Source organism: Streptomyces sp. SLBN-31 (genome assembly GCF_006715395.1).
Lineage (GTDB): Bacteria > Actinomycetota > Actinomycetes > Streptomycetales > Streptomycetaceae > Streptomyces.
Window position 1 is genome coordinate 2,088,590 of the sequence record NZ_VFNC01000002.1, and the last position, 56,841, is coordinate 2,145,430.

Here is a 56,841-nt window from a genome sequence, read left to right on the forward strand (position 1 = left end):
CCGGGTACATGCCCAGGCGCATCGTTCCGCCCATGTCGCCCTCGCCGGCGACGATGTCCAGCTGCTCGGCCATGGTGGAGATGACCGGGTGGGCGGTGGCCGAGTCGAACTCGGTGGAGTTGGCGTCCGGGATGTCGGCCAGGTGGCGGGCGGCCTCGATCACGATGCACTGCAGGCCCAGGCAGAGGCCGAGCAGCGGGATCTTGTTCTCGCGGGCGTACTTGATCGCGCCGACCTTGCCGAGCACACCACGGTCGCCGAAGCCGCCGGGGATGCAGATGCCGTCGACGTCCTCCAGCTGCGCCTTGGCGCCGGCCGGGGTCTTGCAGTCGTCGGAGGTGACCCACTTGATCTTGACGCGGGCCCGGTTGGCGAAGCCGCCGGCGCGCAGCGCCTCGGTGACCGAGAGGTAGGCGTCGGGCAGGTCGATGTACTTGCCGACCAGGGCCAGGGTGATCTCGTGGTCGGGGTTGTGGACGCGGTCGAGCAGGTCGTCCCAGGTCGTCCAGTCCACGTCGCGGAACGGCAGGTCCAGCTTGCGGACGACGTAGGCGTCCAGGCCCTCGCCGTGCACGGTCTTCGGGATGTCGTAGATGGAGCGCGCGTCGGGGCAGGCGACCACCGCTGCCTCGTCGACATCACACATCAGCGAGATCTTCCGCTTGATCGCGGTGGGCACCTCGCGGTCGCAGCGCAGCACGATCGCGTCCGGCTGGATACCGATGTTCCGAAGGGCCGCAACCGAGTGCTGGGTCGGCTTCGTCTTCAGCTCTCCCGACGGGCCGATGTAGGGCAGGAGGGAGATGTGGACGACGAAGACGTTGTCACGACCGACCTCGTGGCGCACCTGGCGGACGGTCTCCAGGAACGGCAGCGACTCGATGTCACCGACCGTGCCGCCGACCTCGGTGATCACGACGTCGACCTCGTCCGTCGCCATGCGGCGGATGCGGTGCTTGATCTCGTTGGTGATGTGCGGGATGACCTGCACGGTGTCGCCCAGGTACTCGCCGCGCCGCTCCTTGGCGATCACCGTCGAGTACACCTGACCGGTGGTCACGTTGGCCGAGCCGTCCAGGTCGCGGTCGAGGAAACGCTCGTAGTGGCCGATGTCCAGGTCGGTCTCGGCCCCGTCGTTGGTGACGAACACCTCACCGTGCTGGAAGGGGTTCATCGTGCCGGGGTCCACGTTCAGATACGGGTCGAGCTTCTGCATGACCACGCGCAGGCCCCGGGCCTTGAGCAGCATGCCCAGGCTGGAGGCGGTGAGGCCCTTGCCCAGCGAGGAGGCGACACCCCCGGTGACGAAGATGTGCTTGGTCGTCGAAGCTGTGCTGTTTCGAAAAGCAGCGGGCGGCATGGCCAAGAGGGGGCTCCCGTGGTCGCGGTTTGGGGTGCGGTTCCGGGGTTCTCTCGCCCACCGGTCCACGGGCTACCAGGGTATCAGCGAAGGCAGCCGATGGCTTCCGGGCACGCTCCGCACACGGGCCGCCACGGACGCACACGCTTTCAACTGTTTCCCCCTCGTTGCTCACCCGTTCGGCCGACGTGGGTTGCCCGGAGCGGCACACAGATCATCTACGTGCGTCGTATCCTGCTCGGACACTCGCTGCCGAGCCCGGCCGGGTACACGGCACCACCCCCGCCTGTAATCACCGGAACAACGAGAGCTCGTCAGATCGTTGAGCATGAATTGTCGTTTTGCCACACGGCAGGCACGACTGCTTTGCTTCACCGCTCAACGACGCATTACAACGACCCCTTGACCGCAATAGCGACAGCCCCCTGCTGGGGGTGACGTGGCCGTTCGACTGGAGTTGCACGTGGCCGGGCGCATCGAAGACTACGCACTCATCGGAGACATGCAGACCGCTGCCCTGGTCTGCCGGGACGGCACGGTGGACTGGCTGTGCCTGCCACGCTTCGACTCGCATGCCATCTTCGCCGGCCTGCTGGGCACCGAGGAGCACGGATTCTGGCGTCTGGGCCCCGCCCACGCCTCCGACGCCGAGCCCCCCACGGCGGCCCGGCGGAGCTACCGCGGCGACTCGCTGATCCTGGAATCCGAGTGGGACACCCCGCGCGGCACGGTCCGAGTGACGGATTTCATGCCGCCCCGTGACGGCGCCCCCCAGCTGATCCGCATCGTCGAGGGCATCTCGGGCCGCGTGCCCATGCGCTCGGCCCTGCGCATGCGTTTCTCCTACGGCCGGGTCGTGCCGTGGGTGCACAAGCACGAGGGCCGCACGGTCGCCGTGGCCGGCCCGGACTCGGTCTGGTACGACACCGAGTGCGAGACCTACGGCAAGTCGCTGACCACGTACTCGGACTTCACCGTCGCCCCCGGTGACCGCATCGCCTTCACGATCTCCTGGCAGCCCTCGCACAAGGAGCCCCCGCCGCTGCCGGAACCTGAGACCTCTCTGGAGGCGACGGAGGACTTCTGGCGGGAGTGGGTCGAGCACTGCACGTACCACGGCCCGTACCGCGAGGCGGTGATCCGCTCCCTCATCACGCTGAAGGCTCTTACGTACGCGCCGACGGGCGGCATCGTCGCCGCGCCGACGACCTCCCTGCCGGAGGACATCGGCGGCGTCCGCAACTGGGACTACCGCTACACGTGGCTGCGCGACGCGGCCATCACCCTGTCCTCGCTGCTGCGCACCGGCTACCGCGAGGAGGCCCGCGCCTGGCGCGAGTGGCTGCTGCGCGCGGTCGCCGGCGACCCCGAGAACCTGCAGATCATGTACGGCATCGCGGGCGAGCGCGAGCTCGGCGAGGCGGAGCTGGACTGGCTGCCGGGCTACGAGAACTCGGCGCCGGTGCGCGTCGGCAACGGCGCCGCCCACCAGCTCCAGCTCGACGTCTACGGCGAGGTCACCGAGGCCCTGCACCTGGGCCACATGACCGGCCTGGCCCGCAGCGACTACGCCTCCCTGCTCCAGCTGAAGCTGATCCGCTACCTGGAGCAGCACTGGGACGAGCCGGACGAGGGCATCTGGGAGGTGCGCGGCCCGCGCCGCCACTTCGTGCACTCCAAGGTCATGGCGTGGGTCGCCGTCGACCGCACCATCAAGCTCATCGAGTCCGGCGACGCCGACGGCCCGCTGGAGCGGTGGAAGGAACTGCGCGACGAGATCCACCGGGACGTGTGCGAGAAGGGTTACGACAAGGAGCGCAACACCTTCACGCAGTCGTACGGCTCGAAGGAGCTGGACGCGTCGCTGCTGCTCATCCCGCAGATGGGCTTCCTGCCGCCCGACGACAAGCGGGTGATCGGCACGATCGAGGCGATCCAGCGAGAGCTGTCCACCCCGGACGGCTTCATCCTGCGCTACCCGACCGAGGGCGACAGCGAGGGCGTCGACGGCCTGCCCGGCGACGAGGGCGCCTTCCTGGCCTGCTCGTTCTGGATGGCGGACGACCTCGCGATGATCGGCCGGGTGGACGAGGCACGCAAGCTCTTCGAGAAGCTCCTCTCGCTGCGCAACGACCTCGGCCTGCTCGCCGAGGAGTGGGACCCGCGTCTCAAGCGCCAGGTCGGCAACTTCCCGCAGGCCTTCAGCCACGTCCCGCTCATCGACACGGCCCTGCGCCTGACGGCCTCGGGAGCCTACGGGGGCTGAGCGCTCCGCTGGGAGTGCCGCGATGCGCCGTCGGTCGTCTGCGGGCGCCGTCGTGTCTGGTCGCGCCCACGCGGCGGAGCCGCACATCGAACGCAGCCCCGCGCCCCTTCGGGGCGCGGCCTGAGCTGTCCCGACAGCGTCCGCGCAGGTAGCGTCCGGGCCATGGACAGCGGCATGGACAGCGGATTCGACACCCAGGGCGGCGGGATCACCGTGCAGCGGGCGCTGGAGCTGCCCGGACTGCGCAGCGGTCTGCCCGAGGTCGTGGCGGGCGCCGACCGGCTGCGGCGGACCGTGCGCTGGGTGCACGCCGGCGAGGTGCCCAACATCGCCTCGCTGCTCAAGGGCGGCGAGCTGCTGCTGACCACGGGCTACGGGCTCGGCACCCGCCCCGCCGACCAGCGGGCGTTCGTGCGCACCCTGGCCGAGCGGGGCATCGCGGCCCTCGTGGTGGAACTCGGCCCCCGGTTCACCAGGCTGCCCGCCACGCTCGTGGACACGGCACGCGCGATGGGCCTGCCGCTGGTGCAGCTGCACCGTGAGGTGCCGTTCGTCGCGGTGACGGAGGAGATCCACACCGAGATCGTCAACGGCCACTACGCGCGGCTGCAGCGGGCCGAGGAGGTACACCGGCGCTGCACCGAGGCGCTCCTGGGCGGTGGCGGGGTGCCGCAGGTGCTGGGCATCCTGGCGGACTTCGGCGGCAACCCGGTGTTCCTGGAGACACCGGACGGCCAGCTGCTGTACGCCGCCGGGGAGGGCCCCGAGGGCGCGGATCCGCTGCAGGTGTGGGAGGGGCTGCGCGGCCAGCACAAGGACGCCCCGCCGCCGTCGGGCTCGGTGCTGGTGGACGTGCCCGGGGGCGGGCCGGGGACGGGTTCCGTACGGGCCCGGCTGGTGCTGCTTCCGGTACGGGCTCCGCTGGCGGCGGTGCACCGGATGGCGGCGGAGCGTGCGGCGGGCATCCTGGCGGTCGTGCTGATGCAGGCCCGCCAGGAGGAGGAGCTCGCGGCGCGGGGCCGCGGCGACTTCCTGACCGACCTCGCCGAGGGCCGTATCACCGCCGAGGACGCGCCCGCGCAGGCGCGCGTGCTGGGCTTCAAGCCAGGCAACAGCCCGCTGCTGCCGGTCGTGATGCGGCTGGGCGACACGCTGTCGCCGGGCGGGGGCTGGGCGGTGCTGGCGCGCGCGGTGTCCGAGGAGCTGGCCTCGGTCGGGGTTCCGGTGCTGCTGGGCGTACGGCCCGTCGAGGGCCGTGTCCTGGTGCTGCTGGGCCTGCGGTCGGAGTCGGAGCGGTCCGCGGTGGCGGACCGGGTGGCGGCGGCGCTGCGGGCGGGCGTGGAGCGCGCGGGCATGCGGCGGCCGGGGGCGCAGCCGCCGGTGGTGGTGGTCGGCGTCGCGGGCGGCTGGGCAGCGGCCTCGGCGGGGCTGCGGCATGCGGCGGAGACGGCCACGGCGGCGCAGGGGCTGACGGACCGGCCCTGGTACGACGCCCGCCGCCTCGACATCGACCTGCTGCTGTGGCGGCTGCGCGACCATCCCGATCTGGCGGCGTTCGTGGACCGCGCCATCGGCCCCCTGCGCGACCACGACAACCGTTCGAAGCCGCCCCTGCTGCCCACCCTGCAGACGTATCTGGCGCACGCCGGCCGCAAGGCGGAGACGGCCCGTGAACTCCACCTCAACCGCCAGACCCTCTACAACCGCCTCGCCAGGATCGGCGAGTTGCTCGGCACCGACCTCGACGACCCGCAGACGGTACTGGCATTGAGCCTGGCCCTGCGGGCCCGCCGGCACGTGCCCTGAGGACCGCGCCCGGACAGGGGCCTAGAGGAGCGGCCGGGGCTGGGTCAACTCGTCGTAGACGCTGAGGACTTGGGCGACCGTCTCGTCCTCGGTCGGCCAGGTGGCCGCCTGCCGGGTGCCGTTGTCCTTGAGCAGCTCGCACCGCGCGGGGTCGGCGAGGAGGGCGGTCACGGCGTCGGCGAGGGCCTTCGCGTCGCCGTACGGGACCAGTTCGGCCGCTTCGCCGACGAGTTCGGGGATGCCGCCCACGCGGGTCGCGACGAGCGGCACGCGCGCGTGCAGGGCCGCCTGGGCGAACACGGACCGCGACTCCCAGCTGCTGGGCAGCAGCGCGAGGTCGGCCGCGGCGAGCAGGTCGCCGACGTCGTCGCGACGCCCGATGAGCCGGACGGGCAGTTCCTCGTCCTCGATACGGCGCTGCAGCACACCGCGCAGCGGGCCCTCTCCGGCGATCACGACGAGCGGCACGGGGTCCAGGCGCCGCCACGCGTGCACGGCGTCCAGGAGGGTGCGGTAGCCACGCTGCCGCTCCAGCGAGCCGACGGCCACCAGCAACGGCCTTCCGGTCGCGCCGAGTTCGGCCCGGAGCTTGGAGCCGGTGCGCTCCGGGTCGTCCTGCTCCGCCGACCGGGACGGCACGGGCAGGGCCACTGCGGCCAGCCGCGCGTCCCGGGCGCCGGAGCCGCGGGCCCGGTCGACGAGGTCGGAGGTGGTCCCCAGAACCACCGTGGCGGCCTTCACCACGCGCCGCTCCAGCAGGCGCAGCAGATGGGCCCGGGCGCCTTCGGCGTGCGCCCGGTTGTGCCACGTGACGACGAGCGGGGTGCGCCGTCCGCCGAGCGCGAGCACCGCGCGGAAGGAGGCGTGCAGCCCGTGCGCGTGCACCAGGTCGGCGGTGCGGCACGCCTCCCGCAGCACGGCCACGGACGCCGGATCGCTGCTGCGCGGCACGTGCACGTGCTCGGCGCCCGCGCCGGTGAAGTCGTAGAGGCGGTCGGCCTCGGCGGGGGCGCACACCGTCACCCGTACGCCCCTCGCGACGAGCCCGGAGGCCAGCGAACGCACATGCGCGCTGCTGCCGGCGTTGCCGCCGCCCAGCACCTGCACGGTGCGCAGCGACGACTGGCCGTGCGGCGGATGGCTGCTGACGGGGCTCACGCGGCCGGGGCTCCTGGTTCGGCGTCGGGCGGTCACGAAGAAGGTACAGAAGGACCGGGCGGAGGGGGTGGACCGCGCGGTTTCCTCCACGCTCTACGCCAAGGATGCCAGCACGTACGGGTGTTCCGGCAACGCGAAAATGCCTGAGAACGGGCGGAAACCGGGGTGGGGTCACCCACACGAGTGAGGACGGGGTGGTTCCGGGTGGGCCGGTGAAGGAACCGTGGATACCGGCGGGCGGATCGTGCGGGACCGCGGAGGTGACGGGCCGTCCCGTCACCTCCGCGGTCGGGCGCTAGACGTCGGCGCGGGCCGTGGCCAGCAGCTCCTCGGCGTGTGCCCGAGCGGTCTCCGAGTCCTCCTGACCGGCCAGCATCCGGGACAACTCCCGTACGCGGTCCTCCCCTTCGAGGACCTTGACGCCGGAGCGGGTCACGGAACCGTCGTTGGTCTTCTCCACCAGCAACTGCCGGTCGGCGAAGGCGGCGACCTGCGGAAGGTGGGTCACGACCACGACCTGGGCGCTCTTCGCCAGCCGGGCGAGGCGCCGCCCGATCTCGACGGCCGCCTTGCCGCCGACACCGGCGTCGACCTCGTCGAACAGATACGTCGGCACGGGGTCGGTCCCCGCGAACACGACCTCGACGGCAAGCATCACGCGCGAGAGCTCACCGCCGGAGGCGCCCTTGGCGATGGGCCGCGGCGGCGCCCCCGGGTGCGGGGCGAGCAGCAGCTCGACCTCGTCGACGCCGGACGGCCCGTAGGCGACGGTGCGCCCGCCGACCTCCACGCCCTCGGGATCCTCGGTCTGCCGCAGTTCGAAGGACACGCGCGCGTGCGGCATCGCGAGCGAGGCCAGCTCGGCCGTCACGGCGGCCGCGAACCGTTCGGCGGCCTCCGCCCGCGCGTCGGTCAAGGCCTGGGCGAGCCCGCCCAGTTCGGCCCGCAGGGCGTCCCGCTCGGCGGTCAGTTCGCCGATCCGCTCGTCGTCGCCCTCCAGCTCGGTCAGCCGTGTGGCACTGCGCTCGGCCCACGCCAGAACGGAGTTGACGTCCTCGCCGTACTTCCGGGTCAGTGCGGTGAGCGCGGCCCGCCGTTCCTCGACGGCCGCCAGCCGCAGCGGATCGGCGTCCAGGTCGTCGGCGTAGCCCGCCAGTTCGCCCGCCACATCGCCCAGCAGGATGCCGATCTCCCCGATCCGGTCGGCGAGCGCGGACAGCGCCGGGTCGTGCGACCGCACGGCGTCCAGCGCCCGCTGGGCGCCCGCGACGAGGGTCGCGGCATCGATGCCCTCGGGGTCCTCCGGATTTCCGGCCAGGGCGGCGTGAGCGGCCGTGGCGGCCGACGACAGCGCCTCGGCGTGCCCGAGCCGCTCCGCCTCCTCGGCCAGCTCGACGTCCTCCCCGGCCCGCGGCTCGACCCCGGCGATCTCCTCGAGCCCGTAGCGCAGCATGTCGGCCTCCTGGGCCCGCTCACGCGCGCGTGTGACGATCTCCTCCAGCTCGACCGAGACGGCCCGCAACCGCCGGTAGGCCTCGCCGTACTTGGCGAGCGGCCCGGCGACCGCATCGCCCGCGTACCGGTCCAGCGCCTGCCGCTGCCGGGACAGCTTCAGCAGCCCCTGCTGATCGGTCTGCCCGTGCACGGCCACGAGGTCGTCGGCGAGGTCGGCGAGCAGCCCGACGGGCACGCTCCGCCCGCCCACATGGGCCCGTGACCGCCCCTCGGCCGAGACGGTGCGGCTGATCAGCAGCGCCCCGTCGTCCAGCTCGGCCCCGGCCTCCTCGGCCCGCACGACGGCCGCGGCACCCGCGGCCACCGAGATCCGCCCCTCGACCACGGCCTTGTCGGCCCCGATCCGCACGAGCGCCGCGTCGGCGCGCCCGCCCAGGAGGAGCCCGAGGCTGGTGACCACCATGGTCTTGCCCGCACCCGTCTCACCGGTGACAGCGGTGAACCCGGGCGACAGCTCGACGACCGCGTCATCAATGACGCCGAGCGACCGTATCCGCATCTCTTCCAGCACGATGAAGACCTTACGAGGTAAGGGCGGGGATGTGCGAGGCACCCTGTCACCCGGGCGAGTGCAAGGCCCTGACGGGGCGCGGGACCGTTTCGGCATGCGGCTCCGCCGCGTGGGCGCGACAAGCCACGGACAACCCGCACCCGGAGACGGTCCCGCGCCCCCCGAACCCTAGTGCGGAGCCCCCCGCCACCCCGACACCGGCAGCGCGAACTTCGCCACCAGCCGATCCGTGAACGACGCGTGATGCAACCGCGCGAGCCGCACCGGCACGGCCCCCCGCCGCACCTCCACCCTGGCCCCCGGTGGCAGCTCCACCGTCCGCCGCCCGTCACACCACAGGACCCCCGGCGGGATGTGCGGCAGCACCTCCACCGCCAGCACCGAGTCCGGCGAGGTCACCAGGGGCTTGGCGAACAGGGCGTGCGCGCTGATCGGCACCATCAGCAGTGCCTCCACCTCGGGCCACACCACGGGGCCGCCCGCGGAGAACGCGTAGGCGGTCGACCCGGTCGGGGTGGACAGCACGATCCCGTCGCAGCCGAAGCCCGTGACGGGCCGCCCGTCGATCTCCAGCACGACTTCCAGGAGCTTCTCGGCGCCGGCCTTCTGCACGGCCGCCTCGTTCAGCGCCCAGTCGGTGTGCACGATGTCCCCGTTCTGGTGAACGACGACATCGACGGTCATCCGCTCCTCGACCTCGTAGGCCTTGGTCACGACCCGGTCGACAACCTTGTCGAGGTCGTCCCGCTCGGCCTCGGCGAGGAAGCCGACCCGCCCGAGGTTGACGCCGAGCATCGGCACGCCGGACGCGCGGGCGAACTCGGCGCCGCGCAGCAGCGTCCCGTCCCCGCCGAGCACGATCAGCAGCTCGCACCCGTCGAGGCACTGCGGAGTCGCCTCCTTGACCAGCTGCACCTCGTCCGGCAGCGGCAGGTCGGCGGCCTCGTACTCCAGCACACGCACGCCGATGCCCTCGCGCAGCAGGCCCTTCACCACCAGCTCGGCACTGCGGATGGCCGCCGGCCGGCCCGTGTGGGCGAGGAGGAAAACAGTACGAGCTCGGTTCTGACTCAACGCGGCCCCTCCGCCACTGCTCGGTCGACATCGGCCGGGTCCAGTTCGGCTGCTCCGGCCCGCAGCCACAGAAAGTACTCGACGTTCCCGGACGGCCCGGGCAGCGGACTGGCGGTGACACCCCGCACCCCCAGCCCGAGTTCCCACGCCTTGTGGGCCACTCCGCGCACGGCCTCCGCCCGCAGTTGCGGACTCCGCACGACTCCCCCGCTGCCCAGCCGTTCCTTGCCCACCTCGAACTGCGGCTTGACCATCATCACCAGGTCGGCGTCCGGCTTCACACACCGCACGAGGGCCGGCAGCACCAGCCCCAGCGGGATGAAGGACAGATCGCCCACGACAAGATCCACAGGTTCCCCATCGATCGCTTCAAGCGTCAACTCGCGTACGTTCGTACGGTCCTTGACGGTGACGCGTTCATCGCTCTGCAGAGTCCAGGCGAGTTGGCCGTAACCGACGTCCACGGCGACGACGTGCGCGGCCCCCGAGCGCAGCAGCACGTCCGTGAACCCGCCGGTGGAGGCGCCGGCGTCCAGCGCCCGCCGCCCCTTCACCACGAGCCCCTGCGGCACGAAGGCCTCCAGGGCACCCGCGAGCTTGTGCCCGCCCCGGGAGACGTAGTCGGGATCGCCGTCGTCGGTGGAGACGACGATCGCCGCCGCGGTCTCCACCTGGGTGGCCGGCTTGGTCGCGACGGTCTTGCCGACGGTGACCCGCCCGGCCGCGATCAGCTGACTCGCGTGCTCACGCGAGCGCGCGAGCTTACGGCGGACCAGCTCCGCGTCCAGACGGCGACGTGCGACTCCTGCCACGTTCGGTTCAGCTCCTGTTGCCATACGAGGGTGAGGGCGCCCTCGTGTCGTACGACGGCGAGGGCGCCGGGGGTCCCGGGCGCGCGTCGAGCGCGGTGAGCGCGTCGCGCAGCCCCCGATGTACATCCTCGTACACCTCGACGTGCCCGTCGGTGGCGAGGTGGTCGGCGTCGCCGAGCCGCTCCAGCTGGGCGTCGACCTCGGCGTTGCCGGTGGGGGTGCGGGGCACGTCCAGCGGGGCGGGGGCGGCGGGGTCGTACTCCGGTTCGACCTCGGGCCGCTCCTGTTCCGGTACGGCCTCGGGCACAGAGTCGCTCATGCCCAGACGCTACATCGAAGCGCTGGGGTACCGTCGATCGCGATGGCAACGATCGAGGAGTGCCGTACCGCACTCGAGAAGCTCTCGGACAACATGCGGGGCGCCGAGGGCGACGTCCGCGCGGCCGCCGCCCTGGACCGCTCGGTGAGCTGCCGGATCACCGATCTGGACGTGACCTTCGTCGGCCGGATGACCGGCGGCCGGATCGCCGTCGACGAGGTCCTGCACGGACAGCCGCGGGAGAAGGCGCAGATCAGGCTCTCGATGGCCGGCGACGACCTGGTGGCCCTGGTGGACGGTGAGCTGAACTTCGCGCGCGCCTGGGGTTCGGGCCGGGTGAAGCTGGAGGCGAGCCTGGTCGACCTGTTCCGTCTCAGGAAGCTTCTGTAGCCACCGACGCGCGCGCCTTCCGCGCCGCCGGCACGACCAGCGGGGTCCCCGTCTCCGGGTCGTCGATGACCTGGCAGCGCAGCCCGAAGACCTCCTCGACCAGCCCGGCCGTGACGATGTCGTTCGGCGCGCCCTCGGCGACGACGCGGCCGCCCCTGAGCGCGATCAGATGGGTGGCGTAGCGGGCGGCGTGGTTGAGGTCGTGGAGCACGGCGACCAGCGTCCGCCCCTGTTCCTCGTGCAGTTCGGCGCACAGGTCGAGGACGTCGATCTGGTGCTGGATGTCGAGGTAGGTGGTCGGCTCGTCGAGCAGCAGCAGCGGTGTCTGCTGGGCGAGTGCCATGGCGATCCACACGCGCTGCCGCTGACCGCCGGACAGCTCGTCCACGTACCGGTCGGCGAGTTCGGCGACGCCCGTACGCGCCATGGACTCCCGCACGACCCGCTCGTCCTCGGCCGACCACTGGCGCAGCAGGCCCTGGTGCGGGTACCGGCCGCGGCCGACGAGGTCGCCGACGGTGATGCCGTCGGGCGCGACCGACGACTGCGGCAGCAGCCCCAGGGTCCGCGCGACCTTCTTCGCGGGCATCGACTGGATGACGTGCCCGTCGAGCAGCACCCGGCCCCGGTTCGGCTTCAGCATCCTCGACAGTGCCCGCAGCAGCGTGGACTTGCCGCACGCGTTCGGGCCGACGATCACGGTGAAGGAGTTGTCGGGGATCTCCACCGAGAGCTGCTCGGCGATGACCCGCTGGTCGTAGGCGAGGGTGACGTCCTCGGCGGACAGGCGGTTCACTGTGCTCCTTGGGGTGTACGTGTTCTGCGGGCCGCTCATATCCGGCCCGCCCGGCGCTCCGCGACCAGCAGCCACAGCAGGTAGGCGCCGCCGAGGACACCGGTGACCACGCCGACGGGCAGCTGGTCGGCGCCGAAGGCCCGCTGGGAGGCCCAGTCGGCGGTGACCAGCAGGGCGGCGCCCATGCACAGGGACGGCAGCAGGTTGGGGCCCGGCGAGCAGGTGAGGCGGCGGGCGAGCTGCGGGGCGGTGAGCGAGACGAAGCCGACCGGGCCGGCCGCCGCCGTCGCCGTGGCGACGAGCAGGACGGCGGCCACCATCAGCAGCGCCCGCACGCGCTCCACACGCACTCCGAGGGCGCCTGCGACGTCGTCGCCCATCTCCATCATCCGCAGGCCGCGTCCGCCCGCGAGGACGAGCGGCACGAGGACGGCGCACACCCCGAGGAGCGGCCAGACCTGCTCCCAGTCACGGCCGTTGAGGGATCCGGTCATCCAGACGAGCGCGCGGGCGGCGTCGACGATGTCGGAGACGGTGAGCAGATAGCCGTTGACCGCGGTGACGATTGCGGAGACGCCGATTCCGACCAGGACCAGTCGGTAGCCGTGCACTCCCCGCTTCCAGGCGAGCAGGTAGATGGCGAGGCCGGTCGCCAGTCCGCCCACGAGCGCGCCGAGGGTGACCTGGGCCGCGCTGCCGGAGAACAGCACGATCATCACCAGGGCCCCGGCCGTCGCGCCCTGCCCGAGGCCGAGCACGTCCGGACTGCCCAGCGGGTTGCGGGTGACGGCCTGGAACAGGGCCCCGCCGAGGCCGAGCGAGGCGCCGACCAGCAGTCCGACCAGGACCCGTGGCAGCCGCAGCTCGTTGACGATGAACTCCTGGCCCGCGTTGCCGCCGCCGAGCAGTGTCCGCACCACGTCGCCGGCGGGGATCGGGAAGTCGCCGGTGCCGATGAGCACCACGCTCGCGGCGAGCGCGGCGAGCAGCAGCAGGACGACGACGGTGACGGCACGGACGTCCAGGCGCAGGGAGAGCCCGCCCGGGGCCCTGAGCACACGGTGGTTCCTCACAGCTGGGCCGTCCTCCGCCGTCGTACCAGAAAGATGAAGACCGGCCCGCCGACGAGGGCGGTGATGATGCCGACCTGGAGCTCCGCGGGGCGGGCGACGACCCGGCCGACGACATCGGCGCCGAGCAGCAGCCCGGGCGACAGGATCGTCGCGTACGGCAGGATCCAGCGCAGGTCGGGGCCGGTGAAGGACCGTACGGCGTGCGGGACCATCAGCCCGACGAACGCGATCGGCCCGCACGCGGCCGTCGCCGCCCCGCACAGCACGGTCGCCGCCAGCATGGACAGCGCCCGCGTGCGGTTGAGGTCGGCGCCGAGGGCCCTGGCGGTGTCGTCGCCCATGGCCACGGCGTTCAGGGGCCGGGCGAGGCCGAGGGCGAGCAGCGTGCCGGTCACGAAGAACGGCAGCACCTGCGCGATCGTCGAGTCGGTCGCCGAGGACAGCGAACCCACCGTCCAGAAACGCATCTTGCCCAGCGCCGCCTGGTCGGTGATCATCACGGCCTGCAGATAGCCGTAGAGCGCGGCGCTGATCGCGGTGCCGGCGAGCGCGAGCCGCACCGGTGTGGCACCCCGGCTGCCGCCCAGGAACCAGACGAGCGCCCCGACCGCCGCGGCCCCGAGGAACGCGAACCACACATAGCCGCTGAGGCTGGTGACACCGAGGTAGGTGATCGCCGTGACGACCGCGGCCGACGCGCCGGCGTTGATGCCGAGCAGCCCGGGGTCGGCCAGCGGATTGCGGGTGAGCGCCTGGAGCACGGCCCCGGACAGGCCGAGCGCGGCTCCGGCGAGCAGTCCGAGGACGGTGCGCGAGAGCCGCTCGTCGACGACCACGTCCCCGTAGGTCCCGGTGTCCTGGAACAGGCCGTGCCACACCTGCCCCACGGACAGCCCTTTCGCCCCGATCGCGATGCTCGCCAAGGCGACGAGCAGCAGGACCAGGACGGCGGCCAGGAGCCCAAAGGCACGTATCGCCCGGCGGGTTGGGGGCGCGGGGGCGGTCTCCGCGCGCTGTTCGGGGGGACTGTCGACCAACACGAGGTTAGGTTAGCCTACCCTCGCATCGCCGATCGATTCCCGGTGCTTCCGGGTGCTTCCCGGTGCTGCCGGTGCTCAGAACCCCAGCCGCGCCAGCGCCTTCCCCGAGTCCAGTTCGCAGACACCGTCCCCGGCCGCCGTCCAGGCCGCCGCGCACAGCGCCCGCAGCCCGTCCAGCGCCTCGCCCGCTCCGTCCAGTTCGAGCCGCTCCTCACCGGCGACAGCGGTCCAACCCCCGCACCGGAAGCCGCCGTCCGCCTCCCCTACCTCCGGCTGGCCCGTCAGCAGCCCGCGCAGATCGGCGTCGACATACGTCGGCCGGTGCTGCGGCGGCGCGGCCAGGAGCTGGGCGCCGTCGGTGACGCCGGTCAGGACGAGCAGCGAGTCGACCTCGCCGTTGAACGCCCCCTCGATGTCCGTGTCCAGCCGGTCCCCGACCACCAGCGGCCGCTCGGCGCCGGTCCGCAGGATGGTCTCCCGGTGCATGGGGGGCAACGGCTTGCCCGCCACCTGCGGTTCGGCGCCGGTCGCGATGCGCACGACCTCCACCGCCGCGCCGTTGCCCGGCGCGATCCCGCGGGCGCTCGGAATCGTCAGGTCGGTGTTGGAGGCGTACCAGGGCAGTCCGCGCGCGACGGCGTAGGCGGCCTCGGCGAACCGTCCCCACGGCAACTCGGGGCCGCCGTACCCCTGCACGACCGCCGCCGGATCGTCGTCCGCCGACTCGACGGGCTCCAGCCCGCGCTCCCGCAACGCGACCCGCAGGCCCTCCCCACCGATCACCAGCACCCGCGCTCCCGCCGGCATCTGCTCGCTGATCAGCCGCGCCACCGCCTGCGCGGAGGTGATGACGTCGTCGGCGCCCGTCGGTATCCCCAACTCGGTCAAGTGGGCGGCCACCGAGTCCGGGGTCCGCAGCGCGTTGTTGGTGACGTAGGCGAGATGCATCCCGCCGTCGCGAGCGGTCGCCAGCGACTCGACCGCGTGCACAATGGCGTTGCCGCCCGCGTACACCACACCGTCCAGGTCGAGCAGCGCCGTGTCGTACGCCTCGCTCAGGGCCCGCTCACTGCCCGCGGGACTCGTCCTGACGCTCTGGCTCATTCCGCATCGCTCCTCGTTCGACGGCTTTCCCCCGATCATCCCTCATGCCACCGACACACGTACGATGCCGGGATGAACACAGCAGGTCACTCGGAAGCAACGGCGCGCCGAGGCCTGGAACTCATCCCGTTCCGAGGCCTTCGCTACGACCCCGACCGGGTCGGCAGCCTCTCCGCCGTGACGTCCCCGCCGTACGACGTCGTCGTACGACCCGACGGCCTGCACCACCTCCAGGACTCCGACCCCTACAACATCGTCCGGCTGATCCTCCCGCAGGCCCCCACCCCCACCGACCGCAACGAACAGGCGTCGGACACCCTGCGCCGCTGGCAGGCCGAGGGCGTCCTGACCACCGACCCCGAACCGGGCCTGTACGTCTACGAACAGCGGCACGCCGACGGCATGCTGCAGCGCGGCATCATCGGCGCCCTGCGCGTCTCGGATCCCGCGGAGGGCGTGGTCCTGCCGCACGAGGACGTCATGCCGCACGTGGTCGCCGACCGCGCGGCCCTGATGCGCGCCACCTCCGCGAACCTGGAGCCCCTGCTCCTGACCTACCGCGGCAACGGCTCGACGGCCACCACGGCCGAGGTGGTGGAACGCCTCGCCGGCAAGCCCCCGCTGCTGTCCACCACCACCGAGGACGGCTACAACCACCGTCTGTGGTCGGTCACCGACCCGTCCGACGTGACCGGCATCCAGTCAGAACTGGCCCGGCACCAGGCCCTGATCGCCGACGGCCACCACCGCTGGGCGACCTACCGCCGTCTACGCGCGGAGCACCCCTCCCCCAGCCCCTGGGACTACGGCCTGGTCCTCCTGGTCGACACCGCCCGCTACCCGCTGCGCGTCCGCGCCATCCACCGCCTCCTGCACGCCCTCCCGGTCGCGGACGCGCTGACCGCCGTGGAAGGCCTGTTCCGGGTACGACGGCTCGACGTACCGCTGGCCGAGGCGCTGGAGGTACTCGCCGACGCCGCCTGCGCGGGCAACGCCTTCCTCCTGGCCGGCGACGGCGCCTTCCACCTGCTGGACCACCCGGACGCGGACCTCCTGGCCCGCACGATCCCCGCCGACCGTCCCGCGGCCTGGCGCACGCTCGACGCCACGGTCCTGCACGCCACTCTCCTCGACCATGTGTGGCGCATCCCGGAGGACTCGCCGGCCCACATCGCCTACATCCACGACACGGCGGCGACGGTCGCCAAGGCGGAACACGACGGCGGTACGGCGGTACTGATGCATCCCGTCCGCGAGGAGGTCGTCCGCGACCTGGCCCGGCAGGGCGTCACGATGCCCCGCAAGTCGACGTCGTTCGGCCCGAAACCCGCCTCGGGCCTGGTGCTGCGCGCGCTGGAGCCCTGATACGCGAAAGGGGCGGGACCGCAGCGGTCCCGCCCCTTCGCACAGGTCAGTCCTTGTCGTCCTCGTCGACCTCGACGCGCTCCGCGGCACCCTCGTCCGGGTCGCCGCTGTCGTCACTGTCGTCGCTGTCGTCGAAGGCATCGACGAACTCGACACCGTCCAGCTCAGCGAGCCGGTCCGAAGCGTCCGTGCTGCCGTCCCGGTCGGCCTCGACGGTCTTCGCGAACCACTCGCGTGCCTCGCCCTCACGGCCGGCGGCGAGCAGCGCGTCGGCGTAGGCGTACCTGAGCCTCGCGGTCCACGGCTGGACGGAGTTGGAGGCGAGCTCCGGGCTCTGCAGCGTCACGATGGCCGCGTCGAGCTGACCCATGTCACGCCGGGCGCCGGCCGCGACGAGCCGCATCTCGACCTGCCCCGCCTTGTCGAGCTTGTGCACCTCGGGCGCCCCGGCCATGTCCAGCGCCTTCTCGGGCCGCCCGAGCCCACGCTCGCAGTCGGCCATGACGGGCCACAGCTCCGCACTGCCGGTCATCCGCCGAGCGGCCCGGAACTCGGCGAGCGCCTCGGAGTACTTCTGGTTCGCGTACGCCGCGAATCCGGCCGCCTCTCGTACGGCGGCCACGCGCGACGCCAGCCGCAGGGCCACCTTGGAGTAGCCGTACGCGCCCTCGGGGTCCTCGTCGATGAGCCTGGCGACCATCACCAGGTTCTTGGCGACGTCCTCGGCGAGCGTCTTCGGCAGGCTCTGCAGCTCCTGGCGTACGTCCTTGTCGATCTCATCGCCGGTGACGTCCTCGGGGATCGGCAGCCGCTTGATGGGCTCCCTGTCCCCACGGTCCCGGTCCCGCTCGTCGCGGAAACGCCCGCCACCACGGCGGTCGTCACGGCGGTCGGCCCCCCGGTCGTCACGGCGGTCGTCGCGGCCGCGGAAGCCACCGGGGCGCCCACCGCGGTCGTCCCTACGGTCGTCCCGGCCACGGAAGCCACCGGGCCGGCTGCCGCGGTCGTCACGGCCACGGAACCCACCGCGGTCACCGCGGTTGTCGTCGCGCCGGCCGTACCCGCCGCGGTCGCCGTCCCTGCGCTCGCCACGGTCGTCACGGCGGTCATCACGCCGGTCGTCCCGGCGGAAGGCCGGACGGTCACCGCGGTCGTCCCGGCGGAAGGCCGGACGGTCACCGCGGTCGTCCCGGCGGAAGGCCGGACGGTCACCGCGGTCGTCCCGGCGGAAGGCCGGACGGTCACCGCGGTCGTCCCGGCGGAAGGCCGGACGGTCACCGCGGTCGTCCCGGCGGAAGGCCGGACGGTCGTCCCGGTCGTCCCGGCGCGGCCCGCGGTCACGGTCGTCACGCTGGAACGCGGGACGGGAACCACGATCACGGTCGTCACGACGATCATCACGCTGGCCGTACCCGCCACCACGGTTGTCGTCCCGACGGAAGCCACCACGGTCGTCGCGGCGGTCGTCGCGCCGGTCATCGCGGCGGAAGGCCGGACGGTCGCCCCGGTCGTCCCGGCGGAACCCGCCGCGGTCGTCGCCGCGTCGGTCGTCACGTCGGCCGTAGCCGCCACCACGGTTGTCGTCACGGCGGTTGTCGCCACCACGGTTGTCGTCACGACGGAAGCCACCGCGGTCGTCGCGCCGGTCATCGCGGCGGAAGGCCGGACGGTCGCCCCGGTCGTCCCGGCGCGGCCCACGGTCACGGTCGTCACGCTGGAACGCGGGACGGGAACCACGATCACGGTCGTCACGACGATCATCACGCCGGCCGTACCCGCCACCACGGTTGTCATCGCGGCGGAAACCGCCACGGTCACTGTCACGACGCTCACCGCGGTCGTCGCCGCGTCGGTCGTCGCGCCGGGCGTACCCGCCGCCACGGCTGTCGTCACGGCGGAAGCCACCACGGTCGGAGCCACCACGGTCACCGCGGTCGGAGCCGCCGCGGTAACCACCACGGCCGCCCCGGTCGCCACTGTCCCGTCGCCGCTGGTCGCGCTCCGGTCGGTCGTCGGGAGAGTTGGTGGACATGGGTGACTCCTGTCTTCGGTACCGCAAACATTGTAAAAACGAAAAGACCCCTGGTCCCAGCTGAACGCTGGGACCAGGGGTCCTTCCAAAGATTGTTCGGCGGCGTCCTACTCTCCCACAGGGTCCCCCCTGCAGTACCATCGGCGCTGTAAGGCTTAGCTTCCGGGTTCGAAATGTAACCGGGCGTTTCCCTCACGCTATAACCACCGAAACCCTAATGGTTTCGAGCGAACAAGCACACTTTTCTGTTATGCGTTCTGCTCTGTACCGGCAACGGTCGTTGCCTCAGAACTAACACAGTGGACGCGAGCAACTGAGGACAAGCCCTCGGCCTATTAGTACCGGTCACCTCCACACGTTACCGTGCTTCCAGATCCGGCCTATCAACCCAGTCGTCTACTGGGAGCCTTACCCCATCAAGTGGGTGGGAGTCCTCATCTCGAAGCAGGCTTCCCGCTTAGATGCTTTCAGCGGTTATCCCTCCCGAACGTAGCCAACCAGCCATGCCCTTGGCAGAACAACTGGCACACCAGAGGTTCGTCCGTCCCGGTCCTCTCGTACTAGGGACAGCCCTTCTCAAGACTCCTACGCGCACAGCGGATAGGGACCGAACTGTCTCACGACGTTCTAAACCCAGCTCGCGTACCGCTTTAATGGGCGAACAGCCCAACCCTTGGGACCGACTCCAGCCCCAGGATGCGACGAGCCGACATCGAGGTGCCAAACCATCCCGTCGATATGGACTCTTGGGGAAGATCAGCCTGTTATCCCCGGGGTACCTTTTATCCGTTGAGCGACGGCGCTTCCACAAGCCACCGCCGGATCACTAGTCCCGACTTTCGTCCCTGCTCGACCCGTCGGTCTCACAGTCAAGCTCCCTTGTGCACTTACACTCAACACCTGATTGCCAACCAGGCTGAGGGAACCTTTGGGCGCCTCCGTTACTCTTTAGGAGGCAACCGCCCCAGTTAAACTACCCATCAGACACTGTCCCTGATCCGGATCACGGACCCAGGTTAGACATCCAGCACGACCAGACTGGTATTTCAACGACGACTCCCCCTGAACTGGCGTCCAGAGTTCACAGTCTCCCAGCTATCCTACACAAGCCGAACCGAACACCAATATCAAACTGTAGTAAAGGTCCCGGGGTCTTTCCGTCCTGCTGCGCGAAACGAGCATCTTTACTCGTAGTGCAATTTCACCGGGCCTATGGTTGAGACAGTCGAGAAGTCGTTACGCCATTCGTGCAGGTCGGAACTTACCCGACAAGGAATTTCGCTACCTTAGGATGGTTATAGTTACCACCGCCGTTTACTGGCGCTTAAGTTCTCAGCTTCGCCACACCGAAATGTGACTAACCGGTCCCCTTAACGTTCCAGCACCGGGCAGGCGTCAGTCCGTATACATCGCCTTACGGCTTCGCACGGACCTGTGTTTTTAGTAAACAGTCGCTTCTCGCTGGTCTCTGCGGCCACCCCCAGCTCGAGGAGCAAGTCCTCTCACCAAGCGTGGCCCCCCTTCTCCCGAAGTTACGGGGGCATTTTGCCGAGTTCCTTAACCATAGTTCACCCGAACGCCTCGGTATTCTCTACCTGACCACCTGAGTCGGTTTAGGGTACGGGCCGCCATGAAACTCGCTAGAGGCTTTTCTCGACAGCATAGGATCATCCACTTCACCACAATCGGCTCGGCATCAGGTCTCAGACACATGAGCGGCGGATTTGCCTACCACTCGTCCTACACCCTTACCCCGGGACAACCACCGCCCGGGATGGACTACCTTCCTGCGTCACCCCATCACTCACCTACTACCAGCTCGGGTCACCGGCTCCACCACTCCGACCTCGTCCGAAGACTCAGCCGGCGGCTTCACGGGCTTAGCATCACTGGATTCAATGTTTGACGCTTCACAGCGGGTACCGGAATATCAACCGGTTATCCATCGACTACGCCTGTCGGCCTCGCCTTAGGTCCCGACTTACCCTGGGCAGATCAGCTTGACCCAGGAACCCTTAGTCAATCGGCGCACACGTTTCCCACGTGTGAATCGCTACTCATGCCTGCATTCTCACTCGTCAACCGTCCACAACTCGCTTACGCGGCTGCTTCACCCGGCAGACGACGCTCCCCTACCCATCACAGCGGGCGTTGGCCCTCATGCTGCAATGACACGACTTCGGCGGTACGCTTGAGCCCCGCTACATTGTCGGCGCGGAATCACTAGACCAGTGAGCTATTACGCACTCTTTCAAGGGTGGCTGCTTCTAAGCCAACCTCCTGGTTGTCTCTGCGACTCCACATCCTTTCCCACTTAGCGTACGCTTAGGGGCCTTAGTCGATGCTCTGGGCTGTTTCCCTCTCGACCATGGAGCTTATCCCCCACAGTCTCACTGCCGCGCTCTCACTTACCGGCATTCGGAGTTTGGCTAAGGTCAGTAACCCGGTAGGGCCCATCGCCTATCCAGTGCTCTACCTCCGGCAAGAAACACACGACGCTGCACCTAAATGCATTTCGGGGAGAACCAGCTATCACGGAGTTTGATTGGCCTTTCACCCCTAACCACAGGTCATCCCCCAGGTTTTCAACCCTGGTGGGTTCGGTCCTCCACGAAGTCTTACCTCCGCTTCAACCTGCCCATGGCTAGATCACTCCGCTTCGGGTCTTGAGCGTGCTACTAAAATCGCCCTATTCGGACTCGCTTTCGCTACGGCTTCCCCACCCGGGTTAACCTCGCAACACACCGCAAACTCGCAGGCTCATTCTTCAAAAGGCACGCAGTCACGAGAATGAAGACAAGTCTTCATTCCGACGCTCCCACGGCTTGTAGGCACACGGTTTCAGGTACTATTTCACTCCGCTCCCGCGGTACTTTTCACCATTCCCTCACGGTACTATCCGCTATCGGTCACCAGGGAATATTTAGGCTTAGCGGGTGGTCCCGCCAGATTCACACGGGATTTCTCGGGCCCCGTGCTACTTGGGTGTCTCTCAAACGAGCCGCTGACGTTTCGACTACGGGGGTCTTACCCTCTACGCCGGACCTTTCGCATGTCCTTCGCCTACATCAACGGTTTCTGACTCGTCCTGTTGCCGGCAGACAACAGAAGAGAGATCCCACAACCCCGCATGCGCAACCCCTGCCGGGTCTCACACGCATACGGTTTGGCCTCATCCGGTTTCGCTCGCCACTACTCCCGGAATCACGGTTGTTTTCTCTTCCTGCGGGTACTGAGATGTTTCACTTCCCCGCGTTCCCTCCACTTGCCCTATGTGTTCAGGCAAGGGTGACAGCCCATGACGACTGCCGGGTTTCCCCATTCGGACACCCCCGGATCAAAGCCTGGTTGACGACTCCCCGGGGCCTATCGTGGCCTCCCACGTCCTTCATCGGTTCCTGGTGCCAAGGCATCCACCGTGCGCCCTTAAAAACTTGGCCACAGATGCTCGCGTCCACTGTGCAGTTCTCAAACAACGACCAGCCACCCATCACCCCGAGCTTCCACTCGAGTTCACTGGGGCCGGCGACTGAGGAAAACCATTCCCTCAGACACCCAACAGCGTGCCCGACACCCTCGCCTCTTCTTCATCCGTTCCACGCCGAAGCAGTACTAGGAAGAGAAGACGGTCAAGTGTGCCGAATAGTCAACGTTCCACCCATGAGCAACCAGCATCAGGCGTTCGCTGATGTTCTGGCCTCTGACCGAGCGAGCCCGGTAAGAAGTGCTCCTTAGAAAGGAGGTGATCCAGCCGCACCTTCCGGTACGGCTACCTTGTTACGACTTCGTCCCAATCGCCAGTCCCACCTTCGACAGCTCCCTCCCACAAGGGGTTGGGCCACCGGCTTCGGGTGTTACCGACTTTCGTGACGTGACGGGCGGTGTGTACAAGGCCCGGGAACGTATTCACCGCAGCAATGCTGATCTGCGATTACTAGCGACTCCGACTTCATGGGGTCGAGTTGCAGACCCCAATCCGAACTGAGACCGGCTTTTTGAGATTCGCTCCACCTCACGGTATCGCAGCTCATTGTACCGGCCATTGTAGCACGTGTGCAGCCCAAGACATAAGGGGCATGATGACTTGACGTCGTCCCCACCTTCCTCCGAGTTGACCCCGGCGGTCTCCTGTGAGTCCCCATCACCCCGAAGGGCATGCTGGCAACACAGAACAAGGGTTGCGCTCGTTGCGGGACTTAACCCAACATCTCACGACACGAGCTGACGACAGCCATGCACCACCTGTACACCGACCACAAGGGGGGCACTATCTCTAATGCTTTCCGGTGTATGTCAAGCCTTGGTAAGGTTCTTCGCGTTGCGTCGAATTAAGCCACATGCTCCGCCGCTTGTGCGGGCCCCCGTCAATTCCTTTGAGTTTTAGCCTTGCGGCCGTACTCCCCAGGCGGGGAACTTAATGCGTTAGCTGCGGCACCGACGACGTGGAATGTCGCCAACACCTAGTTCCCACCGTTTACGGCGTGGACTACCAGGGTATCTAATCCTGTTCGCTCCCCACGCTTTCGCTCCTCAGCGTCAGTAATGGCCCAGAGATCCGCCTTCGCCACCGGTGTTCCTCCTGATATCTGCGCATTTCACCGCTACACCAGGAATTCCGATCTCCCCTACCACACTCTAGCTAGCCCGTATCGACTGCAGACCCGAGGTTAAGCCTCGGGCTTTCACAATCGACGTGACAAGCCGCCTACGAGCTCTTTACGCCCAATAATTCCGGACAACGCTTGCGCCCTACGTATTACCGCGGCTGCTGGCACGTAGTTAGCCGGCGCTTCTTCTGCAGGTACCGTCACTTTCGCTTCTTCCCTGCTGAAAGAGGTTTACAACCCGAAGGCCGTCATCCCTCACGCGGCGTCGCTGCATCAGGCTTTCGCCCATTGTGCAATATTCCCCACTGCTGCCTCCCGTAGGAGTCTGGGCCGTGTCTCAGTCCCAGTGTGGCCGGTCGCCCTCTCAGGCCGGCTACCCGTCGTCGCCTTGGTGAGCCATTACCTCACCAACAAGCTGATAGGCCGCGGGCTCATCCTTCACCGCCGGAGCTTTTAACCCTCACAGATGCCTGCGAGAGTGTTATCCGGTATTAGACCCCGTTTCCAGGGCTTGTCCCAGAGTGAAGGGCAGATTGCCCACGTGTTACTCACCCGTTCGCCACTAATCCCCACCGAAGTGGTTCATCGTTCGACTTGCATGTGTTAAGCACGCCGCCAGCGTTCGTCCTGAGCCAGGATCAAACTCTCCGTGAATGTTTTCCCGTAATCGGGATGAACACCACGAGAGCGGAACAGTCAGGCGGAATGAGCCCGACCGTTCACAGCGTCCTCGCTGTGTTTTCTTCAAAGGAACCTCGCCACCAGGAAATCCCGGTGTCGGGGTATCAACATATCTGGCGTTGACTTTTGGCACGCTGTTGAGTTCTCAAGGAACGGTCGCTTCCTTCGTACTCACCCTCTCGGGCTTTCCTCCGGGCGCTTCCCTTCGGTCTTGCGTTTCCGACTCTATCAGATCCTTTCGGGCCTGATTCCCTGTCGGCGGGGCCTTTCGACATTCACTACGTTAGTCGATTCCCTTGAGAACTCATAATCGAGTTCCGCGAGTTCGAATTCAGGCATGCGGACATGACGAATTCGACCCCGCCAGGGGTTGATCGAAGGTAGTGGTTTGGCCGCTTCCGGCTGCTGGCGAACGCCGTACCCGGTTCAAGCGGCTCGGGCTACATTACGCACCTCGCAAGGGCGCGTCAACTTCGGCGGCGCCTGGGCACATGGGCCCGGTAGGGGCTCACCGTGGGGTCGTCGGCGACCCAGAAGCGCCAGGGGTGGACGCCCCCTTCACCAGCGACTCCGGTGCGTGGGCCGTTGCATACCTGGTCGGACGCGACCGCCCTGCCGGTCAGCATCCTCAGCGGGGTCTCGCCGGAGGCGCACGCGTCCGTGCCGTCCAGGGCGCGGTCGACGCCGAGGGCCGTGGCCAGGCGGGCCGGGCCTTTGGCCAGTTCCTTGTCGTTCCGGGCCGAGAGTCGACGCTTGCGGGCGTGTTCGGCGCCCTCGACGACCTCGCCGGCCCGCAGCAGGACCGCGCTCGCCCTGCCCTCGGGACCGCACACCAGGTTCATGCAGAACCACATGCCGTAGGTGAAGTAGACGTACACATGGCCGGGCGGACCGAACATCACGTCATTGCGGGCGCTCCGGCCACGATAGGCGTGGGAGCCGGGGTCGTTCGGGCCGTCGTAGGCCTCCACCTCCGTGAGGCGGACGGCTATCGGACCGTCGGGGGTCGTACGGACCAGGATGCGGCCGAGGAGGTCGGGGGCGACTTCCAGGACGGGGCGGTCGAAGAACTCCCTGGGGAGTGGCGTACGGTCCGTGGGCGCGATCATGCCGTCCGAGGGTAGTGCAGGCGGGTCGATGCCAAGGGCTGGTCAAGGTTCCGTCTCCTTGCCAGGGTGTGGGGCGGAACCGGCCGTGCCCGGATCGCGTTTACAGGGATCAAGGGTCCGCACGTACCGCACGTATAGGGAGAAACATGGGGTTCAAGAAGCTGCTCGCGAGTCTGGGGGCCGGTGGGGCTTCGGTCGAGACGGTGCTGACCGAGGTCAACACCGTTCCGGGCGGCGTCGTCCAGGGTGAGGTGCGGATCCAGGGCGGGTCCGTGAACCAGGAGATCGAGGGTCTGTCCGTCGGTCTGCAGGCCAAGGTCGAGGTCGAGAGCGGCGACGAGGAGTACAAGCAGAACATCGAGTTCACCAAGGTGCGGCTCGGTGGCGCTTTCGAGCTGCAGGCCGGGGCCGTGCACGCCGTGCCGTTCGGGCTGGAGATCCCGTGGGAGACGCCGATCACCATGATCGACGGGCAGGCGCTGCGCGGGATGAACATCGGCGTGACGACCGAGCTGGCGATCGCCCGGGCCGTCGACTCCGGTGACCTGGACCCGATCAACGTGCACCCGCTGCCGGCGCAGAAGGCGATCCTGGACGCCTTCATCCAGCTGGGCTTCCGCTTCAAGAACGCGGACATGGAGCGCGGCCACATCCGCAACACGCGGCAGCGGCTGCCGTTCTACCAGGAGATCGAGTTCTACCCGCCGTCGCAGTACCGGGGGCTGAACCAGGTCGAGCTGAGCTTCGTGGCCGACGAGCACGCGATGGACGTCGTGCTGGAGATGGACAAGAAGCCGGGGCTGTTCAGCGAGGGCAGTGACACCTTCCGGTCGTTCCAGGTGGGGCTGAACGACTTCCACGGGACCGACTGGGCGGCCTACCTCAACCAGTGGCTGTCCGAGGTCGGCAGCAAGCGCAACTGGTTCTAGGCTCGGGAACCACTGATTCCGTAACCGATCAGGAGGTACCGAGGTGTCCGAGCTCAAGCGGCGGCCGCTCCCCCACGACTTCCACCCGCCCGTGCCGTCGTTCACGGTCACGAGTGAGGACGTGCGGGAAGGCGCCACGCTCAAGGACGCTCAGGTCTACGCGGCCGGCAACACCTCGCCGCAGCTGCGCTGGGAGGGCTTCCCCGCCGAGACCAGGAGCTTCGCCGTCACCTGCTACGACCCCGACGCGCCGACGGGCAGCGGGTTCTGGCACTGGGTGGTGTTCGACATCCCGGCCTCCGTGACGGAGCTGCCGGCCGGTGCGGGCAGCGGCAAGTTCGAGGGGCTGCCCGAGGGCGCGGTCCAGGCGCGCAACGACTACGGGTCCAAGGACTTCGGCGGTGCCGCTCCGCCCGCCGGGGACGGGCCGCACCGGTACGTGTTCACGGTGTACGCCGTGGACCAGGAGAAGCTCGGTCCGGACGCGGACGCGTCCCCGGCCGTCGTGGGCTTCAACCTGCGGTTCCACACGATCGCCCGTGCGCAGCTCGTCGGTGAGTACGAGGTGCCCGCCGAAGACTGACGTTCATGGAACGTTTGCCCGCCTCTGGTCTTGGAATTGATCAGAGGCGGGCAGTTTTTATTGCGTTGTCCATCTCGGCGTGCCCGGCCAGAGTTGATCCAGCCCGCCAGGGGGTGGGCCGATTGCACGGGAGGTGGGCTGGAATGCGGGACACGCTGGTTCTGAACGCGAGCTTCGAGCCGCTGTCGACGGTGACGTTGAACCGCGCCGTCGTGCTGGTGCTGCAGGACAAGGCCGTGGTCGAGCAGGCCCACCCCGAACTGCGCATGCGCGGTGCCGATGTGGACATACCGGCGCCGCGGGTGATCCGGTTGTGCAGGTACGTGAGGGTGCCGTTCCGAAGACAAGCGCCGTGGTCGAGGCGGGGGGTGCTGGTCAGGGACCGGCACCGGTGCGCGTACTGCGGGCGCAGGGCGACGACCGTGGACCATGTGGTGCCGCGGGCGCAGGGTGGTCAGGACTCCTGGCTGAACACGGTGGCCTCGTGCGCGGAGGACAATCACCGTAAGGCCGACCGGACTCCGGAGCAGGCGGGGATGCCGTTGCTGCGGCAGCCGTTCGAGCCGACTCCGGCCGATGCGATGCTGTTGGCCCTGGGCACCGAGGACTTCGACGCGCTGCCCGACTGGCTGGCGCGGGAGGCCGCGTAGGGCACACGTGGAACTGGGGCCCGTCTCCCGAGGGAGGGGGGCCCCAGTCACGTACACGGGACGGGCGTCAGTCGATCGACGGCTTCTCCCGGCGTTCGGTGGCCTTCTCCGAGCCGGCGCCTCCGCCCGAACCACCGCCCATGGGGCCGAAGTTGCCCATGGCGCCGGACAGGCCCTTGAGGGCGTCGCCGATCTCGCTGGGCACGATCCAGAGCTTGTTGGCGTCTCCCTCGGCGATCTTCGGGAGCATCTGGAGGTACTGGTAGGAGAGGAGCTTCTGGTCCGGGTCGCCGGCGTGGATCGCCTCGAAGACCGTGCGGACGGCCTGGGCCTCGCCCTCGGCGCGCAGGGCGGCGGCCTTGGCCTCACCCTCGGCGCGCAGGATCTGGGACTGCTTCTCACCTTCGGCGGTGAGGATGGCGGCCTGGCGCGTACCTTCGGCGGTGAGGATCGCGGCGCGCTTGTCACGGTCGGCGCGCATCTGCTTCTCCATCGAGTCCTGGATGGAGGTGGGCGGTTCGATCGCCTTGAGTTCGACGCGGTTGACGCGGATGCCCCACTTGCCGGTGGCCTCGTCGAGGACGCCGCGCAGGGCCGCGTTGATCTCCTCGCGGGAGGTCAGGGTCCGCTCGAGGTCCATGCCACCGATGATGTTGCGGAGTGTGGTGACGGTGAGCTGCTCGATGGCCTGGATGTAGCTGGCGACCTCGTAGGTCGCGGCCCGCGCGTCGGTCACCTGGTAGTAGATGACCGTGTCGATGTTCACGACCAGGTTGTCCTGGGTGATCACCGGCTGCGGCGGGAACGGTACGACCTGTTCACGCAGGTCGATGCGGTTGCGGATGGTGTCGATGAAGGGGACCACGATGTTGAGGCCCGCGTTGAGTGTCCGCGTGTAGCGGCCGAAGCGCTCGACGATGGCGGCGCTGGCCTGCGGGATGACTTGGATGGTCCTGATCAGGGCGATGAAGACCAACACCACCAGAATGATCAGGACGATGATGACCGGTTCCATCGTCGTTCCCCGTACCCTTCTCCGCCTCGGCGCTCTCGGAAGATCTTATGGTTGTTGAAGATCTTGCTGGTCGAGTCTGACAGACCGTCGTACAACTCGTGGGCTGTTCGTATCAGTTGAGTCCTACGAGGTCAGATGACGATGGCGGTCGCTCCCTCGATCTCCACGACATCTACTTCCTGGCCTACTTCGTAGGCCCGTTCGGTGTCGAGGGCGCGGGCCGACCAGACCTCGCCGGCGAGCTTGATCCGGCCACCGGAGCCGTCGACACGTTCCAGCACGACGGCTTGCTTGCCCTTCAAGGCGTCCACGCCGGTGGCGAGTTGGGGGCGCTGTGCGCTGTGCCGGAGCGCGATGGGCCGTACCACCGCGATCAGTGCGACGGAGACGACGACGAAGGCGAGGACCTGGGCCACGACGTCGAAGCCCAGTCCGGCGAAGACGGCGGCGGCTACGGCGCCCACGGCGAGCATGCCGAACTCGGGCATCGCCGTGACCACGAGCGGGATTCCGAGCGCGGCCGCGCCGACGAGCCACCACACCCATGCGTCGATGTCGTTCACATGGTCATGGTATGACCGCAAGTCCCTTTGCCGACAGGGCGCAAGGGCCTCAGGTCAGCGGCAGACCGCGGGCGGTCCAGCGGTCGCCGGCCTGTTCGACGACGAGCGGCAGGCCGAAGCAGAGGGAGAGGTTGCGGGAGGTGAGTTCGAGCTCCAGCGGGCCGGCGGCGAGGACCTTGCCCTGACGGATCATCAGGACGTGGGTGAAGCCGGGGGCGATCTCCTCGACGTGGTGGGTGACCATCAGCATGGAGGGGGCGATCGGGTCGCGGGCGAGGCGGCCGAGGCGGCGTACGAGGTCCTCGCGGCCGCCGAGGTCGAGGCCGGCGGCGGGCTCGTCGAGGAGGAGCAGCTCGGGGTCGGTCATCAGGGCGCGGGCGATGAGGGTGCGCTTGCGCTCGCCCTCGGAGAGGGTGCCGAACTTCCGGTCGAGGTAGTCGCTCATGCCGAGGCGGTCGAGGAAGGCGCGGGCGCGCTGCTCGTCGATGTCCTCGTACTCCTCCTGCCAGCCCGCGGTCATGCCGTACGCGGCGGTCAGGACGGTCTGCAGGACGGTCTGGCGCTTGGGGAGCTTGTCGGCCATGGCGATGCCGGCCACGCCGATGCGGGGGCGCAGCTCGAAGACGTCGGTGCCGGGCTTGCCGAGGGTCTCGCCGAGGATGGTGGCGGTGCCCTTGCTGGGGTAGAGGTAGCTGGAGGCGACGTTGAGGAGGGTGGTCTTGCCCGCGCCGTTGGGACCGAGGATGACCCAGCGCTCGCCTTCCTTGACCGACCAGGAGACCTGGTCCACCAGAGCCCGGCCCTCCCGGACCACGGATACGTCCTGAAGCTCCAGAACATCGCTCATGAGCGCGTTGTCTCCCCTTGCAGTGTGACCGGTCTCGGGTCGGCGTCTCGGCTGTCGCGTGCGCTTGTGGGCGCAGCCCTCGAAGAAATCTACGCCACTGGTCGGCAGGTCCATTCCATCGGTCCGGTCCTTAGGGTGGGGGCATGTTCTCGGAACCGCGCTCTGGACGCCTTGCCGCTTGGGGAAACGCCCTTTTGGCCGGACTTGTCTCTCCGGACGACGCCGTCATCGCGATCGTCGGGGAGGACGCGGTGCACCGGATGGAGGGGCTGCCCGGCGAGTCGGGGCAGGTGGGGCTGTCGCTCGGGCTGGGGCGGCTGCGGGCGCTGGGGGTGGCCGGTCTGCGGGTCGCGCTGCCGGCCCCCGGGCATCCGCTGGGGCTGAGCGGGCCGCCGGAGTTCAACGCGCGGGCGATGGAGGCCGAGGAGGCCGTGGTCTGTCGCGGCGCCGCACTGGGGCTGGTGCCGGAGGTGTACGAGACCGGTCCCGACGGTGATGTGCATGTCGAGGTCGTCTGGCACTGTCTGCCGGTGCGGGAGGCGCCGCCGGCCGATGTGCCGTCGCTCGGTGAGGCGGAGCGGGAGCTGGCGGAGGCGCTTCGCGAGGCGACCGAGGTGTTGTCGCGGTTGGACGTAGCCGGGTCGGGGCCGGTGGCGGAGGCGGCGATCGACGCGTACCGGGCGCGGGCCGAGCGGGGCCGGGAGGTACTGGCGCCGGGGTATCCGCCGCGGGCGGTCCGAGTGCTGGAGCTGGCGCAGCGGGTGGGGCTGCTGGTGTCCCTCGCCTACGACAACGGGCATGGGGGCGCGGTGAGTTCGGCCGAGATGGGAGCGCGGGCGCAGGCGTTGCGGCCGGTGGAGCGGACAGCTCGCCGGGCCCAGGTCGCCGCGTACAACGCGTATGTGGAGGAGCGGGAGCGGGGCATGAGGTGAGCTCCGCCCGCGGACGGCTGAACGGCCTCCCGGACGGGGCCGGGAGGCCGGAGATCACTGCACGCCGGGTGGCGGACGTCAGCCGTTGACGCCCAGGTTGCCGAAGGCGGGGTTCAGCACGCCGATGACGTTCACGCTGTTGCCCACGGCGTTGACCGGGACGTGGACCGGGGCCTGAACGAGGTTGCCCGACAGCACGCCGGGCGAGCCCACGGCCTGGCCGTCGGCGTGCGAGCCGCCGGTGGTGGCGGAGGCCATCCCGGCTCCCGCGGCGATCAGACCGCCGGCCACCATCGTCACGGCCGCTGCCTTCTTCAGGTTCTTCACTTCTGAGTCCTCCTAGCGATCGCCGCGGCAGTCGCCGCAGCACGCACTGGAGAACGGCGGAGATCCACGGAGGTTGCGCCATTCGGGGGACATTCCCACGACGGTATGAATCTCAGTCCGGAGCGGGACGCTCCGTGTTGCCGTGCCCTATCGGCGCGCGTGACGCGTTTCAGCCGGTCACGCCGTGTCGTACGGCCCACAGCGCGGCCTGCGTCCGGTCCGCCAGGTCCAGCTTCATCAGGATGTTCGACACATGGGTCTTGACCGTCTTCTCGGACAGGACGAGGGCGCGGGCGATCTCGCGGTTGGAACGGCCGTCGGCTATCAGGCCGAGCACCTCGCGCTCCCGCTCGGTGAGCGAACCGGCCCTTCCGGGTGTGGAGTTGGCCTCCTCCTGGGACAACAGGGCGATGGCCACCTCGGGTTGCAGGAGGATGTGTCCGGCGTGCACCGAGCGGATGGCGCCGGCGAGGGCGTCGGGGTCCACATCCTTGTAGACGTAGCCGGCGGCGCCCGCGCGCAGGGCCGGCACCACCGTGCGCTGTTCGGTGAAGCTGGTGACGATCAGCACGCGCGCGGGGTTGTCCAGTTCCCGGAGCCGGCGCAGGGCGTCCACGCCGTCGAGGCCCGGCATCTTGACGTCCATCAGCACGACGTCGGGCCTGAGTTCCTCGGCGCGGGCCACTCCCTCGGCGCCGTCGGCGGCCTCGCCCACGACCTCGATGTCGTCCTGCACCTCGAGAAAGGTGCGCAGGCCGCGGCGGACCACTTGGTGGTCGTCGACGAGCAGCACCCTGATTGCGTCAGCCACCGGGGACCTCCATCTCGATCACGGTGCCTTTGCCGGGCGCCGATTCCACCGTCAGTCTGCCGCCGACGCCGCTGGTGCGGTCACGCATGGACACCAGGCCGAGGTGGCGGCCGGCCCGCCGTATCGCCTTGGGGTCGAAGCCGTCGCCGTCGTCCGTCACCCGGAGGACCGCCGCCGAGCCGCGCCGGGTCAGGGTGACGTCCACGTGCTCGGCTCCGGAGTGCCTCAGGGCGTTGTGCAGGGCTTCCTGGGCGACGCGCAGGACCGCCTCCTCCTGGGCGGAGGGCAGGGCGCGCACCCCTTGGCTGTCGAAGGTCACGCGCGCGCTGTGGGCGCGGTCGAGGACCTGGACCTGGGTGCGCAGGGTGGCGACGAGTCCGTCCTCGTCCAGGGCCGCGGGGCGCAGCTCGACGACCGCGGCGCGCAGTTCGTCGGCCGCCTCGGCGGCGAGCGCGGCCACCTGCTGCAGTTCCCCCTTGGCGCGGGAGGGGTCGCGGTCCACCAGGGCGGCCGCGGCCTGGGCGGTCAGGCGCAGGGAGAAGAGTTTCTGACTGACCGCGTCGTGCAGTTCGTGCGCGAGGCGGGAGCGCTCCTCGGCGATGGTCAGTTCGCGGCTGCGCTCGTACAGGCGCGCGTTGGTGAGGGCGATCGCCGCGTGCTGGGCGAGGATGGCGAGCAGTTCCTCGTCCTCGGCGGTGAAGCCGCAGCCGCCGCTGGGCTTGGAGCAGTTCTTGTTGGCCAGGAACAGGGCGCCGATGACCTCGTCGCCGTCCCGGACGGGCAGGCCCAGGAAGTCGGACATGTCGGGGTGGGCGGAGGGCCAGCCCTCGAAGCGGGGGTCCTTGCGGACGTCGGCCAGGCGCTCGACCCTGGCCTCCTGGAGCATGGCGGCGAGGATGCCGTGCTGGCGCGGGAGCGGGCCGATGGCCGCCCACTGATCGGCGCTGACGCCGTCGACCACGAACTGGGCGAACCCGCCGTGGTCGTCGGGGACGCCCAGTGCGGCGTACTGGGCGTCGAGCAGCTCGCGGGCCGAGGCGACGATCGTCTTGAGGACGTCGCGCACCTCCAGATGCCTGCTCATGGCCAGCAGCGCGGCGCTCACCGCTGCCAGGCCGGACCGGGGGCCTTGACTCATGACCTCACGGTACCGGCGGGGTGTGACAGCGCGGATCGGACCTGTGACGGCGGGAAGTGGGGCGGTGGGCCTAGGTCGGCCGACGTAGGCCCACCTCCCCCGACCGGCGGCTTAGGGCGAAGGGCCCCGTCGCTTTGCGCCCCGCGTCCGAGGCGGGGCGGGGGGGCCGGTTCCTACGTTGAGGGCAGGCCGTCGCGGGACGGCGACGACGAGGGGACGTGGAGTCATGCCGGTAGCGATCATCACGGGGGCGTCGAAGGGGCTGGGGCGTGCACTCTCCGGGGCCCTGGCCGCGCGGGGCTGGGATCTGGTGCTCGACGCCAGGACGCCGGAGGTCCTGCGGGAGACGGCGGCGGAGCTGGAGGCAGGGGGCACGCGGGTGACGGCGGTGGCCGGGGACGTCACGGACGCCGGGCACCGGGCCGAGCTGGTGGCGGCGGCCGAAAAGCTGGGCGGCGTCGATCTGCTGGTGAGCAACGCGAGCGCGTTGGGCGCCGAGCCGCTCGTACGACTGGAGGCGCTGCCCCTGGAGGGGTTGCGGCGGGCGCTGGAGGTGAACGTGGTGGCCGCGCTGGGCCTGGTTCAGGAGGCGCTGCCGCTGCTGCGCGCGTCCGAGGCGGGCACGGTGATCACGGTGAGCTCCGACGCGGCCGCCGAGGCCTACGAGACGTGGGGCGGGTACGGGGCCTCCAAGGCGGCGCTGGACCACATGGCGGCCGTGCTCGGCGAGGAGGAGCCGGGGCTGCGGGTGTGGGCGGTGGACCCTGGGGACATGGCGACCGACCTGTACGCGGCCGCCGTACCGGACGACGACGATCCGCGTCCGGCGCCGGCCGGGGTGGTGCCGGCGTTCCTGCGGCTGCTGGACGAGCGGCCGGCGAGCGGGCGGTACGCGGCCGTCTCGCTGCTGGTGGAGGGGCGATGACGCTCGCGGTGCACGTACCGGAGGAGCTGTCGGCGCGGGTCCCGGCCGAGCAGCGCGGGCCGGGGCTCGACCGGGATGCCGTCCGCCTGCTGGTGTCGCGTGGGACGGAGGTGTCGCACCACTCGTTCACGGAGCTGCCGCGGCTGCTGCGGGCCGGGGATCTGCTGGTGGTCAACACGTCGCCGACGCTGGCCGCCGCCGTGGACGGGCGGATCGGGCACACGCGCGTGGTGGTGCACTTCTCCACGCGCGGGGACGACGGGCGATGGGCGGTGGAGCTGCGGAAGCCGGACGGCAGGGGCACCACGCGCCCGCTGGAGCCGGGGTGGACCCGAAGCCGGAAGGACGGGGGCGGGCCGGCGGGGACGGAGGTGGGGCTGCCCGGCGGTGTGCGGCTGGTCCTGGAGGAGCCGCTGAGCGCGCGGAGCGAGCGCCTGTGGTGGGCTCGGGCGGCCGGCGCGGGGGTGCCGGGGATGCTGCGGGAGCACGGTCGGCCGATCCGCTACTCCTATACGGAGCGGGATCAGCCGCTGTCCGTGTACCAGACGGTGTTCGCGCTGCCCGCGGCCGGCGGGGCGGGCAGTGCCGAGATGCCGAGCGCGGCGCGGCCCTTCACGGCGCGGCTGGTGGCGGAGCTGGTGAGCCGGGGCGTGCAGTTCGCCCCGGTCACGCTGCACACCGGGGTGGCGTCGGTGGAGGCGCACGAGCCGCCGTACCCGGAGCGGTTCTCGGTGCCGGAGGCGTCCGCGCGGCTCATCAACGCGGTGCGGGCCGGGGACGGACGGGTCGTCGCCGTGGGGACGACGGCCGTGCGGGCCGTGGAGTCGGCGGCCGACGCCGACGGTGTCGTACGCGCGCGTGAGGGGTGGACGGATCTCGTGGTCACCCCGGAGCGCGGGGTACGGGTGGTGGACGGGCTGCTGACCGGGCTGCACGAGCCGGAGGCCTCGCATCTGCTGATGCTGCGGGCGGTGGCCGGACGGGAAGCGGTGGACCGCGCGTACGAGGAGGCGCTGCGCGGACGGTACCTGTGGCACGAGTTCGGCGACGTCCATCTCATCCTCCCGGATCAGGCTCCTCACACACAGCATTGCGCCAGCAACTGTTGGTGAGGAAACCTCCGGGGGCATGTGAGCCCGCACATAGGGCGCAGGTCACTTACGAAGGTGGGTAGGAGATCAAGACTCACATGATGAGCGGGACATACAGTCCAGTCTGCCCCGATTTGCCCTTCCCCGATCCACTACCCGGGATCGTACGTCACATCTTTGCCTGTCGATTTTGCGGCCGCTAAGAATGGCAGCCGTCGCTCAGCGCCGCGGGTTCCGCCCGCGGCGTTCGTGCGGGAAGGACCCGTGTCCCCCGCAGCACGTGGAGCGACCTCCGCGCTATTCGAAGAGGTCCGTCTGCCATGCTCAAGAACACCAACACCGGCGGTCACAGTCGTCAGCTGACCCGCCACCACAAGATCGCTCTCGCCGGTGTCACCACCCTCGGTGCCGCCGCCCTCGCCTTCTCCGCGGTGCCCAGCAACGCCGAGACCACCACGAGTGAGGCCGCTTCCCCGGCCAAGATCGCCTACAGCTCCCAGCAGATCAAGGACGTCAAGGCCAGCGTCACCGACCGGCTCGCCGTCGACAGCATCAAGGCCGAGACCGCCAAGGCCAAGGCCGACGCCCGCGCCAAGGCCGCCGCCGAGGCCACCGCGAAGAAGAAGGCGGCCGCCGCGGCCGCGGCCAAGAGGAAGGCCGCCGCCGAGCGCCGGGCCAAGGAGGCCGCGAGCCGCTCCGCCAAGCGCGCCGCGCTGAAGAAGGCCGCCGTGAAGAAGGCCGCCGTGAGGAGCTACGGCAACAACCTCAACGGCTGGATCAACCACGCCCTGGACATCATGCACAGCAAGGGCATCCCGGGTTCGTACAACGGTCTGTACCGCAACATCATGCGTGAGTCCTCGGGCAACCCGAACGCCATCAACGACTGGGACATCAACGCGATCAACGGCATCCCGTCGAAGGGCCTGCTGCAGGTCATCCCGCCGACGTTCACCGCCTACCACGTGGCCGGCACGTCCTGGAACATCTACGACCCGGTCGCCAACATCACCGCCGCCGCCAACTACGCGGCGGACAAGTACGGCTCGATCGACAACGTCAACAGCGCGTACTGAGGTCAGCGCGGACCTCGTACACCTGAACGCCGAAGGGCGGCACCTCCTGACGGGTGCCGCCCTTCGGGGTTCTTCGGAACCTACTTGCGCATGACCTCGGGCTCGTGGCGGCGCAGGAAGCGGGCCACGAAGAAGGCGCAGATCACGCCGAGCACGATCAGGGCGACCATGTCCAGGGTCCAGGCGCCGGCGGTGTGCGCCCACAGCGGGTCGTCGGGCTTGCCCTTGCCCGGCGGGGCGATCCGGTTGAAGTCCAGCGTGGCGCCCGCGGCGCCGACGGCCCAGCGCGAGGGCATCAGGTAGGAGAACTGGTTGACGCCGATCGCGCCGTTCAGCGCGAAGAGGCAGCCGGTGAAGACGACCTGGACGATCGCGAACATGACCAGCAGCGGCATGGTCTTCTCGGAGGTCTTCACCAGGGCGGAGATGATCAGGCCGAACATCATCGAGGTGAAGCCCAGCGCCATGATCGGCAGGCAGAGCTCGACGAGCACCGCGTTGCCGAGGACCACACCCTTGTCCGGGACGGTGCGGCTGGCGAAGCCGATGACACCGACCATCAGACCCTGCAGGATCGTGATCAGGCCGAGCACGAACACCTTGGACATCAGGTACGCGGAGCGGGACAGGCCCGTGGCGCGCTCGCGCTCGTAGATGACCCGTTCCTTGATCAGCTCACGGACGGAGTTGGCGGCCCCGGCGAAGCAGGCGCCGACCGCGAGGATCAGCAGCACCGTGGTGGCCGTGCCGTTCGGCACGGGCTGCTGCGTGGTCGGGTTGATCTCCGTGTTGACCAGCAGGTCCTTGCCGGAGTCGATGAGCAGGCTCACCGAGCCAAGGACCAGCGGCAGGATCACCGTCAGCGCGAGGAAGCCCTTGTCGGAGGCGATGACGGAGATGTAGCGCCACACCAGCGTGCCGAACTGACTCATCCAGCCCTGCGGCTTCGGCGGCTTCATCGCCTGCATCGGAGGCATCTGTACGGACTGCGGCGCAACGGCGTCGATGTCCGCGGCGTACATCTGGTAGTGCTGCGAGCCCTTCCAGCGTCCGGCCCAGTCGTAGTCGCGGTAGTTCTCGAAGGCGGAGAAGACGTCGGCCCAGGTGTCGTAGCCGAAGAAGTTCAGTGCCTCCTCGGGCGGGCCGAAGTAGGCGACCGCGCCGCCCGGGGCCATCACGAGCAGCTTGTCGCACAGGGCCAGCTCGGCCACGGAGTGGGTGACCACGAGGACCGTGCGGCCGTCGTCGGCGAGGCCGCGCAGCAGCTGCATGACATCGCGGTCCATACCCGGGTCGAGACCCGAGGTCGGCTCGTCCAGGAAGATCAGGGACGGCTTGGTGAGCAGCTCCAGGGCCACCGAGACGCGCTTGCGCTGGCCGCCCGAAAGGGAGGTGACCTTCTTCTCCTTGTGGATGTCGAGCTTCAGCTCGCGCAGCACCTCGTCTATGCGCGCCTCGCGCTCGGCCGCCGTGGTGTCGGCCGGGAAGCGGAGCTTGGCCGCGTACTTGAGGGCCTTCTTGACCGTCAGTTCCTTGTGCAGGATGTCGTCCTGCGGGACCAGGCCGATGCGCTGGCGCAGCTCGGCGAACTGCTTGTACAGGTTGCGGTTGTCGTAGAGGACGTCGCCCTGGTTGGCGGGCCGGTAGCCGGTGAGCGCCTTGAGCAGGGTCGACTTGCCCGAACCGGACGGGCCGATGACCGCGATCAGCGACTTCTCCGGGACGCCGAAGGAGACGTCCTTGAGGATCTGCTTGCCGCCGTCGACCGTCACGGTCAGATGGCGGGCCGAGAAGGAGACCTCACCGGTGTCGACGAACTCCTCCAGCCGGTCGCCGACGATCCGGAACGTGGAGTGGCCGACGCCGACGATGTCGGCGGGGCCGAGCAGTTGCGCACCGCCCTTGGCTATGGGCTGGCCGTTGACGTACGTGCCGTTGTGCGAGCCCAGGTCGCGGATCTCCATGCGGCCGTCGGGCGTCGAGTGGAACTCGGCGTGGTGCCGGGACACCTGCAGGTCGGAGACGACCAGTTCGTTCTCCAGGGCACGGCCGATGCGCATCACGCGGCCGATGGAGAACTGGTGGAACGTGGTCGGGCTGCGGTCGCCGTAGACCGGCGGCGCCCCCGCGCCACCACCGGGGTTCTGCTGCTGCGGGATCTGCGGCGCGGCCTGCTGCGGCCAGGCGGGCTGCGGCTGCGGAGCCGGCTGTTGCGGGGCCTGCTGCGGCGGGGCCTGCTGTGCCCAGCCGGGGCCCGCGCTCTGGGCGGCGTACGGCTGCTGCTGCGGCTGGGCCTGCGGGGTCGCGACGGCCGCGGCGGCGCCGGAGACGGTCAGGCGCGGACCGTCGGTCGCGTTGCCGAGATGGACCGCCGTACCCGGGCCGATGTCCATGTGGTGGACGCGCTGCCCCTGCACGAACGTGCCGTTGGTGGAGCCCTTGTCCTCCAGGACCCAACCGCGGCCGCTCCAGCTGATCGTGGCGTGCCGCCAGGACACCCTGGCGTCGTCGACCACGACGTCCCCCTGCGGATCGCGTCCGAGGGTGTACGGCCTGGACGGGTCCAGCGTCCAGGTGCGCCCATTCAATTCCAGTACGAGTTCCGGCACTCCAGCCCCACTGAGTAGTCCCCCGAGATACCCCCGACACAGGGAGTCTAGGGATGTCGAACATCGTCGGGAACTATTTCAGGCTCGCCCCTCTGACCGAAAGCCGGGCCTTGTGAACACCACGCACGGACGGGTCGTCCGGTTCCGTTGACGGGGTTGAAACCGACCCGGAGAGTGGTAATCCACGCGAGGGGGACATGCGCGGCAACGGGCCGCGCCGCGGATCGGGGGGTCTGCCATGAGCGCGTCGTCCGGCGTCGAGAGCGCGGAACACGGCACACGCGGCCCTGGGGTGCCGTGGGGAGACGTCGTGCTGTCCGCGATCGCCTCCGTGAGCTGGGCGTTGATCGGGATGGCGGGAACGGCGGCGCTCGGCCTGCATCTGCTGCGGGCGGATGCCGCGGGCTCGCTGGGACCGATGACCGCGGCCGTGGTCGCCCTCGGGGCGGGTGGTTCGGTCACTCCGTCCGGCGATGTCTCCGCGTTCGGACTGAAGGGCGCCGAGGCCCACACGGCCGTCACGATCACGCCACTCGGGGTGAGCCTGGTCGGCGCGCTGCTGCTGTCGTGGTTCTTCCTACGGTCCCTGCGCGCGGCCAAAGTTGTGGTCGAGCCGGCCGAACTCCTCGCGCGCGCGGGCGCGGTGGTCGTGCTGTTCATGGCGATGCTGGGCGGGCTGGCCTGGGCGGGCCATGACGTCATCACCATCGACGGCGGCTCGCTGGGCCTCGACAAGCTGCCCGGCGGATCGGGCGGTGGCGGCGGGATCAGCGTCCCGGGCCTCGGCGACCTCGGGGACATCGGCGGGCTGCTCCCGGACAACGTCGGCAACCTCATCAAGGCCAAGGCGGGGGTCGGCTTCTCGGTCGACACCGCGCCCACCCTGCTCGGGGGACTCGGCTGGGCGGCCGGGGTCCTGCTGATCGCCCTGCTGGCCTCGCGCCGCACTCCCCTGCCGCGGGGCTGGGAAGCGGTGCACCGCGTCGTCCGGCCGGCGGCCTCGGCGATCGTCACGGTACTGCTGGTGACCGTGGCCGCGGGGCTCGCGGCGGCGGTGTACGCGGCGATCGGCGACGACCATCCCCGGCGGATCTTCGGCGCGGCGCTGCTCGGCGCCCCGAACGGCACCTGGCTCGGCATCCCGATCGGCCTGTTCGTCCCGTTCGACGGCAAGGCGACGGGCGCGCTGGCCAAGCTGCTGCCCAACCCCCTGGACGACCTCCTCACCGCGAAGACCGACCAGTCGGTGACGCTGGGCAGACTGGCCGAGCTGGACGGACGGGTGTGGCTCCTCGGCGTCGCGGCGGCGGTGACGATGCTGCTGGCCGGAGTGCTGACGGCGGTACGGACGCCGGTCGGGGGTGCGGCGGAGCAAGGGGCGGGCGGTCCGGGTGTACGGGGTTCCGGTGCCCTCCGGTTCGCGGGGCAGTGCGCTCTACGACTCGGGGTCGTCACGGCGCTGACCCTGCCGTTGCTCGCCTGGCTGACCGAGGTGTCGGTGGACGCCTCCCTGTCGGTGCTGGGCTTCGACGCGTTCGGCGCCGGGATCAGCCTGCGGGGGAACCTCGGCATGGCCCTGCTGCTCGGCGCGGCGTGGGGCGCGGCGGCGGGCGCGGTCGGCGCGCTGCTGGCCCGGGCGACCGGAGCGGCGGGACGGGGGGCGGCTCCCCTGGCGCGGGCCTGGGTCACGGGCGGTGCGCGTCCGCGGTACCCAGCGGAAGCCGGGGTGCGCGCGGGGACGGCGGGGACGCACGAGGGCGGCTCGGGACCGTATGCGGGTGGCCCGGGACCGTATGCCGGTGACCCGGGACCGCATGCGGGTGGCCCGGGACCGTATGCCGGTGGCCAGGGGCCGTACACGCCCGGCGGGTCGTACCGGGCGCCGAACCCGGCCACCAATCCGTATCTGCGGGTGCCGGACGAGGCCGGGGAGTCGGAGGACGCGCGGCCGACCGACCGAGCCGGGTCCGGTGGGAACGCGCGACCGCCGGACCGGCCTGGAGCCGGTGCGTACGCGGAGCCGCCCGACCGGCCCGGACGGGGCGGGGACGCGCGGCCTCCCGACCGGCCCCGGGCCGGTGAGGGCGTGCCGCCGCCCGGCGCGGGTGACGGCGACGTGTACGGCGCCCCCACGGTGGTGCGGCCGATCGGGAACCCGCCGCCTCGCCGGCAGCCGCCCCGGCCGGGAGGCGACGGTCCTCCGCCGCCTCCGCCGCCCCCTCCGCCGCCCAGGAGGCCCAAGGGGGGTCGGTGAGGGGCGGCATGCGCTACCGGAAGGGCCGTGGTGAAGGCCATGACGTCGCCGGCGATAGGCACTGTCGTCGGTGCGGCCGTGGTCCGCGTGCAAGACGTCGGTCATCTGCTCGACACCCGATGTTCCGTGTCCGCCAGGCGGACCGCGGCGGCGGGCGGCACTGGGTGCCGGATACGGTGGGTACACCATGAGCGCTTCGCAGACCTCGCCCTCCGACGTGGCCCCTGACGTCCCCACTCTCCTCGTCAAGATCTTCGGCAAGGACAGGCCGGGCATCACGGCCGGACTCTTCGACACCCTCGCCGCCTACTCCGTCGACGTGGTCGACATCGAGCAGGTCGTCACCCGTGGCCGTCTCACGCTGTGCGCGCTCGTGACCCAGCCGGTGCCCGGACTCGAGGGCGACCTGCGGGCGACCGTCCACAGCTGGGCGGAGTCGATGAAGATGCAGGCGGAGATCATCTCCGGCCACGGCGACAACCGCCCGCGCGGCCTCGGCCGCTCCCTGGTCACCGTCCTCGGTCACCCGCTCACGGCGGAGGCGACCGCCCGCATCGCGGCGAAGATCGCCCAGGCCGGCGGCAACATCGACCGCATCTTCCGGCTCGCCAAGTACCCGGTCACGGCGGTCGAGTTCGCGGTCTCCGGCGTCGAGACCGCTCCCCTGCGCACGGCTCTGGTGACGGACGCGGCGGCACTGGGTGTCGACGTGGCGGTCGTCGCCGCGGGGCTGCACCGGCGGGCGCAGCGGCTCGTCGTCATGGACGTCGACTCCACGCTCATCCAGGACGAGGTGATCGAGCTCTTCGCGGCGCACGCGGGCTGCGAGGACAAGGTCGCCGAGGTGACCGCGGCTGCGATGCGCGGGGAGCTGGACTTCGAGCAGTCGCTGCACGCGCGCGTGGCGCTGCTGGAGGGGCTGGACGCGTCGGTCGTCGACAAGGTGCGCAGCGAGGTGCGGCTGACACCCGGTGCCCGGACGCTGATCCGTACCCTGAAGCGGCTCGGCTACCAAGTGGGTGTGGTCTCCGGCGGCTTCACCCAGGTCACGGATGACCTCAAGGAGCGGCTCGGGCTGGACTTCGCCCAGGCCAACACCCTGGAGATCGTCGACGGGCGGCTGACCGGCCGGGTCACCGGCGAGATCGTGGACCGCGCGGGCAAGGCGCGGCTGCTGCGCCGGTTCGCCGCCGAGGCGGGCGTGCCGCTCGCCCAGACCGTGGCGATCGGCGACGGCGCCAACGACCTGGACATGCTCAACGCGGCCGGTCTCGGGGTCGCCTTCAACGCCAAGCCGGTCGTCCGTCAGGCGGCGCACACCGCGGTGAACGTGCCGTTCCTGGACACGGTCCTGTATCTGCTGGGCGTCACCCGCGAGGAGGTCGAGACCGCGGACATCCAGGACGAGCGGTGAGCCGTCCGGGCGAGGACCACGGCGAGGACTACGGCGAGGGGCCCGGCACCGGGGTGGTGCCGGGCCCCTCGGCCGTTGACCCCGGGTGCTACTCGCTGGGCGCCCAGTAGTCGGTCAGGGTGGCCACGGCCGGTTCCAGGGACTTCCAGGAGCCGTCGAAGGTCAGGACGGCGAAGGCGGCGGCCGGGAAGCCGCGGCCGTTCATCCGCTGCCGGGAGTCGCCCTCGGCCGAGCCGGCGAGGATGTCGGCGAGGCCCTGCACGCCCGGGTTGTGACCGATGAGGATGATGTTCTGCGCGTCGTCCGGGGTCTCGTTCAGCAGCGCGATCAGCTCGCCGGGCGAGGCCTCGTAGATCCGTTCCTCATAGACGGTTTTCGGCCGATGCGGAAGTTCGTGGACGGCGAGTTTCCAGGTCTCGCGGGTCCGGGTCGCGGTGGAGCAGAGGGCCAGATCGAAGGTGACTGCGGAGTCGGCCAGCTTGCGTCCGGCGACTGCGGCGTCCATTCGGCCCCGCTCGGCGAGGGGGCGCTCATGATCGGTCACCTGTGGCCAGTCGGCTTTCGCATGCCGGAAGAGGACGATCCTGCGGGGTTCTGCGACGCTCATGCCACCCAGCTTCGCATGAAACAGGCCATCGGGCGCAGGGAGTTGACCGGCGGCTTCGACCGTGCTCAGCGGGCCATGAGCTGCTGTACGCGCTCGAAGAGGTGAGTGATCGCCGGATCGCCGGCCGCGGCCTGCGCGTCCGTCGGGTTCAGCATGAGCGCCAGGAGCACGACGAAGGCGAGGGTGGGCAGGGCGAGGGCCCACCAGGGCAACCGGATGTCGACGCGGCCCGTGGTCGCCGCGTGGGGCCGGGGGTGCGACTGGGCCGACATGGGTTCCTCCGTGGGTCTTCGGGCCGGTGGTCCGCCGCTCGCGGCCACACTTCGAAGGTACGGAGTCCGGCGTCCTCAACCCATCCGGAGATCCACCCAGTTGACCCTGACACTCGCCCCCTAGGGGATGGGGGGCTAGCACCACCATCGGCCCTCCGGAGGGGCGTCAGGGGGAGGCGATCGTCGCGATGACGGCGATGATCACGAAGATGGCGAAGAAGGCGCCGAACACGATCAGCAATTTCTTCTGGCCGTTCTGGGGGTTCGGGTCGAGCACTGGCATACGGCAAGTCTCGCACCCCTCCCCCGCCCCGAATCCGGCGGGGTGAGTCAGCGGGCAGCCTCGTCCTCGACCGTGCGGTCGCGGCCCGCCAGCACGCCGACCACCATCTGCGGGATCATCAGGCCGGTCATGAGGGCGATCGGCAGTCCCCAGCCGCCGCTGTGCTGGTAGAGCACGCCCACCAGCAGCGGGCCGGGGATGGAGATCAGGTAACCGGTGCTCTGGGCGAAGGCCGAGAGCTGGGCGACGCCGGCGCCGGTCCTGGCCCGCATGCCGACCATGGTCAGGGCGAGCGGGAAGGCGCAGTTGGAGACGCCGAGCAGCAGGGCCCAGGCCCAGGCGCCGCCCGCCGGTGCGAGGTAGAGGCCGGCGTATCCGGCCAGTCCGCAGACGCCGAGCGCGAGCACGATCGGTCCCTGGTGCGGCAGCCTGGTGGCGACGCGCGGGATCACGAAGGCGAGCGGCACGCCCATCACCATCGTGACGGCCAGCAGCAGTCCCGCCGTGCCGGCGGACACGCCCGCGTCCCGGAAGATCTGTGCCATCCAGCCCATCGTGATGTAGGCGGCGGTGGCCTGGAGCCCGAAGAAGACGGCGAGGGCCCAGGCGGTACGGCTCCGGGTGATGCGCAGCGCGGGCACAGCGTCGTGGGCGGACGGCTCCGGCACGCGCGCGTGCCGCTCCTCGGCCGGGGCTGCCTGCCGGCGCCGTACGAACGGGATCCACGGCAGTACGGCCGCACCGGCGAGCGCCGCCCACACCGCGAGGCCGGTCTGCCAGCCGCCGCCCAGGGCGTCGGTCATGGGGACGGTGACCGCGGCGGCGGACGCGGTGCCGAGGGCGAGGGCCATCGAGTACAGGCCCGTCATGGAGCCGACCCGGTCTGGGAACCAGCGCTTGACGATGACCGGCATCAGGACGTTGCTGACGGCGATGCCCATGAGGGCGAGCGCGCTGGCGGCCAGGAAGCCCGCCGTACCGCCCGCGTAAGGCCGTATGAGCAGGCCCGCGGTGATGGCGAGCATGCCCGCGCACACCACCGCGGCGGGGCCGAAGCGGCGGGCCAGGCGCGGGGCCATGACGCCGAAGACGGCGAAGCAGAGCGGGGGCACGGAGGTGAGCAGCCCGGCGACGCTGCCGCTCATGCCCAGCCCGTCGCGGACCTCCTTGAGGAGCGCGCCGAGGCTGGTGATGGCGGGGCGGAGGTTCAGCGCGGTCAGCACGATGCCGATCAGGAGCAGTCGTGTCGTCCACGCGTGCGTGGCGGTTCGCGGCGGCTCCTCGGCGGCCGGCCCGCGTACTGCGGTGGACGTCGTCGTGCTGATTTCCTCACGTGGCATGAGACCCATCATAGAATCATGGGATGATTGGTTGTCCATGCCCGGGTCCGCCGTACCCGGCCGCCGCGTGCGAAGGTGTGCCATGCCCCTGAGCCATCCCCGTCGTTCGGCCCTGTCCGAGCAGGTCATCGCCGCATTGCGGAACCAGATCACCTCCGGTGAGTGGCCGGTGGGCTCGCGCATCCCGACGGAGCCGGAGCTGGTCGAGCAGCTCGGCGTCGCCCGCAACACAGTCCGTGAGGCCGTCCGCGCACTCGCTCACAACGGCCTGCTGGACATCCGCCAGGGCTCGGGTACCTATGTCGTCGCCACCAGCGAGCTGGCCGGCGTGATGCACCGCCGGTTCGCCGACGCCGACCCCCGGCACATCGCCGAGCTTCGCTCCACGCTGGAGTCCTCCGCGGCGCGGCTGGCCGCCCGGCGGCGCACGGAGAAGGACCTCAAACAGCTCGACGCGCTGCTGGTGCGGCGCGAGGAGGCGTGGGAGTCGGGCGACACGGAGGCGTTCGTGACGGCCGACACCACCTTCCATCTGGCGGTGGTCTCCGCGTCCCACAACGACGTGATGAGCGAGGTGTACGCCGACCTCGGCGAGGTGCTGCGGGACTGGCTGCGCGAGGACGTCGGCGACGAGCTGACGCCGGAGACGTACATGGACCACACGCGGCTGGTCGACGCGATCCGCGCGGGCGACGCCGAGGCGGCGGGCAGGGAGGCAGCGAGCTATCCGTTCCTGTGCCGTCCGGGGCGCCTCACCCCTTCTGGTGACTGATCCACGCCGTGCGCACGTCCTCCCAGCAGCGCCCGGTGAGCCGTACCGTCATCGCCGGATCCGCGTCGACCGGGGTGCCGTCGCTGTCGAGGTCCCACCACTGGTCGCACTCGATGTGCAGGCTGACGCGGTCGGTCTGCGGATAGGGGTTGTGGCAGTACGCGGTCACATGGGAGCCGGTGACCCTGGTGCGGCACTCGGCCCCGAAGGGCTCGGCGGAGGCGGACCCCGGCACCCGCGCGTGCGGCACCGCCTCGAACGGCAGGGACATCACGAGAGCGACGGCGGCGGTCACTGAGGCCAGGCTGCGGGACAGGCGCACAACGGGGACCTCCTCGGCCGGGCTGGGGAGGGGAGCGTGTGGTGAACGCCCCTCCAGCGTGCCCGGTCACCGTCCGCCCGCGCCCGGCCGGATAGGCCGAACGGGCGACGCCCCGCTGCCTTGCGGAAGCGGGGCGTCGACGGCGCGGGGGCCGTCAGACGGCGCGGGGGCGATCAGGCGCCGATGGCGTGCAGACCGCCGTCCACGTGGACGATCTCGCCGGTGGTCTTCGGGAACCAGTCGCTCAGCAGGGCGACGATGCCCTTGCCGGCCGGCTCCGGGTCCTTCAGGTCCCACTCCAGCGGGGAGCGGCTGTCCCAGACGGCCGCCAGGTCGCTGAAGCCCGGGATGGACTTGGCGGCCATGGAGCCGATCGGGCCCGCGGAGATCAGGTTGCAGCGGATGTTCTGCTTGCCCAGGTCGCGGGCGATGTAGCGGCTGGTGGCCTCCAGGGCGGCCTTCGCCGGACCCATCCAGTCGTACTGCGGCCACGCGTACTGCGCGTCGAAGGTCAGGCCGACGACCGAGCCGCCGTTCTGCATCAGCGGCAGGCAGGCCATGGTCAGCGACTTCAGGGAGTACGCCGAGACGTGCATGGCCGTGGCGACCGACTCGAACGGCGTGTTGAGGAAGTTGCCGCCGAGCGCGTCCTGCGGCGCGAAGCCGATGGAGTGCACGACGCCGTCGAGGCCGCCGAGCTCCTCGCCGACCACGTCGGCCAGGCGGCCCAGGTGCTCGTCGTTGGTGACGTCGAGCTCGATGACCTTGGTGGGCTTGGGGAGCTTCCTGGCGATGCGCTCGGTCAGCGTGGGCCGCGGGAACGCGGTCAGGATGATCTCGGCGCCCTGCTCCTGGGCCAGCTTGGCGGCGTGGAAGGCGATGGAGGACTCCATCAGCACACCGGTGATCAGGACGCGCTTGCCCTCGAGAATTCCGCTCATGGTGTTCAGTGACCCATTCCCAGTCCGCCGTCAACGGGGATGACGGCTCCAGTGATGTACGAGGCGTCGTCCGAGGCGAGGAACCGCACCGTCGCGGCGATCTCCTTGGGCTGCGCGTAACGGCCGAGCGGCACCTGGGACACGATGTTCTCGCGCTGCTGGTCGGTGAGCGCCTTGGTCATGTCGGTGTCGACGAAGCCGGGCGCGACGACGTTGAAGGTGATGTTGCGCGAGCCCAGCTCACGGGCGAGGGAGCGCGCGAAGCCGACCAGGCCGGCCTTGGAGGCGGCGTAGTTGGCCTGGCCGGGGCCGCCGAACAGGCCGACGACCGAGGAGATCAGGACCACGCGGCCCTTCTTGGCGCGCAGCATGCCGCGGTTGGCCCGCTTGACCACACGGAAGGTGCCGGTGAGGTTGGTGTCGAGGACGGACGTGAAGTCCTCCTCCGACATGCGCATCAGGAGCTGGTCCTTGGTGATGCCGGCGTTGGCGATCAGGACCTCGACGGGGCCGTGGGCCTCCTCGATCTCCTTGTAGGCCTGCTCCACCTGCTCGGTGTCGGTGATGTCGCACTTGACGGCCAGGAAGCCGGCCGGCGGCTCACCCGAACGGTATGTGATCGCGACCTTGTCGCCGGCATCGGCGAACGCGCGGGCGATGGCGAGGCCGATGCCCCGGTTGCCTCCGGTGACGAGAACCGAGCGGCTCAACGGATCACCCTTTCGATAGGGGTCTGACACATCCGCCCGAACACCTCGATGACAGGCGGCTTCCCTCGAAAACCTATCGGGCCCGGCCGTCCCGCGGACAATCGGGCACCGACAGTGGCTCGGGGGACTCGCTGTCGGGTCCCTACAGAAAGTTGCCGAGCACGCCCGCAAACGTGTGGTCCGCCACCCGGTCGCCGCGAAATGATCGGGGCAACCGCCGGTCACTGTCGGGTCAACAGGAAGAGACGCAGGTGCCTCATACCATCGACGAAGCCTTCACGGCACTCCCGCTACGCGCCCTCGCGGACGCCGCGCTCGCACGCGCGCGTGCGCTGGGCGCCGAGCACGCCGACTTCCGCCTCGAACGGGTGCGCAGCGCTTCCTGGCGCCTGCGGGACGCCAAGCTCGCCGGGTCGTCGGACACCACCGACCTCGGGTACGCGGTGCGCGTCGTGCACGGCGGTACCTGGGGCTTCGCCTCGGGCGTCGACCTGACCCTGGACGCGGCGGCCAAGGTCGCCTCGCAGGCGGTGGCGATGGCGAAGCTCTCCGCCCAGGTGATCAAGGCGGCCGGCTCGGACGAGCGCGTGGAGCTCGCCGACGAGCCCGTGCACGCCGACCGGACATGGGTGTCGTCGTACGAGATCGATCCGTTCGGCGTCCCGGACGAGGAGAAGTCGGCGCTGCTGGCCGACTGGAGCGCACGGCTGCTCGCGGCGAACGGCGTCAACCACGTCGACGCCTCCCTGCTCACCGTGCACGAGAACAAGTTCTACGCCGACACGGCCGGGACCGTGACGACGCAGCAGCGTGTCCGGCTGCACCCGTCGCTGACCGCCGTGTCGGTCGACGAGTCGAGCGGCGAGTTCGACTCGATGCGGACCATCGCGCCGCCGGTCGGGCGGGGCTGGGAGTACCTGACCGGCACCGGCTGGGACTGGGAGGGCGAGCTGGAGCAGATCCCCGAGCTGCTCGCCGAGAAGATGCGGGCGCCGAGCGTCGAGGCGGGCCTGTACGACCTGGTCGTCGACCCGTCCAACCTGTGGCTGACCATCCACGAGTCCATCGGCCACGCCACCGAGCTGGACCGCGCGCTCGGCTACGAGGCCGCGTACGCCGGCACCTCCTTCGCCACGTTCGACCAGCTCGGCAAGCTCCGCTACGGCTCCGAGCTGATGAACGTCACCGGCGACCGCACCGCAGAGCACGGCCTCGCGACCGTCGGCTACGACGACGAGGGCGTCGAGGGCCAGTCCTGGGACCTGGTCAAGGACGGCACGCTCGTCGGTTACCAGCTCGACCGCCGCATCGCGAAGCTGACCGGCTTCGAGCGCTCCAACGGCTGCGCCTTCGCCGACTCCCCCGGCCACGTGCCCGTGCAGCGCATGGCCAACGTCTCGCTCCGGCCGGACCCGGCCGGAATGTCGACGGAGGACCTGATCGGCGGGGTCGACCGCGGGATCTACGTCGTCGGGGACCGGTCGTGGTCCATCGACATGCAGCGCTACAACTTCCAGTTCACCGGCCAGCGATTCTTCCGGATCGAGAACGGGCGGATCACCGGGCAGCTGCGGGACGTCGCCTACCAGGCGACGACGACGGACTTCTGGGGCTCGATGGCCGCGGTGGGCGGCCCGCAGACCTACGTCCTGGGCGGCGCCTTCAACTGCGGCAAGGCCCAGCCGGGCCAGGTCGCCGCCGTGTCCCACGGCTGCCCCTCGGCGCTCTTCCGCGGCGTCAACATCCTCAACACCACGCAGGAGGCCGGTCGATGAGCGCCCGTGCAGGTCTCGGCTGGGGGTCCGGGGGTTATCCCCCGGAAAAGCACAGTCTCAACACCACGCAGGAGGCCGGTCGATGAGCGCCCGTGCAGGTCTCGGCTGGGGGTCCGGGGGTTATCCCCCGGAAAAGCACAGTCTCAACACCACGCAGGAGGCCGGTCGATGAGCGCCCGCAGCAACAAGCCGCACGAGATCGTCGAGCGGGCGCTGGAGCTGTCCACCGCCGACGGCTGTGTCGTCATCGCCGACGAGCAGTCCACCGCGAACCTGCGCTGGGCGGGCAACGCCCTCACCACGAACGGTGTCACCCGGGGCCGTACGCTCACGGTGATCGCGTCCGTCGACGGCAAGGAGGGCACGGCCTCCGGTGTCGTCTCGCGCTCGGCCGTCACCGTGGCCGAGCTGGAGCCCCTGGTGCGGGCCGCGGAGGCCGCGGCGCGGGCCGCCGGACCCGCCGAGGACGCGCAGCCGCTGGTCACGAACGTACCGGCCTCCCCCGACTTCACGGACGCGCCCGCTGAGACCGGCTCCGCCGTGTTCGCCGACTTCGCGCCGGCGCTGGGCGAGGCTTTCGCACGCGCGCGTGCCGGCGGCCGCGAACTGTACGGCTTCGCCAACCACGAACTCGTCTCGAGCTACGTGGGTACGTCGACGGGGCTGCGCCTGCGTCACGACCAGCCCAACGGCACGCTGGAGATCAACGCCAAGTCGCCCGACCGCAAGCGCTCGGCGTGGGCCGGACGCTCCACGCGGGACTTCAAGGACGTCGACCCGGCGGCCCTGGACGCCGAGCTCGCCGTACGCCTCGGCTGGGCCGAGCGGCGGATCGAGCTGCCCGCCGGACGGTACGAGACGCTGCTGCCGCCGACCGCGGTGGCGGATCTGCTGATCTACCAGCTGTGGTCGGCGTCGGGGCGGGACGCGGTCGAGGGGCGCACGGTGTTCTCCAAGCCCGGCGGCGGCACCCGCGTGGGCGACCGGCTCACCGAGCTGCCGCTGACCCTGCGCAGCGACCCGAACGAACCCGGACTGGAGTCGGCGCCCTTCGTGATCGCCCACTCCTCCGGGGGTGATCAGTCGGTGTTCGACAACGGTCTGCCGCTCGCGGCCACCGAGTGGGTGCGCGAGGGGGTGCTGACGAACCTCGCCACCACCCGGCACAGCGCCGGTCTGACCGGCCTGCCGGTGGCCCCGGCGATCGACAACCTGATCCTGACCGGCGGCGAGGACCGCTCCCTGGAGGAGATGGTCGCGAGCACCGAACGCGGGCTGCTGCTGACCTGCCTGTGGTACATCCGCGAGGTCGACCCGGCCACGCTGCTGCTGACCGGCCTGACCAGGGACGGCGTCTATCTCGTGGAGAACGGCGAGGTGACCGGCGAGGTGAACAACTTCCGGTTCAACGAGTCGCCGGTGGACCTGCTGGGCCGGGCCACCGAGGCCGGGCGTACCGAAAAGACGCTGCCCAGGGAGTGGAGCGACTGGTTCACTAGGACCGCGATGCCGGCCCTGCGGGTGCCCGACTTCAACATGAGCTCTGTCAGTCAGGGCGTATAACCTCGTAGGCGGCTGTCGCTCGACTGCCCGAGGATCATCCAAGGAGATACGAGAACCGTGACGGACATCGTCGACGAGCTGAAGTGGCGGGGGCTGTGGGCCCTGTCCACTGACGAGGACGCTTTGCGCAAGGCGCTCGCGGACGGTCCCGTCACGTTCTATTGCGGTTTCGACCCCACCGCGGCCAGTCTGCACGTCGGTCACCTGGTGCAGGTCCTCACCATGCGCCGGCTCCAGCAGGCGGGGCTGCGCCCGCTGGCGCTGGTGGGCGGGGCGACCGGCCAGATCGGCGACCCGCGGCCCACGGCCGAGCGCACGTTGAACGACCCGGAGACGGTCGCGAACTGGGTGACCCGGCTGCGCGCGCAGATCGAGCCGTTCCTGTCCTTCGAGGGCGAGAACGCCGCGGTGATGGTGAACAACCTGGACTGGACGGCCGGCATGTCGGCCATCGAGTTCCTGCGGGACATCGGCAAGCACTTCCGCGTCAACAAGATGCTCACCAAGGACTCGGTCGCCCGGCGGCTGGAGTCGCAGGAGGGCATCAGCTACACGGAGTTCAGCTACCAGCTGCTCCAGGGCATGGACTTCCTGGAGCTGTACCGGCGCTACGGCTGCACGCTCCAGCAGGGCGGCAGCGACCAGTGGGGCAACCTCACCGCGGGCCTCGACCTCATCCATAGGCTGGAGCCCGCCGCCGAGGTGCACTGCCTGGCGACACCGCTCATGGTCAAGGCGGACGGCACCAAGTTCGGCAAGACCGAGGGCGGCGCCATCTGGCTCGACGCCGAGATGACCACGCCGTACGCGTTCTACCAGTTCTGGCTGAATGTCGACGACCGGGACATCTCCACGTACATGCGCATCCTGTCCTTCAGGTCCCGCGAGGAGCTGGAGGAGCTGGAGAAGCAGACCGAGGAGCGCCCGCAGGCCCGCGCCGCCCAGCGCGCGCTGGCCGAGGAGCTGACGACCCTGGTACACGGGGCCGATCAGACGGCCGCGGTGATCGCCGCGTCCAAGGCGCTGTTCGGGCAGGGCGAGCTGGCGGAGCTCGACGAGAAGACGCTGGCCGCGGCCCTGTCCGAGGTCCCGCACGTCCAGGTCGCCGAGCTCGGCCCGGTCGTGGACCTGTTCGCCGAGGTGGGCCTGGTGGCCAGCAAGTCGGCCGCGCGGCGCACGGTCAAGGAGGGCGGCGCGTACGTGAACAACGTCAAGGTCGCCGGTGAGGACGCCGTCCCCGCCAAGGAGGACCTGATCCACGGCCGGTGGCTGGTGCTGCGCCGGGGCAAGAAGAACCTGGCGGCGGTCGAGGTCGCGTCCGCCTAGAGCCACGTCGAAAGGGGCCGGCTCCCAGGGGAGCCGGCCCCTTTCGCATGCTCAGGCGGTCTGTTTGCGCTTGCCCAGAGTCGCCATGTACAGCATGTCGACCACGAAGACGATGACGATCGCGGCCACGAGCTGGAAGGCGTGCCGGCTCCAGTCGATGCCGGAGGTCGACTCCACCCCGACCGCCCGCGCGATCGCGTTGCCGACGATGGCGCCGAGCATGCCGCAGATGGTGGTCAGCCAGAGGGGGCTGTGCTGTTTGCCCGGGATGATCGCCTTGGCGATCAGGCCGAGCACGAATCCCACGATGATCGCCCACAACCAGCCCATTGCTGCCTCCTTGTACGGCTCGACGCGAGCATTGGGTCAAGCCTCGGCCGGTACGCCGTACGCCGCATGTCGGGTGCGGCCATACGTGCTCCGGCCGAGGGTGTTCGCCCAGCGTGGAGGTGACCCGGTCTCGTAGGCGGCGCAGGCGCGGCGTAACGTGGAAACAGTCCGGACCCCCACCCCGGCCGGGGTGGACCGGGCACGGGGGGAGGCAGGGCCGATGCGGGCGGATGGTGAAATGTGATGCGGAAGCAGCACGGCGACGGCAACGGCCAGGTGTTCCGGATCACCGGCGCCCGGACGGGTCTGCAGGAGGACGTGCGCGGCCGGCAGCGCCGGTACGTCATCTCCATGTCGATCCGTACGGTGTCGGTCATTCTCGCGGCGTCGCTGTGGAACGTCGAACGGCCCGTCGCGATCGTGGCGTTGGTGCTCGGCGCCGTCCTGCCGTACATCGCGGTGGTGGTCGCGAACGCCGGGCGGGAGAACGCGCCGTCTCTGCCGTCGACGTTCGTGTCGGTGCCGATGCGCCCGATGATCGCGCCGTCGCGGACGAACGACGGTTTCACGGAACCGGTTCCGGAAGATGTCGCGGCGGAGCCCGCGGCGGGCGTACGAAGCGAGCCGCGCGACCCGGCGTGACCCGCATCCGGGCGCGACAAACGGAAGGCGGCTTCGCGCCAAGCTCAAGAAAAGCTCAGATCAATCATGTTGTTCAGGTGCCGGGCGACGGGTGACCCGTGACATACTTCGTAGGCGCTCCGCATCCCCCGTCGGAGCGACGGACCGACGCCGGGCAGCTCCCCCCGTGGCTGCTCGGCGTCGCCTTGTTTCCAGCGGTTGTGAGACATACCTGTGAGTGACACCCCCATCTGCTCCGCCAAGGGCTGCCGTGTCGACGCCGTCTGGGTGCTGGCGTGGAACAACCCGAAGATCCATACGCCGGAGCGGCGCAAGACGTGGCTCGCCTGCGACGAGCACCGGGAGCATCTGTCGAAGTTCCTCGGGGTGCGGGGGATGCTCAAGGACGTCGTGACCCTGCGGGAGTGGGAGTCCACGAGGCCCACCGACGCCCCGGGCACGGACGGGGTGCGCGACCGCTGACGCCGGCGCGCGAGCCGGCCACCCGTCAGTCGGCGGACGGCCCCCCGGACGACTCGCGTACGACCAACCGGGTCGGCAGGACGACGTGCCGGCGCGGGGTTCGCGGATCGTCGATCTCCTCCAGGAGCAGCCGCGCGATGGTGCTGCCGATCTTCTCGACGGGCTGGCTGACGCTGGTCAGCGGTGGATTGCTGTGCCGGGCGAGGATCGAGTCGTCGAAACCGACCACGGCCACGTCGTCGGGGACACGGCGCCCCGACCGGCGCAGCTCCAGCAGCGCGCCGACCGCCATGACGTCGGAGGCGGCGAACACGGCGTCCAGGTCCGGGAGTTGTTCGAGAAGTGAACGCATGGCGGCTCGACCGCCCTCCTCGGTGAAGTCGCCCCTGGCGACCAGCTCCGGACCGGCCGGCAGGCCCGCCTTCTCCAGCGCCTCCCGCCATCCCTGGAGCCTGCTGCGGGCCACGTCCATGTCGAGCGGCCCGGTGATGGTGGCGACCTTGGAGCGTCCCTGGTCCAGCAGGTGCCGTACCGCTGCCGCGGCCCCGCCCTCGTTGTCCGAGTGGACGTGGCTCAGCGGCTCCTGCCGGCCACGCCGGCCGGCGAGCACGGTGGGCAGGCCCATCTCCTCCAGCATGCCCGGCAGCGGATCGCGCTCGTGGACGGAGACGAGGAGCACGCCGTCGACCCGCCGCTCCGCCACCGACGCGGTGAGCTGGTCGCGCTCGCCCTGGTCGCGGACCAGCATGAGCTGGAGCTGGGTGCGGGTCTCGGTGAGGACCGTGCTGACCCCGCGGATGACGGCCGAGAAGTACGGTTCCGAGCCGAGCCGGCTCTCGGACTCCGGGATGACCAGGGCCACGGAGTTGGTCTTGCTGGTGACCAGTCCGCGGGCCACAGAGTTCGGGACGTAGTTCAGTTCGGCGATGGCGGCCAGGACGGCGGCCTTCGCCTTGTCGCTGACGAGTTCCGAGCCGTTGATGACTCGTGAAACCGTGGTCCGCCCGACACCGGCGCGCGCGGCGACGGTCTTGATCGTCGGCCGCTGCCTCTCCCCCATGGCCCCTCCTTGCCTGACGCGCCGCCGGACGCGCTCCACCTGCGCATTGTGCCAGAGCCCCGCGGGCGCCGGGCCCGCCGCCGAGGGGCCGATCCGACATCGCCCCGTAACCGACCGCGTTCACCTTCTTGACATGACTGCGGCCGCACGGTCAGTCTTCACCCACCTTGGTGGGCACGTTCCCACCATCGATTGGGAACGTACCCACCAGACTAATCCGGACAAAAAGCTGTCCTGTTTCGGCTGGTGTCCCGGTGCGTCGGCAGCCACTGCTAGGGAGACGGAAATGAGCAGCACCCGCACGAAGTTGCGTACAAGAATCGCGGCCGCGATATCGGCCGCGACTGTCCTCGGGCTGGTCGCGGGTTGCGGTTCGGGCGGTGGCTCCGGGACCGGCGGGGGCCACAAGGACGGCAAGACCGTGATCACCATGGGGCTCTTCGGCGTCATGGGCTTCAAGGAGACCGGCCTGCTGGAGAAGTACATGAAGCTGCACCCCGACGTCGTCATCAAGGCGGACGTCGCCGGCGACGAGCAGACGTACTACACCGCTCTGCAGACCCATCTCGCCGCGGGCAGTGGCCTGAAGGACATCCAGGGCATCGAGGTGGGCCGCGCCAAGGAGCTGGTCGACACGCAGAAGGACAAGTTCGCCGACCTCGCGGACGTCCCCGGCACGGACCACTTCCTGCCCTGGAAGCTCAGCCAGGTCACCGCCCCCGACAAGAAGGTCATCGGGCTCGGCACGGACATCGGCCCGATGGCGGTCTGCTACCGCAAGGACTTCTTCGAGAAGGCCGGGCTGCCCACCGACCGGGACGAGGTGGCTCAGCTGTGGGCGGGCGACTGGTCGAAGTACGTCAGCGTGGGCAAGCGCTTCAAGGCCAACCTCAAGGGCTCCAAGGCCGCCTTCATGGACAGCTCCAGCGGCCTGTTCAACGCCATGATCTACGGCAACTCCGAGCAGTTCTACGACAAGAGCGGCAAGCTGATCTACGCCAAGAACCCGGTCGTCAAGGACGCCTGGAAGCTGGCCTCGCAGGCCGCGACCTCGGGACTCACCGCGAAGCTCCGGCAGTTCCAGCCGGGCTGGGATCCCGGTCTGGCGAACAGCACCTTCGCCACCACGGTCTGTCCCGCGTGGATGCTCGCCCACATCAGCGAGAAGGCCGGGCCCGCGAACAAGGGCAAGTGGGACGTCGCCAAGGCGCCCAAGGGCGCGAACTGGGGCGGGTCCTTCCTCGGGGTCATGGACAACAGCCCCGTCAAGAAGGAGGCGAAGGAGCTCGTCGCCTGGCTCACGGCTCCCGAGCAGCAGTCCTACCTCTTCGAGAAGATCGGCAACTTCCCGTCGTCCGAGACGGCTCTGAAGTCGCCCGCGGTGACCGGGGCGAAGTCGGACTACTTCAGCGGCGCTCCCATCGGCAAGATCTTCGGTGAGGCCGCCACGGAGATCCCCGACGAGCAGGTGCTCGGCCGCAAGGACGGCACGATCAAGGACATCTTCTCGCAGGGGCTGACGCTGATCGAGTCGCAGAACAAGAGCCCCGACGCCGCCTGGAAGACCACGGACGAGCGCATCAAGAAGGCCACCGGCTGAGCCGTCCGTCCCGCCACACCAGCCCGGCGGCCCGGTTTCGGGCCGCCGGGTCCTCAAGCCGTCACCCTTCGAAGGAAGGAAGCCTCCCGGTGGCCACCTCCACCCCGATCAGCCAGGGTGGTGCTCCAGGCACCGCTCCCCCGCCCGCCAAGCGCGCACGCGAAGACCGTCAGGGCCTGCGCAACCTGCTGCACCGTCTCGACCTGCGGGGAGCGCCGTACGCGTTCGTCGCCCCGTTCTTCGTGGTCTTCGCGGCCTTCAGCTTCTACCCGCTCGTCTACACGGCCTGGATCTCGCTCCACCACGTCGAACTGTCGTCGCTGAACCTGATGGAGTGGGTCGGCTTCGACAACTACACGGCCCTGTGGAACGACGACCGCTTCTGGAACGCGCTGGCCAACACCTTCACCATCGGCGTGATCTCCACGGTCCCGCAGCTGCTGATGGCCCTGGGCCTGGCGCACCTGCTCAACTACCGGATGCGTGGGTCGACGTTCTTCCGTGTCGCCTCCCTGACGCCGTACGCCACCTCGGTCGGTGCGGCCGCCCTGGTGTTCACGATGCTCTTCGAGCGGGACTTCGGCATGATCAACTGGATGCTGAGCCTGGTCGGGGTGGACCACATCGACTTCGAGAACAACAAGTGGGCGGCCC

Annotated in this window: 49 protein-coding genes and 3 rRNA genes (2 of these 52 only partly in view); 21 read left to right on the forward strand and 31 right to left on the reverse strand. The window is 69.9% G+C overall.

Annotated elements, in window-relative coordinates:
• Positions 1-1,360: the 5' portion of a CTP synthase gene (locus FBY22_RS29600; protein WP_142152557.1), read on the reverse strand. It extends 329 nt beyond the left edge of the window; 1,360 of the gene's 1,689 nt are visible here — the first part of the coding sequence; the start codon lies at positions 1,358-1,360; its stop codon lies beyond the left edge, outside the window.
• Positions 1,361-1,823: 463 nt separating this feature from the next.
• On the opposite strand from FBY22_RS29600, the gene FBY22_RS29605 reads away from it, so the two are divergent.
• Both FBY22_RS29605 and FBY22_RS29610 read left to right on the forward strand, forming a co-directional pair.
• On the forward strand, positions 1,824-3,626 hold the full coding sequence (locus FBY22_RS29605) for a glycoside hydrolase family 15 protein (RefSeq protein ID WP_142152558.1): 1,803 nt from the start codon (positions 1,824-1,826) through the stop codon (positions 3,624-3,626).
• A 162-nt stretch (positions 3,627-3,788) separates the two neighbouring features.
• Positions 3,789-5,432 carry a PucR family transcriptional regulator gene (locus tag FBY22_RS29610; RefSeq protein WP_142151038.1) on the forward strand — a complete coding sequence of 548 codons (1,644 nt, stop codon included), beginning with the start codon at positions 3,789-3,791 and terminating at the stop codon, positions 5,430-5,432.
• Positions 5,433-5,453: 21 nt separating this feature from the next.
• Here FBY22_RS29610 and FBY22_RS29615 read toward each other — a convergent pair whose 3' ends face one another.
• The 5 genes from FBY22_RS29615 to FBY22_RS29635 all read right to left on the reverse strand — a co-directional run bounded on the left by FBY22_RS29615 (position 5,454) and on the right by FBY22_RS29635 (position 10,821).
• Positions 5,454-6,590, reverse strand: a complete 1,137-nt coding sequence (locus tag FBY22_RS29615) for a glycosyltransferase family 4 protein (protein WP_142151039.1) — start codon at positions 6,588-6,590, stop codon at positions 5,454-5,456.
• A gap of 295 nt (positions 6,591-6,885) precedes the next feature.
• Positions 6,886-8,604 (reverse strand): DNA repair protein RecN, encoded by a 1,719-nt coding sequence (gene recN, locus FBY22_RS29620; protein WP_142152559.1) that lies wholly within the window; start codon positions 8,602-8,604, stop codon positions 6,886-6,888.
• Positions 8,605-8,784: 180 nt separating this feature from the next.
• Positions 8,785-9,690: an NAD kinase gene (locus FBY22_RS29625; RefSeq protein WP_058926191.1), complete on the reverse strand. Its 906-nt coding sequence runs from the start codon at positions 9,688-9,690 to the stop codon at positions 8,785-8,787.
• Positions 9,687-10,502 (reverse strand): TlyA family RNA methyltransferase, encoded by an 816-nt coding sequence (locus FBY22_RS29630; protein ID WP_142151040.1) that lies wholly within the window; start codon positions 10,500-10,502, stop codon positions 9,687-9,689. The genes FBY22_RS29625 and FBY22_RS29630 overlap by 4 nt, the downstream gene beginning before the upstream one ends.
• A gap of 7 nt (positions 10,503-10,509) precedes the next feature.
• Complete coding sequence (locus tag FBY22_RS29635) at positions 10,510-10,821, reverse strand: hypothetical protein (protein ID WP_142151041.1); 312 nt, start codon at positions 10,819-10,821, stop codon at positions 10,510-10,512.
• 42 nt (positions 10,822-10,863) lie between these two features.
• Between FBY22_RS29635 and FBY22_RS29640 the strand changes: the two genes are divergently transcribed.
• Complete coding sequence (locus FBY22_RS29640; RefSeq protein WP_142151042.1) at positions 10,864-11,211, forward strand: SCP2 sterol-binding domain-containing protein; 348 nt, start codon at positions 10,864-10,866, stop codon at positions 11,209-11,211.
• On the opposite strand, the gene FBY22_RS29645 is transcribed toward FBY22_RS29640, so the two are convergent.
• From FBY22_RS29645 to FBY22_RS29660, 4 genes are all read right to left on the reverse strand, one after another.
• Positions 11,195-12,046 (reverse strand): ABC transporter ATP-binding protein, encoded by an 852-nt coding sequence (locus FBY22_RS29645; protein ID WP_174267293.1) that lies wholly within the window; start codon positions 12,044-12,046, stop codon positions 11,195-11,197. The two genes, FBY22_RS29640 and FBY22_RS29645, sit on opposite strands and share 17 nt — an antisense overlap.
• The gene (locus FBY22_RS29650) at positions 12,043-13,065 is read right to left on the reverse strand and encodes a FecCD family ABC transporter permease (RefSeq protein ID WP_399212039.1); all 1,023 of its coding nucleotides are present in this window, start codon (positions 13,063-13,065) and stop codon (positions 12,043-12,045) included. The genes FBY22_RS29645 and FBY22_RS29650 overlap by 4 nt, the downstream gene beginning before the upstream one ends.
• Positions 13,066-13,076: 11 nt before the next feature.
• Positions 13,077-14,120 (reverse strand): iron ABC transporter permease, encoded by a 1,044-nt coding sequence (locus tag FBY22_RS29655; protein ID WP_142151045.1) that lies wholly within the window; start codon positions 14,118-14,120, stop codon positions 13,077-13,079.
• A gap of 75 nt (positions 14,121-14,195) precedes the next feature.
• Positions 14,196-15,224: an HAD hydrolase-like protein gene (locus FBY22_RS29660; RefSeq protein ID WP_142151046.1), complete on the reverse strand. Its 1,029-nt coding sequence runs from the start codon at positions 15,222-15,224 to the stop codon at positions 14,196-14,198.
• A gap of 72 nt (positions 15,225-15,296) precedes the next feature.
• On the opposite strand from FBY22_RS29660, the gene FBY22_RS29665 reads away from it, so the two are divergent.
• On the forward strand, positions 15,297-16,589 hold the full coding sequence (locus tag FBY22_RS29665; RefSeq protein WP_142151047.1) for a DUF1015 domain-containing protein: 1,293 nt from the start codon (positions 15,297-15,299) through the stop codon (positions 16,587-16,589).
• 46 nt (positions 16,590-16,635) lie between these two features.
• Here the strand turns inward: FBY22_RS29665 and FBY22_RS44600 are convergent, their stop codons facing one another.
• From FBY22_RS44600 to FBY22_RS29695, 5 genes are all read right to left on the reverse strand, one after another.
• Entirely contained in the window at positions 16,636-17,397 is a 762-nt protein-coding gene (locus FBY22_RS44600; RefSeq protein ID WP_222127839.1) for a tetratricopeptide repeat protein, read from the reverse strand.
• A 1,318-nt stretch (positions 17,398-18,715) separates the two neighbouring features.
• Positions 18,716-18,832, reverse strand: a 5S ribosomal RNA gene (gene rrf / locus FBY22_RS29675).
• Positions 18,833-18,936: 104 nt separating this feature from the next.
• Positions 18,937-22,061, reverse strand: a 23S ribosomal RNA gene (locus FBY22_RS29680).
• Between the two features lie 295 nt (positions 22,062-22,356).
• Positions 22,357-23,882: ribosomal RNA gene (locus FBY22_RS29685) — 16S ribosomal RNA — on the reverse strand.
• Together the 16S, 23S and 5S rRNA genes form the textbook arrangement of a ribosomal RNA operon.
• A gap of 494 nt (positions 23,883-24,376) precedes the next feature.
• Positions 24,377-25,018: a DNA-3-methyladenine glycosylase gene (locus FBY22_RS29695; protein WP_142151050.1), complete on the reverse strand. Its 642-nt coding sequence runs from the start codon at positions 25,016-25,018 to the stop codon at positions 24,377-24,379.
• Positions 25,019-25,164: 146 nt separating this feature from the next.
• On the opposite strand from FBY22_RS29695, the gene FBY22_RS29700 reads away from it, so the two are divergent.
• From FBY22_RS29700 to FBY22_RS29710, 3 genes are all read left to right on the forward strand, one after another.
• Positions 25,165-25,947, forward strand: a complete 783-nt coding sequence (locus FBY22_RS29700; RefSeq protein ID WP_142151051.1) for a sporulation protein — start codon at positions 25,165-25,167, stop codon at positions 25,945-25,947.
• A 43-nt stretch (positions 25,948-25,990) separates the two neighbouring features.
• Positions 25,991-26,530: a YbhB/YbcL family Raf kinase inhibitor-like protein gene (locus FBY22_RS29705; RefSeq protein ID WP_142151052.1), complete on the forward strand. Its 540-nt coding sequence runs from the start codon at positions 25,991-25,993 to the stop codon at positions 26,528-26,530.
• 143 nt (positions 26,531-26,673) lie between these two features.
• Positions 26,674-27,180 carry an HNH endonuclease gene (locus FBY22_RS29710; protein WP_142151053.1) on the forward strand — a complete coding sequence of 169 codons (507 nt, stop codon included), beginning with the start codon at positions 26,674-26,676 and terminating at the stop codon, positions 27,178-27,180.
• A 67-nt stretch (positions 27,181-27,247) separates the two neighbouring features.
• Here FBY22_RS29710 and FBY22_RS29715 read toward each other — a convergent pair whose 3' ends face one another.
• The 3 genes from FBY22_RS29715 to FBY22_RS29725 form a co-directional block, all read right to left on the reverse strand.
• On the reverse strand, positions 27,248-28,195 hold the full coding sequence (locus FBY22_RS29715; RefSeq protein WP_142151054.1) for an SPFH domain-containing protein: 948 nt from the start codon (positions 28,193-28,195) through the stop codon (positions 27,248-27,250).
• A 131-nt stretch (positions 28,196-28,326) separates the two neighbouring features.
• Positions 28,327-28,758, reverse strand: a complete 432-nt coding sequence (locus FBY22_RS29720) for an NfeD family protein (RefSeq protein ID WP_142151055.1) — start codon at positions 28,756-28,758, stop codon at positions 28,327-28,329.
• Positions 28,759-28,807: 49 nt separating this feature from the next.
• Positions 28,808-29,605: an ABC transporter ATP-binding protein gene (locus tag FBY22_RS29725; RefSeq protein ID WP_142151056.1), complete on the reverse strand. Its 798-nt coding sequence runs from the start codon at positions 29,603-29,605 to the stop codon at positions 28,808-28,810.
• 143 nt (positions 29,606-29,748) lie between these two features.
• On the opposite strand from FBY22_RS29725, the gene FBY22_RS29730 reads away from it, so the two are divergent.
• Entirely contained in the window at positions 29,749-30,537 is a 789-nt protein-coding gene (locus FBY22_RS29730) for a hypothetical protein (RefSeq protein ID WP_142151057.1), read from the forward strand.
• A 78-nt stretch (positions 30,538-30,615) separates the two neighbouring features.
• Here the strand turns inward: FBY22_RS29730 and chpE are convergent, their stop codons facing one another.
• From chpE to FBY22_RS29745, 3 genes are all read right to left on the reverse strand, one after another.
• On the reverse strand, positions 30,616-30,864 hold the full coding sequence (chpE, locus tag FBY22_RS29735) for a chaplin ChpE (RefSeq protein WP_142151058.1): 249 nt from the start codon (positions 30,862-30,864) through the stop codon (positions 30,616-30,618).
• Between the two features lie 169 nt (positions 30,865-31,033).
• Positions 31,034-31,675 carry a response regulator transcription factor gene (locus FBY22_RS29740; protein WP_142151059.1) on the reverse strand — a complete coding sequence of 214 codons (642 nt, stop codon included), beginning with the start codon at positions 31,673-31,675 and terminating at the stop codon, positions 31,034-31,036.
• Complete coding sequence (locus FBY22_RS29745; protein ID WP_142151060.1) at positions 31,668-32,813, reverse strand: GAF domain-containing sensor histidine kinase; 1,146 nt, start codon at positions 32,811-32,813, stop codon at positions 31,668-31,670. The genes FBY22_RS29740 and FBY22_RS29745 overlap by 8 nt, the downstream gene beginning before the upstream one ends.
• 226 nt (positions 32,814-33,039) lie before the next feature.
• On the opposite strand from FBY22_RS29745, the gene FBY22_RS29750 reads away from it, so the two are divergent.
• The 3 genes from FBY22_RS29750 (at position 33,040) to FBY22_RS29760 (ending at position 35,905) form a co-directional block, all read left to right on the forward strand.
• Positions 33,040-33,738, forward strand: a complete 699-nt coding sequence (locus FBY22_RS29750; RefSeq protein WP_142151061.1) for an SDR family oxidoreductase — start codon at positions 33,040-33,042, stop codon at positions 33,736-33,738.
• Positions 33,735-34,850 (forward strand): S-adenosylmethionine:tRNA ribosyltransferase-isomerase, encoded by a 1,116-nt coding sequence (locus FBY22_RS29755; RefSeq protein ID WP_142151062.1) that lies wholly within the window; start codon positions 33,735-33,737, stop codon positions 34,848-34,850. Before FBY22_RS29750 ends, FBY22_RS29755 begins: the two co-directional genes overlap by 4 nt.
• Before the next feature lie 299 nt (positions 34,851-35,149).
• Positions 35,150-35,905, forward strand: coding sequence for a transglycosylase SLT domain-containing protein (locus FBY22_RS29760; protein WP_142151063.1), 756 nt, complete (start codon positions 35,150-35,152; stop codon positions 35,903-35,905).
• Positions 35,906-35,985: 80 nt separating this feature from the next.
• Here the strand turns inward: FBY22_RS29760 and FBY22_RS29765 are convergent, their stop codons facing one another.
• Positions 35,986-38,514, reverse strand: coding sequence for an FHA domain-containing protein (locus FBY22_RS29765; protein WP_142151064.1), 2,529 nt, complete (start codon positions 38,512-38,514; stop codon positions 35,986-35,988).
• A gap of 238 nt (positions 38,515-38,752) precedes the next feature.
• Here FBY22_RS29765 and FBY22_RS29770 point away from each other — a divergent pair, with 238 nt between their 5' ends.
• Positions 38,753-40,768, forward strand: coding sequence for a streptophobe family protein (locus FBY22_RS29770; RefSeq protein WP_142151065.1), 2,016 nt, complete (start codon positions 38,753-38,755; stop codon positions 40,766-40,768).
• A 187-nt stretch (positions 40,769-40,955) separates the two neighbouring features.
• The gene (gene serB, locus FBY22_RS29775; RefSeq protein WP_142151066.1) at positions 40,956-42,182 is read left to right on the forward strand and encodes a phosphoserine phosphatase SerB; all 1,227 of its coding nucleotides are present in this window, start codon (positions 40,956-40,958) and stop codon (positions 42,180-42,182) included.
• Between the two features lie 88 nt (positions 42,183-42,270).
• On the opposite strand, the gene FBY22_RS29780 is transcribed toward serB, so the two are convergent.
• The 4 genes from FBY22_RS29780 to FBY22_RS29795 all read right to left on the reverse strand — a co-directional run bounded on the left by FBY22_RS29780 (position 42,271) and on the right by FBY22_RS29795 (position 44,696).
• The gene (locus tag FBY22_RS29780; RefSeq protein ID WP_142151067.1) at positions 42,271-42,789 is read right to left on the reverse strand and encodes a histidine phosphatase family protein; all 519 of its coding nucleotides are present in this window, start codon (positions 42,787-42,789) and stop codon (positions 42,271-42,273) included.
• Between the two features lie 65 nt (positions 42,790-42,854).
• On the reverse strand, positions 42,855-43,061 hold the full coding sequence (locus FBY22_RS29785; RefSeq protein WP_142151068.1) for a hypothetical protein: 207 nt from the start codon (positions 43,059-43,061) through the stop codon (positions 42,855-42,857).
• Positions 43,062-43,227: 166 nt separating this feature from the next.
• Positions 43,228-43,344 carry an SGM_5486 family transporter-associated protein gene (locus FBY22_RS45415; RefSeq protein WP_142151069.1) on the reverse strand — a complete coding sequence of 39 codons (117 nt, stop codon included), beginning with the start codon at positions 43,342-43,344 and terminating at the stop codon, positions 43,228-43,230.
• A gap of 47 nt (positions 43,345-43,391) precedes the next feature.
• Complete coding sequence (locus FBY22_RS29795; protein WP_142151070.1) at positions 43,392-44,696, reverse strand: CynX/NimT family MFS transporter; 1,305 nt, start codon at positions 44,694-44,696, stop codon at positions 43,392-43,394.
• Positions 44,697-44,766: 70 nt separating this feature from the next.
• On the opposite strand from FBY22_RS29795, the gene FBY22_RS29800 reads away from it, so the two are divergent.
• On the forward strand, positions 44,767-45,456 hold the full coding sequence (locus FBY22_RS29800; protein WP_142151071.1) for a FadR/GntR family transcriptional regulator: 690 nt from the start codon (positions 44,767-44,769) through the stop codon (positions 45,454-45,456).
• Here FBY22_RS29800 and FBY22_RS29805 read toward each other — a convergent pair.
• The 3 genes from FBY22_RS29805 to fabG form a co-directional block, all read right to left on the reverse strand.
• Positions 45,437-45,778 (reverse strand): hypothetical protein, encoded by a 342-nt coding sequence (locus FBY22_RS29805; RefSeq protein ID WP_142151072.1) that lies wholly within the window; start codon positions 45,776-45,778, stop codon positions 45,437-45,439. The genes FBY22_RS29800 and FBY22_RS29805 overlap by 20 nt on opposite strands.
• A gap of 173 nt (positions 45,779-45,951) precedes the next feature.
• Positions 45,952-46,719 carry an enoyl-ACP reductase FabI gene (fabI, locus tag FBY22_RS29810; RefSeq protein WP_142151073.1) on the reverse strand — a complete coding sequence of 256 codons (768 nt, stop codon included), beginning with the start codon at positions 46,717-46,719 and terminating at the stop codon, positions 45,952-45,954.
• 5 nt (positions 46,720-46,724) lie between these two features.
• Positions 46,725-47,429 carry a 3-oxoacyl-[acyl-carrier-protein] reductase gene (gene fabG / locus FBY22_RS29815; RefSeq protein ID WP_142151074.1) on the reverse strand — a complete coding sequence of 235 codons (705 nt, stop codon included), beginning with the start codon at positions 47,427-47,429 and terminating at the stop codon, positions 46,725-46,727.
• Positions 47,430-47,680: 251 nt separating this feature from the next.
• Between fabG and FBY22_RS29820 the strand changes: the two genes are divergently transcribed.
• From FBY22_RS29820 to tyrS, 3 genes are all read left to right on the forward strand, one after another.
• Entirely contained in the window at positions 47,681-49,204 is a 1,524-nt protein-coding gene (locus FBY22_RS29820; protein ID WP_142151075.1) for a TldD/PmbA family protein, read from the forward strand.
• 168 nt (positions 49,205-49,372) lie between these two features.
• Positions 49,373-50,767, forward strand: coding sequence for a metallopeptidase TldD-related protein (locus FBY22_RS29825; RefSeq protein ID WP_142151076.1), 1,395 nt, complete (start codon positions 49,373-49,375; stop codon positions 50,765-50,767).
• A gap of 57 nt (positions 50,768-50,824) precedes the next feature.
• Complete coding sequence (gene tyrS, locus FBY22_RS29830) at positions 50,825-52,093, forward strand: tyrosine--tRNA ligase (RefSeq protein WP_142151077.1); 1,269 nt, start codon at positions 50,825-50,827, stop codon at positions 52,091-52,093.
• A 51-nt stretch (positions 52,094-52,144) separates the two neighbouring features.
• Here the strand turns inward: tyrS and FBY22_RS29835 are convergent, their stop codons facing one another.
• Complete coding sequence (locus FBY22_RS29835) at positions 52,145-52,423, reverse strand: GlsB/YeaQ/YmgE family stress response membrane protein (protein WP_142151078.1); 279 nt, start codon at positions 52,421-52,423, stop codon at positions 52,145-52,147.
• Between the two features lie 243 nt (positions 52,424-52,666).
• Between FBY22_RS29835 and FBY22_RS29840 the strand changes: the two genes are divergently transcribed.
• Positions 52,667-53,065, forward strand: a complete 399-nt coding sequence (locus FBY22_RS29840; RefSeq protein ID WP_142151079.1) for a DUF3099 domain-containing protein — start codon at positions 52,667-52,669, stop codon at positions 53,063-53,065.
• A gap of 213 nt (positions 53,066-53,278) precedes the next feature.
• Positions 53,279-53,527, forward strand: coding sequence for a hypothetical protein (locus tag FBY22_RS29845; protein ID WP_142151080.1), 249 nt, complete (start codon positions 53,279-53,281; stop codon positions 53,525-53,527).
• A gap of 25 nt (positions 53,528-53,552) precedes the next feature.
• Here FBY22_RS29845 and FBY22_RS29850 read toward each other — a convergent pair whose 3' ends face one another.
• Complete coding sequence (locus FBY22_RS29850) at positions 53,553-54,587, reverse strand: LacI family DNA-binding transcriptional regulator (RefSeq protein ID WP_142151081.1); 1,035 nt, start codon at positions 54,585-54,587, stop codon at positions 53,553-53,555.
• Positions 54,588-54,873: 286 nt separating this feature from the next.
• On the opposite strand from FBY22_RS29850, the gene FBY22_RS29855 reads away from it, so the two are divergent.
• A complete protein-coding gene (locus FBY22_RS29855) occupies positions 54,874-56,187 on the forward strand; it encodes an extracellular solute-binding protein (RefSeq protein WP_142151082.1) in 1,314 nt (437 codons plus the stop codon).
• A gap of 89 nt (positions 56,188-56,276) precedes the next feature.
• On the forward strand, positions 56,277-56,841 hold the 5' portion of the coding sequence (locus tag FBY22_RS29860) for a carbohydrate ABC transporter permease (protein ID WP_399212053.1). The gene runs 431 nt beyond the window's last position; only the first 565 of its 996 coding nucleotides appear in the window; the start codon lies at positions 56,277-56,279; its stop codon lies beyond the right edge, outside the window.

What these genes read in the sequence shown, in the direction of transcription:
- FBY22_RS29610 (WP_142151038.1), top strand. Translation starts at nt 3,789, where the DNA reads ATGGACAGCGGCATGGACAGCGGATTCGACACCCAGGGCGGCGGGATC.
- recN (WP_142152559.1), bottom strand. Translation starts at nt 8,604, where the DNA reads ATGCGGATACGGTCGCTCGGCGTCATTGATGACGCGGTCGTCGAGCTG.
- FBY22_RS29635 (WP_142151041.1), bottom strand. Translation starts at nt 10,821, where the DNA reads ATGAGCGACTCTGTGCCCGAGGCCGTACCGGAACAGGAGCGGCCCGAG.
- FBY22_RS29640 (WP_142151042.1), top strand. Translation starts at nt 10,864, where the DNA reads ATGGCAACGATCGAGGAGTGCCGTACCGCACTCGAGAAGCTCTCGGAC.
- FBY22_RS29645 (WP_174267293.1), bottom strand. Translation starts at nt 12,046, where the DNA reads ATGAGCGGCCCGCAGAACACGTACACCCCAAGGAGCACAGTGAACCGC.
- FBY22_RS29660 (WP_142151046.1), bottom strand. Translation starts at nt 15,224, where the DNA reads ATGAGCCAGAGCGTCAGGACGAGTCCCGCGGGCAGTGAGCGGGCCCTG.
- FBY22_RS29665 (WP_142151047.1), top strand. Translation starts at nt 15,297, where the DNA reads ATGAACACAGCAGGTCACTCGGAAGCAACGGCGCGCCGAGGCCTGGAA.
- FBY22_RS29695 (WP_142151050.1), bottom strand. Translation starts at nt 25,018, where the DNA reads ATGATCGCGCCCACGGACCGTACGCCACTCCCCAGGGAGTTCTTCGAC.
- FBY22_RS29700 (WP_142151051.1), top strand. Translation starts at nt 25,165, where the DNA reads ATGGGGTTCAAGAAGCTGCTCGCGAGTCTGGGGGCCGGTGGGGCTTCG.
- FBY22_RS29710 (WP_142151053.1), top strand. Translation starts at nt 26,674, where the DNA reads ATGCGGGACACGCTGGTTCTGAACGCGAGCTTCGAGCCGCTGTCGACG.
- FBY22_RS29715 (WP_142151054.1), bottom strand. Translation starts at nt 28,195, where the DNA reads ATGGAACCGGTCATCATCGTCCTGATCATTCTGGTGGTGTTGGTCTTC.
- FBY22_RS29725 (WP_142151056.1), bottom strand. Translation starts at nt 29,605, where the DNA reads ATGAGCGATGTTCTGGAGCTTCAGGACGTATCCGTGGTCCGGGAGGGC.
- FBY22_RS29730 (WP_142151057.1), top strand. Translation starts at nt 29,749, where the DNA reads ATGTTCTCGGAACCGCGCTCTGGACGCCTTGCCGCTTGGGGAAACGCC.
- FBY22_RS29745 (WP_142151060.1), bottom strand. Translation starts at nt 32,813, where the DNA reads ATGAGTCAAGGCCCCCGGTCCGGCCTGGCAGCGGTGAGCGCCGCGCTG.
- FBY22_RS29750 (WP_142151061.1), top strand. Translation starts at nt 33,040, where the DNA reads ATGCCGGTAGCGATCATCACGGGGGCGTCGAAGGGGCTGGGGCGTGCA.
- FBY22_RS29755 (WP_142151062.1), top strand. Translation starts at nt 33,735, where the DNA reads ATGACGCTCGCGGTGCACGTACCGGAGGAGCTGTCGGCGCGGGTCCCG.
- FBY22_RS29760 (WP_142151063.1), top strand. Translation starts at nt 35,150, where the DNA reads ATGCTCAAGAACACCAACACCGGCGGTCACAGTCGTCAGCTGACCCGC.
- FBY22_RS29770 (WP_142151065.1), top strand. Translation starts at nt 38,753, where the DNA reads ATGAGCGCGTCGTCCGGCGTCGAGAGCGCGGAACACGGCACACGCGGC.
- serB (WP_142151066.1), top strand. Translation starts at nt 40,956, where the DNA reads ATGAGCGCTTCGCAGACCTCGCCCTCCGACGTGGCCCCTGACGTCCCC.
- FBY22_RS29780 (WP_142151067.1), bottom strand. Translation starts at nt 42,789, where the DNA reads ATGAGCGTCGCAGAACCCCGCAGGATCGTCCTCTTCCGGCATGCGAAA.
- FBY22_RS29785 (WP_142151068.1), bottom strand. Translation starts at nt 43,061, where the DNA reads ATGTCGGCCCAGTCGCACCCCCGGCCCCACGCGGCGACCACGGGCCGC.
- FBY22_RS45415 (WP_142151069.1), bottom strand. Translation starts at nt 43,344, where the DNA reads ATGCCAGTGCTCGACCCGAACCCCCAGAACGGCCAGAAGAAATTGCTG.
- FBY22_RS29795 (WP_142151070.1), bottom strand. Translation starts at nt 44,696, where the DNA reads ATGATGGGTCTCATGCCACGTGAGGAAATCAGCACGACGACGTCCACC.
- FBY22_RS29800 (WP_142151071.1), top strand. Translation starts at nt 44,767, where the DNA reads ATGCCCCTGAGCCATCCCCGTCGTTCGGCCCTGTCCGAGCAGGTCATC.
- fabI (WP_142151073.1), bottom strand. Translation starts at nt 46,719, where the DNA reads ATGAGCGGAATTCTCGAGGGCAAGCGCGTCCTGATCACCGGTGTGCTG.
- FBY22_RS29825 (WP_142151076.1), top strand. Translation starts at nt 49,373, where the DNA reads ATGAGCGCCCGCAGCAACAAGCCGCACGAGATCGTCGAGCGGGCGCTG.
- FBY22_RS29835 (WP_142151078.1), bottom strand. Translation starts at nt 52,423, where the DNA reads ATGGGCTGGTTGTGGGCGATCATCGTGGGATTCGTGCTCGGCCTGATC.
- FBY22_RS29840 (WP_142151079.1), top strand. Translation starts at nt 52,667, where the DNA reads ATGCGGAAGCAGCACGGCGACGGCAACGGCCAGGTGTTCCGGATCACC.
- FBY22_RS29850 (WP_142151081.1), bottom strand. Translation starts at nt 54,587, where the DNA reads ATGGGGGAGAGGCAGCGGCCGACGATCAAGACCGTCGCCGCGCGCGCC.
- FBY22_RS29855 (WP_142151082.1), top strand. Translation starts at nt 54,874, where the DNA reads ATGAGCAGCACCCGCACGAAGTTGCGTACAAGAATCGCGGCCGCGATA.